The organism is Bisbaumannia pacifica (assembly GCF_007989625.1).
Classification (GTDB): Bacteria; Pseudomonadota; Gammaproteobacteria; order Pseudomonadales; family Halomonadaceae; genus Bisbaumannia; species Bisbaumannia pacifica.
The window spans coordinates 1-54,943 of the sequence record NZ_BJUK01000007.1 but is presented as its reverse complement, the minus strand read 5'-3'; the positions used below and the strand labels follow the sequence as shown (position 1 = coordinate 54,943).

Sequence of the window (54,943 nt, the reverse complement as noted above, 5' to 3'; positions counted from 1 at the left end):
GGGCGCGATCACTTCGACCTGATTCTCGACCTGGGCCACCAACCGCGGCTCGACCTGGAACTGCCGCCACCGGGCTACCTGGCCAGTCGTGGCGCGCCCCTCGAAGCCTCGGCCCTGGCCGACTGGGCCGCCCTGGTCGGGGAGTTCGACAAGCCCCGCTACTTCGAGATCGATGCCGATCTCTGCGCCCATGACGCCCAGGGCAAGCGTGGCTGCAGCCGCTGCCTCGAGGTCTGTCCCGCCGATGCCATCGCCAGCCACCCGGGACGCATCGCCGCCCGGGTCGAGATCGATCCCTTCCGCTGCCATGGCGTGGGCAGCTGCAGCAGTGCCTGCCCCACCGGCGCCATTCGCTATCGCCTGCCGGAGGATCGGCAACTACAGCACACCCTCGCCGCCTGGCTCGAGCACTACCGCCAAGCGGGAGGCCGCGACCCGGTGGTACGCTTCGCCGCCGCGGCCGAGCTCGCCGACGAGGCCCGGGTGGCCGGCCAGCTGATCGACCTGCCCCTGGAGGAGCTGGGCAGCGCCGGCCATGATCAGTGGCTGGCGGCCCTGGCCTTCGGGGCGGCGGAGGTGCGCATTCAGTACCTGGCCGAGATGCCCGAGCGCCTGCGCAGCTTCCTGGACGACGAACTCGCCTTGGCTCATGGCCTGCTCGAGGCCCTGGGACTGTCCCCGGAGCGAATCCGAGCCATCGACGCCGACCCCGCGACCCGGGATGCCCCGCCGCGTCTCCCGGCCCTGACGCCCCTGACGAAAGCGCCCGAGGCACCGAGCAAGCGCGAGCGCCTTAACCGGGTACTCGATCATCTGGCCGCTCAGGGCGGCGGTGATGGCGGCCGCCATGCACTGCCCCGGGGCGCCGCCTATGGCGGCATCCGGGTGGATAGCCAGCGTTGCACGCTCTGCCTGGCCTGCGTCTCCACCTGCCCCACCCCGGCCCTGGCCGCCGGCCAGGAGCAACCGGCCCTGAGCCTGCGCGAGGCGGACTGCGTGCAGTGCGGCCTGTGCGAGGCGACTTGTCCCGAGCAGGCCATTGCCCTGGAGCCCGGTTTCCTGGCCGGCCCCGAGCGCAGCGAGCGGCGCCCCCTTCACGAGGCCGCCCCCTTCCACTGCATCGGCTGCGGCAAGGCCTTCGCCAGCGCCGCCACCATCGAGGCCATCAAGGCCAAGCTCGCCGCCCACCCCTATTTTTCCGGCGAGGCCGCCCAACGCCTGGAGATGTGCGAGGACTGTCGCGTCCGCGACGTCTGGCGCTCGCTGGCCCGGGACCCCGAAGCGCAACTCAAGGTATGACGCCATGGACGCCATGACAGAGACCACGACCGCAGGCCCTGCCGACGAGGAATCGACCCTCCACGCCGAGATCTATCGCCTGCTGGCCGAGCTGCTGCGCCAGGCCCCGAGCGGTGAGTTGCTCGACTGGCTGGGCGCACTGCAGGCGGAGGATGGCGGCCCCCTGGGACGGGCCTGGGACGGCCTTGCCGCGGCGGCCCGACAGGCCCAGCCGACGGCCCTGGAGCGGGCCCACTTTCGCCACCTGATCGGCGTAATCCAGGGCGAGGTGGTGCCCTACGCCTCCTGGTATCGCCAGGGCGAGCTGATGGACGCGGCGCTGGTCGACCTGCGTCGCGACCTCAAGCGACTGGGCATCGCCCGGCATGCCGATAACGCCGACCCGGAGGACCACCTGGCGGCGCTCTTCGAGTGCATGGCGATGCTTGTCGAGTCACACCCCGAGGCGGCGGCGACCTTCTTCGAGCGCCACCTGGCGCCCTGGGCCAGCGACTGCCTGGCGGACCTGGCCCGGGTCGACACGCCCTTCTATGCCCGGCTCGCCGAGCTGGGCCTGGCCTTTATGGCCCATGAGCAGGCGCGCCTCGAGCAAGCGTCCCGACTTCAGCCCCTGCGCGGGTTCAGCGCCCCCCGGTCATCCCACCACCAGAGTGAGGCCAAGTCATGACTCAACAGCGATCCGACACCCCCGTAAACCCCCGGCGCCGGCACTTCCTCAAGACCCTCGGCGCCGGCACCGCCGCGGCCTCGGCGGTCGCCGGCCTCGGCCAGGTGTCCCTGGTCCAGGCCGAGAGCGCCTCGCCGCACACCGCCGAGGCACCGCGCCGCTATCACGAGAGCGAGCATATCCGCGCCTACTACGCCACCCTGCGGGACTGAGGAGGAAACCACCATGCGTTTGACGCCCAAGCATGCGACCCCCAAGGCCGGCGCCGGCCTCGGCATCTCCCGTCGCCAGTTCCTCAAGCGCAGCGGCGCGACCACCGGCGGCCTAGCCGCCGCCGGCCTGATGGGGGCGCCGATGATGCGCCGCGTCGATGCCGCCGAGCGCACGCCCTATTCGGATGCGCCCGTCGAGACCCGCCGCACCATCTGCTCCCACTGCTCGGTAGGCTGCGGCGTCTATGCCGAGGTCCAGGAAGGGGTCTGGACCGGCCAGGAGCCGGCCTTCGACCACCCCATCAATCGTGGCGCCCACTGCGCCAAGGGTGCCTCCCTGCGCCAGCACGGCCACTCCAGTCGGCGCCTCAAGTACCCCATGAAGCTGGTAGGTGGCGAGTGGCAGCGCCTCTCCTGGGAGGAGGCCATCGACGAGATCGGCGACCGGGTCCTGGCACTGACCGAGGAGCATGGCCCCGACAGCATCTACTGGCTGGGCTCGGCCAAGTTCAGCAACGAACAGGCCTACCTGATGCGCAAGTTCGCCGCCCTGGCCGGCACCAACAACACCGACCACCAGGCGCGCATCTGCCACTCCACCACCGTGGCCGGGGTGGCCAACACCTGGGGCTACGGGGCGATGACCAACTCGCTCAACGATATCCAGAACAGTCGCTCCATCCTGTTTATCGGCTCCAATCCCAGTGAGGCGCACCCGGTGGCCATGCAGCACATCCTGCTGGCCAAGGAGCGCAGCCAGGCGCAGATCATCGTCGTCGACCCGCGTTTCACCCGCACCGCCGCCAAGGCAGATCACTACGTGCGCCTCCGCCCGGGCTCCGACGTGGCCTTTATCTGGGGCCTGCTGTGGCACATCTTCGAGAACGGCTGGGAGGATCGCGAGTATATCCGCCAGCGGGTCTATGCCATGGATGAGGTGCGCGCCGAGGTGGCCAACTTCCCGCCCGCCGAGGTGGAGCGTATCACCGGCGTCCCCGAGGCACAGATGCGCGATACCGCCCAGCGCCTGGCGGAGAACCGCCCCGGCTGCGTGGTCTGGTGCATGGGCGGCACCCAGCACACCACCGGCAACAACAACACCCGCGCCTACTGCATCCTCGAACTGGCGCTGGGCAATATCGGCGTCTCCGGCGGTGGCGCCAATATCTTCCGCGGCCACGACAACGTCCAGGGGGCCACCGACCTGGGGTTGATGTCCCACTCCCTGCCCGGCTACTACGGCCTCGCCGAGGGCGCCTGGGCCCACTGGGCGCGGGTCTGGGATCTCGATCTGGAGTGGCTGAAGAGCCGCTTCGACCAGGCCGAGTACACCGACGGCCAGCCCATGTACAGCAACGGCATCACGGTGTCGCGCTGGATCGACGGGGTCCTCGAGGAGGAGGAGGCGATCTCCCAGCGAACCCGGCTCAAGGCGATGTTCTACTGGGGCCATGCGGTCAACTCCCAGACCCGCGGCCCGGAAATGCAGCGCGCCATGCAGCAGCTGGAGATGATGGTGATCGTCGACCCCTACCCCACGGTGGCTGGCGTGATGCATGGGCGCAGCGACGGGGTCTACCTGCTGCCGGCGGCCACCCAATTCGAGACCACCGGCAGCGTCACCGCCACCAACCGCTCCATCCAGTGGCGGGACCGGGTGATCGAACCGCTCTTCGAGTCCAAACCGGATCACGAGATCATGTACCTGCTGGCCCGCAAGCTGGGCTTCGCCGAGGAGCTCTTCAAGCATATCCGCGTGGAGGGCAGCGAGCCGGTGATCGAGGACATTACTCGGGAGTTCAACCGCGGCATGTGGACCGTGGGCTATACCGGGCAGAGCCCCGAGCGCCTCAAGGCCCATCAACAGAACTGGCACACCTTCAGCTTCCGGACGCTGCGCGCCGAGGGCGGCCCCGCCGACGGCGATTACTACGGCCTGCCCTGGCCCTGCTGGGGCACCGCCGAGATGAATCATCCCGGCACGCCGATCCTCTACGACACCAGCAAGCCGGTCTCCGAGGGCGGGCTGACCTTCCGCGCCCGCTTCGGTATCGAGCACAACGGCGAGAATATCCTCGCCGACGGGGTCTTCAGCCGCGACTCGGACCTCAACGACGGCTACCCGGAGTTCACCGATCAGATGCTCAGGGACCTCGGCTGGTGGAACGAGCTGACCGCCGAGGAGCGCGCCGAGGCCGCGGGCAAGAACTGGAAGACCGACCTCTCCGGTGGCATCCAGCGAGTGGCCATCGCCCACGAGTGCGCGCCCTTCGGCAACGCCAAGGCACGCTGCAACGTCTGGACCTTCCCGGACCCCATCCCCAGGCATCGCGAGCCCCTCTACACCAGCCGGCGCGACCTGGTGGCGGACTACCCCACCTGGGACGACGTGGCCTCCCACTACCGGCTGCCGACCCTCTACAAGAGCATCCAGGACAACGACAACTCCGACCGCTACCCGATCATCCTCACCTCGGGGCGCCTGGTGGAGTACGAGGGCGGCGGCGAGGAGACCCGCTCCATGTCCTGGCTCGCCGAGCTGCAGCAGCAGATGTTCGTCGAGATCAACCCGGCGCTGGCCAATGACCTGGGCGTCGCCGACGGCGACATGGTCTGGGTGGAAGGTGCCGAGGGCGGCCGGGTACGCGTTCAGGCCCTGGTGACGCCGCGGGTGGCTCGGGAGGTGGTCTTTATGCCCTTCCACTTCGGGGGGATCTTCCAGGGCGAGAGCCTGCACGACCGCTACCCGGAGGGCAGCGCGCCCTATGTGCTGGGCGAGGCGGCCAATACCGCCACCACCTATGGCTACGACACCGTGACCCAGATGCAGGAAACCAAGTGCACCTTGTGTCGGATTGAGAAAGCCAGCTGACGGCCCGCATGGCAGGAGATTCCCATGGCTCAGATGACATGCATATGCGACGCGGAACGCTGCATCGAGTGCAACGGCTACGACACCGCCTGCGTGAACACCAAGATGCAAGAAACCAAGTGCACCTTGTGTCGGATCGAGAAAGCCAACTGACGGCCTGCGTGACAGGAGATTCCCATGGCTCAGATGAAATTCATGTGCGACGCGGAACGCTGCATCGAGTGCAACGGCTGCGTCACCGCCTGCAAGAACGCCAACGAGACCGAGTGGGGCATCCAGCGACGCCGGGTGGTCACACTCGATGACGGCCTTCCCGAGGAGGTCTCCATCTCGGTGGCTTGCATGCACTGCGACGATGCCCCCTGCATGGCGGTCTGTCCCACCGACTGCTTCTACCGCACCGAGGACGGCATCGTCCTCCACGACAAGGACCTGTGCATCGGCTGCGGCTACTGCCTCTATGCCTGCCCCTTCGGCGCTCCCCAGTTCCCCCAGCAGGGGGCCTTCGGCGAGCGCGGCAAGATGGACAAGTGCACCTTCTGCGCGGGCGGCCCCGCCGACTCCCCGGAGGAGGAGTACGCCAAGTACGGGGCCAACCGCATCGCCGAAGGCAAACTGCCGCTGTGCGCCGAGATGTGCTCCACCAAGGCGCTACTCGCCGGCGATGCCCAGACGGTGGCGGATATCTTCCGCCAGCGGGTGGTGCAGCGCGGGCATCCCGACGGCGCCTGGTCGGACAACCCCCGGGCCAGCGTCGATGACCTGGCCTATGACGCCACCCGTCAAGGGTAAGGAGGCGCGTGATGCACACTGCCAATCCCGGCCGGCGCTGCGGGTGGCTCGCCGTCACCCTGGTGCTGGCGTTCGGCCTGCTGCTGGCCCCCGCGCTGCTGGCCCAGGAGACCGCGGACCGGGAGACCGCCACCGCCGTGGTGGGGGTGACCCCCGATACCTGGCGGCTGGTCCGTAGCGGCGAGGTGGACGCCAACTTCCGCGACAGTCGCGCCGACTCCAACTACAACCTGGTCAACGCCAGCGGCGAGGGCTGGCGTCAGTGGCGCAACCGCTGGGTCTCCCCCTTCGGGCTGATCGCCATCGGTGGCATGGCCCTGATGATCGCGCTCTTCTACCTGCTGGTGGGCCGCAAGACCCTGGACGAGCCGCGCACCGGGCGGCTGCTACTGCGCTGGTCGGTACTGACCCGAGCCCTGCACTGGAGCGTGGCCACCCTCTTTATCCTGCTGGCCCTCTCCGGGCTCAACCTGCTCTACGGCAAGTTCGTGTTCCGGCCGCTGTTCGGCGACGCCATCTGGGGCGCCATGATCAGCGCCTCCAAAGTGGCCCACAACTACCTGGGGCCGTTATTCGGCATCCTGCTGGTGGTGCTGCTGCTCAAGCTGCTGCGTCATAACTTGCCCAGCCGCGAGGACCTGACCTGGTTCAAGAAGGGCGGCGGCCTGATCGGCAAGGGCCATGTGGAGGCGGGATTCGCCAATGGCGGCGAGAAGGTCTGGTACTGGCTGCTGGCCACCGCCGGGGTAGCGGTGATCCTCAGCGGCTTCGTCCTCGACTTCCCCAACTTCGGCCAGGGCCGCGACACCATGCAGTGGGCCAACCTGATCCATGCGCTGGGCGCCCTGGGGCTCACCGCCGTGGCCCTGGGGCATATCTATATCGGCACCCTGGGTACCGAGGGCTCCTTCGAGGGCATGAAGAGCGGCTACGTGGACGAAAGCTGGGCCAAGGAGCACCACAGCCTGTGGTACGAAGAGGTCAAGGAGAGCGCCGAGACGCCGCCGGCTCCCGCCCAGTCATCTCCCCCGGAGGATGGCACCCTGCCCCAACGACCGACCTGAATGAGGCCACGAAAGTGACGCAAAAGAGACCGCCCACCGGCGGTCTCTTTTGGTATGCTGGAATGAAAATTCCCCGAGGAGACAAGCCCATGCAACACTTGGACGATGCCACCCGCACCGAACTGGAAGCCGCCGCCTTCCGTCACCTGCTCAAGCACCTGGACCAGCACAAGGAGGTCCAGAACATCGACCTGATGATCCTCGCCGACTTCTGCCGCAACTGCCTCTCCAAGTGGCTGGTGACCGCCGCCGAGGAACGCGGCGCCGAGCTCGACTACGAGGCGGCCCGGGAATACGTCTACGGCATGCCCTACGGCGAGTGGAAGGACAAGCACCAGGCCCCGGCCACTCCCGAGCAGCTGGCCGCCCTGGAGGCCCGCCAGCAGGCCAAGAAGGAAGCCGGTCAATGAGCCAGGATCGCGACGCCTTCGTGCCCCTGCGTATCGCCGTGCTGACCGTCTCGGACACCCGCACCGCCGCCGATGATCGCAGCGGCGACGCCCTGGTGGAGCGCCTCACCGCCGCCGGCCACCAACTGGTGGAGAAGCGCATCATCGTCGACGACGTCTACCGCATTCGCGCTCAGGTGGCCGCCTGGATCGCCGAGCCCGAGGTCCAGGTGGTGCTGACCACCGGCGGCACCGGCTTCACCGGCCGCGACTCCACCCCGGAGGCGGTGGGCGTGCTGCTCGACAAGCGCATCGAGGGCTTCGGCGAACTGTTTCGCCAGCTCTCCTACCATGAGGTGGGCAGCTCGACCATCCAGAGTCGCTGCCTGGGCGGGCTGGCCAATGCCACCGTGGTGTTCTGCCTGCCCGGCTCCACCGGCGCCTGCCGCACCGCCTGGGACGGTATCCTCGCCGAACAACTGGATAGCCGGCATAAACCCTGTAATTACGCGAACCTGGTGATCCCGGAAAGAGGCACCCATGGCTGAAGTGATCCCCGAGCGAGGCATCCATGACTGAATTGGCCCCGATCGAGGCGGCGCTGGCGGCACTGCTGGAGGGCGTCGCCCCACTGGACGGCGAGCCGCTCGCGACGACGCACGCCGCGGGCCGGGTGCTGGCCGAGCCGGTCATGGCGCGCCAGGACGTACCCGGCTTCGATAACAGCGCCATGGATGGCTATGCCCTGCGGATCGCGGATGCCGGCGCCTGCCTGCCGGTGAGCCAGCGCATCGCCGCGGGCCAGCCCGCCGAGCCCCTGGCCCCCGGCAGCTGCGCGCGAATCTTCACCGGCGGCGAGCTCCCCGAGGGCGCCGACTGCGTGGTGATGCAGGAGCGGGTCGAGGTTACCGAGGCCGGCATCCGGCTGCCCGCCGAGCTGACGCCGGGTGACAATATTCGCCGCCGCGGCCGCGATGTCGCCGCCGGCAGCGAACTGCTGCCCGCCGGGTTGCGCCTGGAGGCGGCGGCCCTGGGCCACCTGGCCGGCCAGGGCATTACCGAGGTGCGGGTCCGCCGCCGCCCCCGAGTCGCCCTGATCAATACCGGGGATGAGGTGATCGAGCCCGGCACGCCTCTGGCCCCGGGCCAGCTCTACAACTCCAATCGGCCCATGCTGGCGCGCCTGATCGAGGACTTCGGCGGCGAACTGGTGTGCCTGACCAGGGCGCCGGATGACCTCGTGGCCACCCGTCGGCTTCTGCAAGAGGCCGCCGAACAAGCGGACCTGGTGATCACCACCGGTGGGGTCAGCGTCGGCGAGGAGGATCACGTCAAGCCGGCAGTGGAAGCCCTGGGGCGACTCGATCTATGGCGTTTGGCGCTGCGCCCCGGCAAGCCCCTGGCCCTGGGGCGCCTGCCCCGACCGGACGGCGGCGAGGCGCGCTTCGTCGGCCTGCCCGGCAACCCGGTCTCCGGCTACGTGGGCGCCTGGCTCTTCCTGCGTCCGCTGCTCGGCGCCCTGCTGGGCTGCCCCGCCCTGGAGCACCTCACCAGCGTCTGGGCCCGAGCCGACTTCGCCACCCGCACCCAGGCCCGCCGTCACTACCTGCGCGTAATGCTGCGCTTCACCCCCGAGGGACCGGTGGCCGAGGCCTTCGCCGACCAGAACTCCGGGGTACTCTCCTCCTGCGTGATGGCCAATGCCCTGGCCGTGGTGCCGGCCCATAGCGAGGTCACGCCGGGGGATCGTCTCGAGTGCCTGTGGCTGAGTGACTGATCAGGGGCGGCCAAGCTCTCGTTCCATGCTCGGCCAGAGACGGTAGAAGGCCGCCTCGAGACGGGGATACTCCGCCTCCAGCCAGGGGGCCAGTTCGGCCAGCCGATTGCCCGCCGGCAGGCGCCGCGCCAGACCCTCGAGGGCGCGCTGGGTAAAGGCAAAATCGGCATAGCCGTTGAGCCAGTCCTGCTCGACCAGCACCGGCATCATGGTCGCCAAGCGCGCCGGCGCCGGACGCGCCTCGAGCAGCGCATAGCAGCGCGCCACCAGGGCCCGATGGTCGGCCTCGCCCTGACCATCCCGGGCCAGGAAGTGGTCCCACATCAGGTCCAGGGCGATGCCGCTATAGCGCCGCAGTCCTTCCGGGCTGCGGCGGCGCAGCGCCAGCAGCTCCGGGTCGCCATCGATGCGCGCATCCACCCGGCGATGGTGGCGGATTCCCGCCGCCACGGTTTCCGGCCAGGCGCCGAGATCCCGCCCTTTCACCCCGTCGGCGATCAGGTTGCCGAAGAGGAAGTCATCGCTGCCGCGATGACCGAGCCAGGCATGCCCGAGGAAGTTCATGGTCGCCTAGAGACAGTTGGCGGGCTTGGGTAACCCGGCCAGGCGGGCCGCCACCTTGGGCGGGCTCTCCGGGAAGAGGCGCATCAGGTAGAGGGAGTTGCCCTTGTCACTGCCCAGGGCCTGGCCCACCGCCTTGACCAGGGGGCGCATGGCCGGCGAGGTCTCGAAGCGCGCATAGAAGTCACGCAGCACCTCGATCACTTCCCAGTGGGCCGCACTCAGTTCGCGCCCCTCCTCGGCGGCCAGGGCCTCGGCCACCGCCGGCGACCAGGCCGAGAGATCCACCAGGTAGCCTTCCGGATCGAGGCCGATTCGCTCGCCGCCCACCTCGAGATAGCGGGTAATTTCCGTCGTCGCCATCAGAACCAGCTCACCGACTTGTCGGCCTCCTCGGTCAGGGTCACGAAGCCCTCCACGTCGATCACCAGGACGCCGTCGGCGCATCGCCCCTCCAGCCCCCGGGCGATGAGATCCTCGCGCAGGGCGAAGAGCCGGCCATCGAGGCCCTCGAAGTGGCGCACCATCTGCGGCAGGGCCCCCTGGACGCCCTCCTCGATCAACAGCAGCCTGTCGTCGGGGCCCATGGCCGTCAATGCCTGTCGGTAGACCCGACTGTCCAGGGGCGAGCGGTTGAGTATATGCAGTATCATCGAGGCTCCCTCACCGACTCAAAAATTCAGCACCAGGGGATGGCGCGCCATCAAGGCCGCCACCGCCGCCGGTCCCACCCGTTCGACCGGCACCGCCAGGCACTCGGCACCGAGCCCCAGGGCCACCAGATCGTCCTCCACCGCCAGTAGCTGCTCCACCTCGTACAGCGGCAGCATCTCCAGCATCGGCAGGGTGCCCTTCTGCTCCAGCGGACCACGCTGCTGATTGGCCGCCAAGGCCGCCACGCCCGGCCCCATAAACAGCAGCGAGACCCGCTGCCCCAGGGCGGCCGCCACCAGCGCCGCCTCCAGCCCCTCGCGCAGCCACAGGCTGCCGTGGGGGCCATGGCGCAGGACCACCAGCAGATCGCCGGAAGGCAGATTGGATTCGTCGCTCATGGGGCCTCCTCAGGGCGCAAAGGTGATCAGGCGGTCATGGCTCAGGCCGGCATCCACCAATTGGCCGAGACCGGTCAGCTCGAAGGGCGCCTCGAGGCTGCCCCCCGCCTTACCGTGACGCGAGGCTTCCCGCTCATCCAGCAGGCCGCGGCGCAGGCCGGCGGCGATGCACACCTGCAGCCGGGTGCCGTGCTCGTCGTGGAGTCGACGCCAGGCATCGCCGAGATGCGGTTCGTCCTGGGGCGGCGCCAGCAGGCGGGCCGCATTGTAGACCCCATCATGATAGAAGAAGACGGTTTCCAGGTGATGTCCCCGGCGGATCAACGCTTCGGCGAAGCGCAGGGCGGAGTGGGTGGCCTGATGGCTATAGGGCCCTCCCTGCACCAGCAGAGCATAACGCATGCCAATACCTCGACTAGAAACGCCTTGGCCCCGCCGATGGCGGGGCCAAGGTCGGGCTCATTCCCCGTTCGATCAGTCGCTGCTCATGATCCCCAGCAGGGAGAGCAGGCTGACGAAGAGGTTGTAGATGGAGACATAGAGGGTGATGGTGGCGAGGATATAGTTGGTCTCGCCGGCGCGATGGACGATCTCACTGGTCTGGTAGAGGATCGCCGCCGAGGCGAAGAGCACGAAGCCGGCGGACACCATCAGCATCAGCGCCGGGATCTGGAAGATCAGCCCGGCCACCATGGCCAGGATCAGCACGATGGCCCCGGCCATCAGGAAGTTGCCGAGGAAGCTGAAGTCTTTCTTGGAGACCAGCGCCACGGCGGACAGCCCGACGAAGGTCAGGCCGGTCATGGCCAGCGCGTTCATCACCAGGGCCGCGCCATTGGGCAGGGCCAGGTAGGCGTTGAGAATCGGGCCCAGGGTAAAGCCCATAAAGCCGGTGAAGGCGAAGGTCGCCAGCAGCCCCATGGCCGAGTTGGCGGTCTTGTGCACCAGGAACATCAGGCCGTAGGCACCGATAAAGAAGACGAAGATGTTCATCCGCTCCACGCCCATGGACATGGCGGCCCCGGCGGTCACGGCGGAGAACAGCAGCGTCATGGCCAGCAGGCCATAGGTATTGCGCAATACCTTGTTGGTACTGACGTCGCGAGTCTGCGTGTGGGCGACCCGTGTATCGTGATAGGCCATCGATCATTGCTCCCTAGGTTGTTGATCTTGCCTGTGGCCCAAGGATGCCGCCTCCGCGAGCGGGGCGCAATACCTTAGGCTAAGGGCTTGTTTCAACGACACTCTTGGTGACTGCTCCAGACCCCTTCTTCGACCGCGGCGGCGAGCCGGCGTTCCACCAGCGAGCGTACCGCCGGCAACAGGGCCTCCCCCAGGGCATCCAGCTCCCCGAGCGCGAACCAGCCCAGGGCGCTGGCATCGTCGGCGGCGACGCCTTCGCCACGCCGCCAGCGGCAGGCCTGGGTGATCAACACATAGTGATGTGAGGCCGCGCGGACCTCGCTGATCTCCGCCACGCCCAGGGCATCGGCCTCCACGCCAGTCTCCTCGCGCAACTCGCGGAGCGCCCCTTCCGCCAGGCTTTCTCCATGCCGTAGCCTGCCGCCGGGCAGCGCCCAGCGCCCGGCATTGGGCGCCTTGCCTCGACAGACCAGCAGGCAACGGCCCTCGCGAATCACCAGGGCCGCGACCCCCACCAACACCCCGGACTCGCCCATCCCTGCCTCCTGTATCGCTCGCCGGCAGGGCCATTCGCCTGGCGGGTAACGACTTGATCGCAAAAGCTTCTTGACGTCGGAAAACGTTCTGATAATATACACCGCCGTGAGCCGGAGGGATGGCAGAGCGGTTGAATGCACCGGTCTTGAAAACCGGCGTAGGTGAGAGCCTACCCAGGGTTCGAATCCCTGTCCCTCCGCCACTTTATTCCAGGGAATCAGCTACTTAGCTGGTTCCCTTTTTCGTTTCTGCCTCTCTGAATCTAGCAAAAGTGCAACGGGTGCAACGATAGCCGTTGCACCGCCAGACCCAGACCAGCAAACAATAGACTAAAGTCTAACTCTCTCCCCGCCCACCTAACCCCCACGCTCTTCCTTCTATATGGAGGGATTGCATCAGTCTCAAGCAATCTTTCCACCCGCTGGACCATATGTCTCGTGCTTGCATTAGCGTTTGCCTGCTCGTGCCCAAGTGACCAATACTGTATGCACGAACAGTATTGATGAGAGACCCACTATGCGCCCTTCTGATATATTCCAGCCACATCCTGCCCCCACTTATCACGCCCTGCCCCATCCACTGGCCACCATTCGGGCGGGAATCTCCGGTTTCCCCTCGCCAGCGGAGGATTATGTCGGTCGCACGCTCGACCTCAACGAGCGGCTGGTGAAGCGGCCTTCGGCCACCTTCTTCATGACAGTCACCGGCGACAGTATGGAAAGCTTCGGCATCCAGGATGGAGACATCCTGGTGGTCGATCGCTCCGTGAATGCCCGACCTGGCCACATCGTCGTCGCCTTGGTAGACGGCGAGGTAATCGTCAAGCGCTACGAGATCCTCGGTCGGCGGCCCTACCTTAGCTCCGGCAACGACCGCTATGCCCCGATCCCTGTCTCTGACCGGGACTGCCAGATGTGGGGCGTGGTGCGCTCTGTTATTCACGAGTACTCCGTATGATCGGCCTGGTGGACTGTAATAACTTCTACGTGAGTTGCGAACGGGTCTTTCAACCGCGGCTTGAGGGCGTCCCCGTAGGGGTGATGTCCAACAACGATGGCTGTGTAATCGCCCGATCCAACGAGCTGAAGCAGATGGGGGTAGAGATGGGCACCCCAGCCTTTGAGCTGCGCGACCTGGTGCGTCACCAGGGGGTGGTGCTGCTCTCCTCCAACTACGAACTCTACGGCGACATGAGCGCCCGGGTGCGCGAGGTCCTCGAGGAGTTCTCCGCCGGCATCGAGCCCTACTCCATCGACGAGATGTTCGTGAAGTTCGACGGATTCGACGCCGCCACCACTCAGGCCCTGGCGCGCACGCTCTACCGTACCGTGCGCCAGTTCACCGGCATCCCTGTCAGCGTCGGCGTAGCACCCACGCGCACCCTGGCCAAGCTGGCCAACCGAGCCGCCAAGAAGCTGCCGGAATACAGCGGCGTGTGCGTGATGCACGCCGACGGTGACGAGACACGCCGCTTGCTCGAGCGCACCGCTCTGGGCGACGTCTGGGGCGTCGGCCGCCGACTAGTCGAGCGGCTTGCCATCCAGGATATCGAGACTGCCTGGGATCTCCGCCAGACCGATCCCAAGGCTATCCGCCGGCGCTACTCCGTCACCCTCGAACGCACCGTGCGCGAGCTCCAGGGCACGCCCTGCATCGAGCTCAACGACGCCAACGAGCCCCGCCAGCGCATCATGACCTCGCGATCCTTCGGCCGGCTTACCGGCGAGCTGGGCGACCTGCAGGATGCCATCCGTCAACACGCCCAGCGCGGCGCCGAGAAGCTCCGCCAACAGGACAGCCACGCCCGCGCCGTGCTCGTGTTCCTCAAGACCAAACGCCACCGGCCCGACCTGCCCCAGTACTCCCCCAGCGTCGTCGTCGAACTGCCCGAGCCCACCGACGACACCCGCCTGATCCTGGCCGCCGCCCAGCAGGGGCTCGAGGCGATCTATCGCCGGGGATATCGATTTATGAAAGGAGGGATGATGTTGCTCGACCTGGTGGATGCCAACCGTCAGCAGCTCTCGCTACTCGACACGCCCGAGCGCGCCGCCCAGCGCGACCGCGACAGCCAGCTGATGACTGTCCTAGACGAGCTCAATCAGAAGATGGGCCGGGGCACGGTCCGCTTGGGAATTCCGCGCAATAATGCCGCCTGGCACCTACGCTGCGGGCATCGGACGCCGCGCTGGACGACGAGCTGGAGCGAGCTACCCACTGCCCGTGCCTGATGGATTCCAAGGTAATGCCGTCCCTGGCCGAGGCCACGACATCCGGACAAGGGTGACGCCCTGCCCTCCTTGGCGGCGAGTCGCTTCCCGCGGCACGCATGGCGGCGTCACGCCCTCAGGCTAGCCAAGCGTGGTGACGCATGAAGTAGGCGATTGCTGATACTCAGGCGAAGCAATCACGGCATCAAAGGTGGGCGACTGGCGGGATACTAGGCCCTCGCACTTCCCTCCGCGCCCGGCTACGCTGGGCGCATGGAACTCACAGACCTCTTCGGCATTGCCGTCACCCTGCTTATGCTTGGCGGCCTGGTCATGACCCAGGTCTCTGGTGGCATTGGCACCTGGCTCCTGGTGAGCTGGGTCGGCATCCCTGCCTTCTTCCTGCTGGCCGGCCTCCTGGCCAATACCCATGGACTGCTGTTCGGCGCCGCTATCATGATCGGCATCTACGCCTTTCGTCGCCGCTAGCTGGCGGCGCGCAGCCCCTCGACATCCCGACCCAGCGCCTCGGTGATACGGTTGCGCACCGTGCGCAGCCGCTCCAGCTCACGACGCTTGTACTCCGGGTCCATGTCAGTGCTCTGCCGCACCTGGTCCATGCGCTCGTTGATGTCAGAGAGATCTCCGCGTGCATCGTTGAGCTGCTTGCGCAGCCGTAGCCAATCCCCCTTATTCTGAGCGCGCTCTCTGGCCTCCTCAATTGCCCCCATCTCCTCGAGCTTCCTCACATCGGAGTAGACGCGATCGGCCTCCTGGAGCCCCTCGTAGAACAGGTCCTGGTACCGGGTGTAGTAAGCCGGGGTCGCCAGGTCGCGGTAGAAGCGACGAATGGGGCGCGATTCGGTCCAGCGCTGCGAAGGTGCCTGAATCCCCTTGGCGCGGCGCCACATGGTGTCAGCCATGCCCATGGCATAACTGCCCACGCTGCCTAGGTAGCCGTTCACCAGGTAGTCGAGCTGCAGCGGCGAGAGCGCCAAGACGCTATCGGCTCCCAGGGCGCCTTCCAGCCCACCGGACAGCCAGCGCGATTGCATAGTGGTGCTCGACCGGAAGCGCAGGCTCGGCGAGAGTTGCTGATCCCAGTAGGGCTCAATCGGCCGGTCGCGGAACGGGTCGCGATTGGCGTAGATGTCCAGCACCGGCGCCGCCGCCTGGGGTACCGGACTGAAGGCGAAGGTCTGACTGATCATGTGCCACAGCCGCTCCTTGAGCAGATCTCCTCCGGCCGCATCGTCGGTGAACTGCTGGGTCATGCGCTCGGCCATGGTGGCAATGGCCCCCACCTCGAACGGCTTGGGCACGAAGAAGGCGTCCTCGCCAAAGCGGAAGAACCAGTAGGTATCCTTCTGCCAGTCCGGCAGCGCACGATACTCCTCGTCGTCATCGTTGTGCAGGAACAGCCCGATGGAGGCTGCCACCAGCGCCCCGGTCACGATGGAGAAGCGCTTGGCGCGGACCCTGTCCGACTCGCTGCCGCGGCCGAAGGCGGTCAGTAGGGTGGGCTTGAAGCCGTCACGATACAGCTTATCCAAGCCCTGAATACGCGCATTGAGGAACGGCACCGTGTCGATCAGGAAGCGGGTCATGAACCAGCTGCCATGGCTCGAAAAGTCCATCAGGTCGCGCGACTGGAAGGCGGCATAGAGCTTCCCGCGGTCCAGATTGCTCTGGTAGACCTTGGCGCGGTTCACGTTCTCGGCGAACTCGGTCGCCTCGTTCCAGCGCCGCCAACTCCACTTCACCGCCTGCAGGGCGGCACCCGGGTCGTTGATCACCTTGGCCCGGCGCAGGTTGCGGTTTAGCTGGGCCTTGAGTTCGTCGCTGCGATCCCCGTAGAGGTGGCCGAAGTTGAAGGAGCCGCCGCTGGCGATCATCTGAGCCCGGTTGCGCTTGTTGGCGTAGTAGCCAGCGCCGCGCACCGCGTTCCAGATGGGGTTTATCCCGGCCGGGGTCACCGCCGCGGATTGCAGCGAGTCGCGGATGGTGTTGGCGGCCACGAACTCCAGGGTCACCGTCACCATGTTGGTCAGCAGGCGCTTGAACCAGCGCATGGTCTTCATGCCAGCGCTATTCATCAGGGCCTGCATGCCGACGTCGGTCATGTTGACCAGCGCCTTGTAGACCAGGTCGTCGCTGATCTCGTAGTAGACCTGGCGACCATCGCGTAGCACGAAGGTCGAGGACTTCGGGTCGCGCTCCCTCTCCGACACCTCGCGGGCGATCCCCACCTGTTCGGCGTTGGCGATGGCCTGCACGGCCGCCTGATTCTTGAGCGAGGCCGACAGCAGGTGGTGGAAGTTCATCAGCGTGTTTTCGAGCAGGTCGCCGATGCGCATGTCTGCGCCCTTGAGCCGCTGGTAGGCGCGCTGACGACTCAGTCCCGCGGTGGAGGCCGGCCCCTGGACGTCGTTGGTGTTCTCGTCCAGCACCCGGTAGAAGGGCACATAGAACTCTTCGGCCCAGATTTCCCGCTGGTCGCGCTGAAGGCTGTCCCATTCCTCCATGATGGTTTCATAGCGCTGAGTCGGCGTGTCGATGGCGTCGGGCTGGACGTCCTGCACGCTCTCCCAGAGCCACTCCTGCAGATTGCCCTGGGCCTCGTTGTAGAGCGCCTGGGCCTCATCCAGCAGGTCACCGTCCTCGTAGCGCTTCATCGCCGTGTCGGCCTGCTCGAGCTGCTGAATGATCGGCTCGGGCGCCCCGTGCTTGCGCGCGATCACCAGGGCAGACTCGGGCTCGCTCATCGCCTTTCGCAGCAGGCCAGACTGCTCGGCGATGCTCAGCACGTCATCGCGGATCGCCTGGAACTGCTCGAAGACGCGTGGGTAGAGCGTGCGGCGCGCCTCCCCGCTCTTGGCGCGGCCGTTGTTGAGCTCCATCAGCGCGCGGATATGGCGGGGCTCGAAGTAGTTCTCGCGCCCCTGCTCGGCCAGCTTCTCCGCCCGGTTGCCGGCGATCCAGCCCATGAAGCGCGAGACCTCGGCGGCATCGCCCAGCTGGGCCAGCACGGCATGCAGGCCGCCGTCTTCGCCGTCCTGCAGCTCGATCACCTTCTGCTCCGGGTCCAGGCGGATGCGGCCATTGTGGATCAGGGTATGCAGCGCCCCCTGGGCGGCCGGCGCCATACGCGCCAGGATCCAGCTTGAAGAGGCGGTGCTGTTCTCGATGAAGTCACGGCCCAAGGCCTTCTCGTCCAGCTCCTTCAGGGCGGCGAACTTATCCACGATGCCGGCGCGCACCTTCACCGCGGCGCGACCCCAGGTCTCGCGGACCTTGGCCATCGCCGATCCGGTCACGCCCAGCGGGCCGATCATGTCCAGCGCCTCGGCCTGGTCGGCATCGAGGTCGCTAAACTCGTCGGAGACGCGGCTGGTGTCCATCCGGCGGCGCAGGGCAAAGGTCATGTCGTCGGCCTGGCCGTCGTCAGCTTCGGCCTGCCGGCGGCGCAGGTAGTCGCGCGACTTCTCGCCCAGCTCCAGCACGTCGGTGGTGGTCCAAGGGATGCCCGGGAACAGCTTGCGCAACAGCTCCTTGATCTTGGCCACGGCACGCTGCCAGGCGGCAGGACGATGCCCCTTCTCGATCAGGTGCGCGACCATCTCCTCGGCGATGGTCACCTGGTCCTCGGGGTCGTTGCGGTCGAGGAAGGGATAGTCCCTCAGTACCTCGTCGCGTGCCTCGCGGCCGATGCGACTGTGCGGCAGGCGGCGGTAGAGTTGGCGCATCACCGGCACCAGCTCCTCGCCCAGTACGCCGCGAATCCCCTTATGCCCCACCGCCTCGTGGATGGCGGTGCGTACCGCCTCCTCTACGCTATCGTTGTTGGCGGCGATGATATAAAGCCGGTTGCCCTCATAGAATCCGCGCACATCCAGCGGGCTAACGTCGCTGATCGCCATTCTGAGCAGGGACATCGGCGGCAGGTCTGCATAGGTCTCGACCACCTCGAAGTCGCCCAGGTCGCGGCGCAGGGCCTCGAGCTCTGCCCTCACCTCGGCAGCGGCCGGCGCCGCCTCGGGGCGGTCCGCCTGGGGCGACATGGAATAGCGCTGCTCTGCCAGAGCCTCGGCCGCGTCATCGAGGAAGGTCTGGCGCGTGTCGGCGCTCTCGAACTGGAAGCCCGGGATGGCGCCCTGGCGCTTGTAGCTGGACCAGTAGCCGCCATGCTGCTTGGCCAGGTCGCGCAGGGCGTTGAAGGCCTCGCGGTCCACCCGGTTGGTCATCTTGGCCACGAACAGCTCGATGCCCTTCTTGGCATGCGTGGTCTCGGCGGTCTCGAAGCCCGCCTCCTGGCCGGTCACGCTGTCCAGGGCGCTCTCTGCCTGCTCCTCGGTGGGCAGCTCGGGGCGGTTGCGCTGTACCTCGATGCCTTCAATCTGGTCGAACAGCGCGTTGACGTCCTCGGCGCCAGTCAGGTCGATCCGGCGGGCCGGCGCGGTGCTGCCCCCCTCCGCGGCCGGCTTGTCGATCACCAGGATGCGGGTCGCCACGTTGGTGGCGGCGCGGTCGAAGGCGGAGGTCGGCAGCATCACGTCGGCGGCGATGGATGCGCCGTCGGTCTCCTCCAGCCACTTATCGAAGCGCTTGTCGGCCGCCGGCCCGGTGGGGATCAGCGCCACCACGCGCCCGCCTGGGCGCAGGTGCTCGCGGAAGGCCTTGTCCAGGTGGGCGATGGCTGTGGCGCCCCCGCGCCCGAAGGGCGGGTTCATGGCGATGCTGTCGTACTTGTTGGCCTTGGCGAGCTCCTCGAAGGTGGTCTCGTAGACCTTGGCATCCCCGGCCGCCAGGCGTAGGCGTGAGGCCAGCTCGTAGGACGGCTCCACTACATGCGCCTGGGCCGTATCGGGAATCCAGCGCGCGATGGCGCCATGCCCGGCGCTGGGCTCGAGCACGTCGTCACCGGCACGGATGCCGGCCCACTCCACCATCTTGAGGCCAACTGGCTCCGGCGTGGCGAAGTAGTCGGCGCCCTCGCGGGACCTGTTGCGGCGGTCGCGCTTCTGCTGGCCGTAGTAGAAGGCCTTGGCGCGATCGAAGTCGGTCATCTCGGCGGCGGTTCGGTCCAGCTCCTTGCCGCCCCGGCCTTCGCCCTCCGCGCCGGCGGGGAAGTCATCGGCATCCTGGTAGGCCTCGATGATGTTGTCCTTCAGCGCCCTGGCGGTATTGCCCATGGCCAGGTTCTCGGCGGTACCGGCGCGCTCGGCCAGTTTGCTGGCCACCATGGAGCGCTCCATCGAGAGCCCGGTGCTCATGTAGCGCATGATGGCGTCGGACTGAACGCCAACGCGATAGATGCGCCCCTCGATCTGGATGGCCGCGGTCGGCTTCACCGGCAGGCCCAGGTTCAGCAGCGCGCGCTGGTGCTTGCCGCTGGTGTCATGCAGGGAGATCCCGGCACCGCCAGCATCGGACTGCACCACGATCACATCTACCCCGCTGCCGTCGCGATTGAAGCGCTCGACGTTCTTGGCGCGCTCACCCTTGCTCAGGGTGCCGTTGAACTCCACCATGCGCTCACCGAAAGCGTCACGAAGGGCATCACGCGGGGAGGCCAGCCCGGAGAGGTCGAGGTTGTAGAGGTCGGGGCGCTCCGCCCTGAGGCGCTGGAAGACGTCGGCGTTACCCTCGCCACCCATGGGGCGGAACGGGTGGAAGCCGCCGCCCTGGTTGTAATCGTGGAAGACCACCACCTTGCGCCCCTGGGCCAGGTGCTGCTCGATGTAGGGAATGGCGTGCTTGGCCTTGATCGATTCCAGTAGGTAGGCACGGTTCAGGTAGCTGAACCGCTTGCTGACGCGATTGGACAGGTCATCCCAGACCATCGCCTCGGCCTGGGCCTTCTCGTCGCCCTCGCGGCCCTGCTCGCGAGCCTTGCGGGCGCGCTCGGACAGCCACTCCAGCCCCTCGTCGATGCGGGTACCGATGCCGTCGGCCACTAGCTGGAAGCGACGGTCATAGTCCTGGTCCACTTCCAGCATGCGGGCGCGCATCGCGCCCTCGCGCTTGAGCTGCTCGTTGAACTCCCGCTCCAGCAGGCCAACATCCACCTCGGGACCCGGGGCATTGAGCTTGTTGTAGCGCATCCGGTAGCCGAAGCGCTGCATGAAGAAGCGCTCACGGTGATCGCCCTCGTTGTAGCTGGCCATGCCGTCGATACGGGCCTGTCCCTCGGCATAATCGAACAGGTAGCCGTTGGCCCAGTCCACCGCCTTGCGATAGGCAAAGGGCGTGGCGGACAGGAAGGCGGCGCGGGTGCTGCGCTCCTCCCACTTGCGGGTTTGCTCGGCCTCCAGGTCGCGGGCAATTCGGTCGAGCTCCCGAGCCGCCTCGGCACGCTGCTCAAGCAGTGACTCCTCGCGGGCCGCATCCTCGGCGCGACCACTGTCGCGCGCGGCCACTCGGGCGGCCTCGTACTGGCCGGTCAGCGCCTCGATGCGCTCCACCAGTTCCGGGTTACGCATCTCGGCGAGGCGCCGCGAGGATCCCGGGTAGCCGGTCAGGGCGCGCAGGGTGCCAAGAGCCGCGGTTTCCTCAAACTCGTCGCGCTGCAGCAGGTTGTGGGCCTCGTCGGCCATCACCAGGTCCCACTCGCGCTCCGCCAGGCTGTTGTTCTGGCGGAAGTTGGCATAGGTGGTGATCACCGCCCCCTCGCCGCCGTTGTCGCGGGTGTCGCGCAGCTGGCGGATCGGCAGGCCGACATTTTCCCCGGAGGCGACCCAGTCCCGGGCGATCTTGTCACTGGGCACCACGATCAGGATGTTGGGGCGCCCCATCAGCTGGTGGCGCTTGGCGATACCCAGGCCGGTATAGGTTTTCCCGGTGCCGGTGCCATTGGAGAACAGCACGCCGCGACCGTCGGCCTCGAAGAATCGGCGCTCGGCGAAGGCGACATCCTCCTGCTGGACCTGGAGCAGCTGCGGGACGGTCTCGGCGATGCTGTCGAGGGAGGCCGGCACGATCTCGCCGGAATCGGGCGACGGCGCCGGCTCGGTGGCTAGGCCCTTGGCAGCCTCTCGAGCATGTCGAGCAACTGCCCGGCGTGCTCGGGGGTCAGTCGGTGTTCCTCCGTCATCACCATCGCGGCCGCGTCCGGCGTCGTCACGTCGGGCAGGCTGGCCCTCAGAGCCATACTCCCCGTCTCCTCGATGAACGCGGTTATCGCTTCCTGCTCGGCCAGCACCGGCGCGATCTTCTGGTACGCCAGGATCACCGGATCGGGCACTCCGTTGGCCTCCAGCGCCACGGCTTGCTGCTCCAGCGTCTGGTTGAGCTCCTCCTGATCCATCGCGAACAGCGTCTCCGCCCACTGCGTCTTCAGTGGCTGCGACGCCAGGATCTGATTCAGCACGCTGGCTGACACCTGGTACATCGGCTTCCCCTTCGTTGGTCAGTTCCCTGAGAGCTTGGCGCACCGCGTCGGGGCCGTCCATGCCGGCCACGTCGAGACCACTGTCTTCCATCATATCGCGGCCACCGTTGTACCAGGCACGCAGATACGGACGCACCTGTTCCACGGAGGCCCCCAGGTCGCGGGCCATGGTGCGGGCGAAGTCGGTGAAGCGACGAGCGCCGGCCTCGAGGTGAAAGGCCGCCAGCTCGGTGCCCAGGGCCAGCATCTCAGGGTCGATGCCGCTGTTGAGCTGGCCCAGTTTGGCGCGTAGGCGCTGGCGGATCTCCTCGGCGCGATCCTGGCTCACCAGGGTATTGTCGGCGCCCCAGGCGTCGCCCTGCTCGGACTCGGCCGCGGGCTCGGGATCAGCAGGGGTGTCGGGGGCGGGCTGGGCGCCCAGCAGGTCAGACTGGCCATAGCTGGCGGCCACGTCGCCCTGGCTGTCGCTGCCGGAGAGGCGGAAGTCAGCGAGTTCGGCATCGGCCTGGGCGCGCTGCTCCTCCTGGCGGCGGCGGGCGGCCTCGGCCTGCTCGGCCTGCTGAATCTCGCGCTCCCGGGCGGCCAGGCTCTCCTCGGTCTGAGTTTCGAGGAGCAGAGCGTCGGGCTCGGCGTCCGCATCGGGGGCGACAAACCCCCAGCCGCCTTCGACCTCGACCGGCGTGGCGCCCGGGGTATCACGGAAGCGCTTCGAGAGCTCGACGGCGCGCTTGGTCTGGAAAGGCGTTCCGTCGGCCTTGAGGGTTACTTGCCCTTCTGCTCCGTCCGGGCGTTGTTGGCCTGCACCCGTTGCTCGTGCGTCGTCTTGCGCAGGTACTCGCTGATCTCCTCGTTCGACCTGCCCTCCTGTCTCAGCCGGTCGGCCGCCAGGTGCTGGTGAACGATCTGGTTGCGCTGCTTCTGATCCAGTGCCACGGAGTAGGGCCTCCTTGAGCTCGCGGGCGGCGTCGGCCACGGACTGGCCTTCGTTGACGCGCCGCGCAGCGTCGTTGATCTGCTGGTTGATCTCGGGGGTGGTGGTCGCACGTTCCAGCAGGGCAATGGCCTGCCCTGCGGTATCTGAGAGCTGCTCGTTGCGCTCGGTGGCGATCCGGTTGCCGGCCGCCTCGGCAGCCTGGGCATTGTTGTTCAGGGTAGCGAACAGGCGGCGGTCGCGCGACAGCTCCTGGCGCAGACGATCCATCACGCGCACGCGCTCGCCGATCAGGCTCTCGGCCGGGTCGTCGCCGAACAGGCCGCCCTGCTCTCCCTGGGTCTCCGCAAAGCCAGCCTGGCGCACCTCGTTGACCAACAGGGCGCGCTGGTTGTCGTTCTGCGGTTCCACTTGACGAAACACGTCCACGGCGGCGAGCTGCTGGTCGGGGTCGCTGAAGGCGCGGCCGATGGCGGCGCCGTCCTTCTCGCTGATGACCCGGTTGAGCACGGCCCCAAAGGCGTCATCTCCAAGGCGGGCGATATCAGCACCGTCGCGCACCAGCTGGGATCGGCGCGGGAGGTTTCGCTCGGCAATCACGTCCTCGACTTGCCCTTCGCTATTGCGGAACACCTTGGCGGCATCGGTCGCGGTGGCATTCCCGGCGGCGATGTTGGCCTCGGCCGCCAGGCGACGGGCATCCTCTACGCTGACGCCGTCCGCCTCGCGCAGCACGATAGCGTTGACATCGGGCTGCTCCAGACGGCGGGCCAGGTCCACCCGGTGGTGGCCATCGGCGGCGAAGATGCGACCGCCCTCACGCTCATGAAGCAGGAGGTTGCCGGCGCGCAGGTCGTCCCACTCCTCCACGCCTTCCAAGCGGGAATCGACGCCCTCGGCGTTCACCTCGGTACGGAACTGGTAGGCCTCGGGGTCTACCTCGATGCGGTTTACTGGGACGCGGCGCGGGGTCAGGCGGCCGTCCGGCTCGGGCGGCGAAACCTCCTCGCGCAACTCCTCGGCACGCGAGGCGTCAGGCGACAGCGGCGGGGCGTCGCCAAGATCGAGGCCGCGAGGCTCCGGCTGCTGGGGCTCCGGCGACTGCATATCGCTGAACGGCAGGTCGGGGGCACCATCGCGTACCCAGCCCTTGAGGTCATCGACGCTCACCTCAGAGATCTCACCCAGCCCCAGCCAGCCCTCGTCATAGTTGGCGAGATAGCCCTGGCGGGCCTCCTCCAGGGAGTTGAAGCCGAGCATCACCTTGTGCTCGTCGAAGCTGCCATCCTCGTTCACCTGGTCGATGATAAAGGCGCGCGGCGCCTCGGGATTGTCGCCAACAAAGACGTCAAGGTTGTCGCCATCGGCGGCGGTGGTGCCCTTGATGTCGCCGTAGTGGTGGGCCATCTGGCTTTCCCACGCGGTGCCGTCCGGCGCGGTGCCGCGACGGGTAGAGCCCTTGGGGTTCTCGATGGCGATCTCGAAGCCGTTGAGGCGCACCTTGCCCTTGCGGTAGTTGCCGGCCTCGGCCTGGGCGGGGGTCGGCTCGGTGTTGGTCTTCGCTGCTGCCTGCTCCACCTTGGTGCGCGGCTCCTCCAGCTGAAGCCCCATCGGCTGATCGGTCGTCTCGCCGCCGATGGTGATGGTGGTGTCTGGCAAGTCTTCGCTCGGGTTCTCCAGGCCCTGCTCGCGCCAGGCCTGCTCCCATGCCGCCCTGGTCTCAGGATCAAGGTTAGGCACCGCACCTTCGGGGGCGGCCCGCCGCGCCTGCTCGCGCTCGAACTGTTCATTGAGCGCGGCGCGATCCTCGGGGGTACGCTCGCGCACGGCATCGTTGGGAGTGCGCTCAGGCGTGGCATCGAGACCGCCGCCAGCTGCGCCGGCAACGCCCAGGCCGGCGCCGAACATGCCGCCTAGCACCGCATCCCCGAAGGTGCCCTCGGAGATATCCTGATTGCCGTTGATAGCAGCATTGGCGTTCTTGCGGGCCAGCATGGTCTCGCTGACTTCCTGCAGGGCCTCGCCGGGGCCTTCCAGTGCCACGCTATTGGCCAGGCGCCCACCAAGGCCACCCCCCAGGGCCCGCTGCATGGGGCCCAATACATAGCTGGTCAAGGCGCCACCGGCAGCCCCCGTCGGCGCGGCGCCAAGGAAGGAAGCGGCACCGGCCGTCTTGGCGGTCTGTTGCTGAGCCTCCTCATGGCTCAGGCCGCCCTCGCGAAGGTCGCGGTACAGCCCCGAGGACTCGGCAAGCTCCTCCTCGCCCATGGCAAGGATGCGCTCCTCGGCCTCGTTGGCTTGCGAGCCGCCGGCTTGGGCACCACCCATCAGCGTCATGGCCGTGGCCACACGCTGGGGCGAGCCGGCCAGCAGCGTCGCGGCCTGGGGCGCGAACTGGCCAATCAAGCCAGCCATCTGGGCAGCGTAGCCCGTCACGCTGGGGTCGTCGCCAAAGGACCAGGTGCTGGGCTTGAAAAGGTCGCCATCGGGCGTGCTGGTCCGCATGGTCTCGCGGAAGGCCTCGGTCTGGCGCTCATCGATCTGTTCGGAGCCGCGCTGCATCCAGCTCTCGAAGGCCTGGAAGGCGTCGCTGGGCGCCATCCCGCCCAGGGCGCGGTCACCCGCCTCCACCAGATCACCAAGGCCCAGCTTGCGCAGGCCGGACTCCACCAGGTTGCCGCCCCAGGTCAGGAAGTCGCCGGTACCGCCCACCGCCGAACCAACACCGCTGACGCCACCATCCAGCGCCTCGAGGCCGAAATCGCGCGCCCGAATACTCTCGGGTTCTTGAGGCTCGGGCGGTAAGGCGGCTGCATCGCTGGACTGCGAGCTGCGCATGGAGGGTGCCTGGCCCACAGACCCAGACTGCCACGGCTCGGCCATATCGAGCTGGCTCACCCCAGGCTGGCCTGCGGGCCGCTCGGGGGCCTGCTGCATATCGAGGCCGCGAGGGGCGCCCTCCTCGACCGGAGACGCGGCGTCCTGCCGCTGATACCTGGCCCAGGGGCCGCCGGTGGCGGGCTCCCGTGATGATTCGGGCGGCTGTTGTTGGTACTTCTCCCAGGGACCTGCCATTAACGCTGCCTCCAGTTGCTAGGGTCGCCCGGGTCACCGCCCAGGTACTCATAGCCGTCTTCCACGTGTCCGGGCTCGAGACCGCCCTGCCCTTGCGGGCCCGGCTCGGGATCCTGGCTGGGGCGGTTGAACGCCTGGCGCGACGCCGCATCCAGCTCGGCCTGCAGCTGATCGCGTTGCGCCTGGAGCTGCTCGCGCTGCTCCTCGGTGAGCTGGTGGCTGTCCAGTTGCCCGTTGACGCGGTCCAGCTCGTCGCCCAGGAAGTCGATATAGCGGGAGTCCATCTGGGAGCTCTCACCCGCCCGGGCCCGCACCGCCTCATAGGCCTCGGCGAAGCTGTCGTAGACGCCGCGGCTGACCAGCTCCTCGGCCTCCTGGATGCGGCTAGGCGGCCGGCCGCCGCTTGATCCGCTACGGTCATAGGGGCTCCCGGCCCCGGGGCGCACCGGCTTGATTTCACCGGTACGGCGGTTCACCTGGATCATCCCCAGTCGCGGGTGCTCCTCGAGGTCCCAGCTCTCGGCGCTGTCGCCGCGTAGCAGGCCGAGTACCTGGCTGGCACGCTGCTGAGCCTCGGGGGTCCGGAAGACGTTGCGCAGCATGCGCATCCCCTGGGTCTGCTCGACTAGGCGCTCTACCGGCACAGCCATGACCAGATCGTCCTCGCCGGTGCCGCGGCCCTCTGTCATGGGGGCGGTGTAGCGACTACCATCCTCGCCGACCACTTCCAGCTCGAGCATCACGCTCTCTCCGTCCGGTGCTGGCACCATGCCGACCACCCGCTTCTGGCCGCCCTCACCACGGTTGATCTCGGCGCCGAACATCTGGTTGAGCGCCGCCAGGCTCTCGGGGTCGTTGGCATCCACCGAGGTATTGGGATCGATCACCGCCATGGCCTGCTCGATGGAGGCGTCGGTATCGGGGTCCAGGGCCGCCCAGTACTTCGGGTAGCGCTGCAGCAGCTCGATCTCGCTTTCGTCCACCTCCATGCCCTGGCCGATCTTGCCAAGGGTGAACTGTAGATCCTCCATATCCCGGGCCCGCTGGGCCTCTTCCTGCTGCATGCCGAACTGCTCGCGCTGCATGCCCAGGCGCTCCTGCTGGATCTCCATCTGCTGATCAGCGCGCGCGTCGGCCCGCTGGCCGCGTTGGTACTGATTCATCAGCCCGAAACCTTGGGCAAAGCCATCCGCCAGGCCACGTGTGTCGAGTCCTGCCATGCTGTTCTCCTTAGAAGAGTGACCCGGCCAAGAGGCCGATACCCGCCCCAATGGCAGCGCCCCAAGGGCCGCCGGCCATCATCCCGATCCCGGCGCCAGTGCCCACGGCGCTCATCGTCTGCTGACGCTTCGCCTGCTCCATCTGCTCTTCTTGCATCTCTGCCTGACGCTGCTGGTTCGCCAGATCCCCCAGGCCCTGCATGGCCTCGCCTTCCATCTGCCGCTTCAAACCGATCAGCCCATAGCTCATGATTCGAATACCTTATCCGGGATGTTAGAGAGGCCCATGCCACCGGCGAGGATGGCGCTCTGGCGATCGAGGGCGGAGATGCGCGCCTGGTTGCCGGCGCTGGCCATGGCGGCGGCACGCTGCACGCCGGCGCGGCGCTCCTGGGCCTCCTGCTGCCGCGGCGTCAGCGACACGCCGAACGACTCGCGCTGCTGGTTCAGGCTGCGCTGACCGGCATCGAAAGCCAGGCCCATGGCGTCCTTCGCCTGGCCGGCGGCCCGATTAGCCGCACCGGTGTCGGTGGCCTTGTCGGCCAGCTTCCTGATGTACGGGGCAAACCGCTCTTTCCAGTCGGCCCACTGGGCGCGGTTGAGCTGCCCTAGCAACTCCGATGCCCCCTGGTCGCCCTGGAAGGCCTGGGAGGGATCGATCAGCCCCAGCTCCGAGCCCTCGATCCGTGCCAGGTAATCCTTGGCGCGCTGCTCCTCGGGTGTCAGCGGGCGCGGCGCCTGCTGGTTGCCCCCGCTTCCCGGGCCACGCCACCCGCCGCCACCGGCGGCACTGGCGCCATGCCCGGTGCCGGCGCCGTTCGTGTCTACCGCACCACCGAAGCCGACGGAATATCCGCCGCCACGCACCCCGCCGGTATCCACCGATGCGCCGAAGCCGCCACCATAGCCACCACCGGCGCTGTCTCTGCCGGGGCCGCCGCCATAGCCTCCGCCGGTTGCCGAATCTGCCCAGCCCATGACTTACCCCCAGAGTTGATTCGATGAGTTGATGGCGGCCTGACTGACGCCACCCTCCATCCCCAGCCCCGGGGTGCCGCCAGTCTGGTTCAGGCCGTAGGACGTACCGGCGCCGGCCACCTGGCCCAGCAGCTGCAGGTTGGCGCTGCGCCGGTTGAACTGCGTGGCGGCCGACTGACGCGCATCCGCCGAGGCCTGGTCGGCCAGGCCTGCCAGGCCTGCTTGCGCCTGCCCAGCCTGCCCCTGCCCAATGGAGACGATGTTCTGCATGCCCAGAACCTGCTGGTTGTCTTGCTCGAACTCCGCGCGCCCCAGGGTCTCGCCGCCGGCCTGGGCGGTATCCAGCGCCAGGCCTGTCATGGCGCCCTGGTAACGCCCGCTGGAGGGATCAATGCCGGCGGCCGTGAGCCTCTGGCCTGCTTCATCCATGAGCCCGTCCGCCGCCTGCTGCTGAGCCTGCATGGTCCGGCCGCGGATGTAGCCCAGATTCTCCTCTGAGGTCAGGTCATCGACCTGGCGCATGTAGGCGTCTTCCAACGGAGCCAGCTCCTGCTGAGCGAAGTTCCACTTTTCAGCCGCCACGGCCGCCAGCTCGCGCTGCTCGGGGGTGTCCTCTACTGTGCTGTCGCCGCCACCACTCATTGTTCGCCTCCTTCAAGGTCGGTCAGGTAATCGTCGAGGCTGTCCTCGTGGAAGTGCTGGCGGATCGGCACGCTGACGCTGTTCATCCAGCCCTCACCGCCCACTAGGTAGGCGCACTGGATCACCAGGCTAGTCAGCTGGTCGCGTAGTACGAAGGCCAGCGTTCGGCCGTGATGATCGCCGGAGCGCTCCAGGGTCACGCTGTCGCGCCAGTCCTGCAGGGCGCTGGCCATCAGCGGCCGGAGATAGAGCTCGTGCTGGCGATAGAAGGGGTTGGCCGGCAGCTCGATCAGCGCCTGCCAGAAGGCGGACATGATGGCTTCATCGCTGACCGGGTGGTCGCGATCGATCAAATCATCGAGGGTCTGGGAGATGCGAAACAGAGTCTCGCAAAAGGCCACGGCAGCCGGATGATTCGGCAGTACGCGACACAGAAAGGCGTGTTCGTCTTGGCGGGGCATGGCAGCACCTCACGGTGGGGCCTGGGTTGCGAGCAGTGTAGCAAAACCCGGCGCCGATTTATTGCGTCAGAAGCGATATAGGTAGAGGCTGGCCGGACTAAGGGAGCCGTTGACATGCTCTATTTCTATGGTATCGGTAACGGTCATTGCGCCGTCGCCCTTGGCGTAGTGAAATTCCTTTGTTGGACGTACTCGCAGCCGGAACTCCGCGCGAAAACTGCCTTGATGAGCGCCAACGTGGAGCGGTGCATAGAAACTCATCCCATAATCACCATCTTGACCGATGGAGTCGGTTGCAAAGCCATTGCCATAAGCTTTCAACGCGCCGGAACCAGCCGGCCCCCGAACCCGGCCTTGCTGTAACGTCACCCAGGAACTGTAATCGACCCTCGCCTGAAGCTGATACTCGAATGCCGAGCTGTAGTCATATGTAATGGCGGCGTAGTTGTCAGTGCCAGTGTGGCTATCCACTCTGACGCTCCCTGTGCTGCGTCCCCGGAATACATATGAGCCTGACAGGATGATGTGTCCGGTGCTGGTGGACTCAGAAAACAAGCGCGACCAGGTCCACGCCGTGCTCCATGTTTCATGACCGACGAATCCGGCGCTGATACTGCCCGAGACATGCTCGTTGACCGGATTGCCACTGACTCGCAGATCAGCAAAGTTGATCAAACCGCGGAAGTCTGCCGTATTGAACTCGGCATAGCCGTCCTGGCGAATGGCCCACCCACTGACACCCTGCCGGTAGTTGTTGGAGTAGACGTCGCCATAGAACTTGGCCGCCTCGGCCACGCGCAGGTTCTCGGCCTCGATCAGCGCGCCCTTGAGCTTGCCGGCCACCGTGGTGACCGGGCTGCCACTGGCATCGGTGATCTTGCCGAAGGAGATCGGGCCGAGCTGGCCTTCCTGGATCGATGCCTCGCGGATAAAGGCGGTGTCGATATAGACATTGCCGTTCTGGATGATGAACGGCTTGCGGCGCCCAGTGCTGTTGGGCGGTGCTACCCAGAAGCGGTCGGCGATGATCGTGAAGTCGCTGGTGGTCCCGTCGTTGTAGGCCCCCAGCCCCGAGATATAGCCGTTCTGGTTGAGCGTCAGCGTGTAGATGTCGCCGCTGCCGGAGACGGTCTCCTGGTAGCCAGGAAGGCGCTCAAGGAAGGACTGGGCCAGCTTGCTGTCGTCGATCTCGCTCGATAGGCGATCCATCAGGAATCCGAGATCCGGTATCACCTCGGCATAGGTGCCCGCCGTGGCATTTGCCGGGCCCTCAACGTCGTCGGTGTTCGTGAAGGTGATCCAGTAGTAGAAGCCCACGCCATGCTCATCGACCTCGCGGATATGGTCGGTGTACATCATGCCGGTGTCGCGGCCGATCATCTCCGCGTTGGCGAAGTTGTCGGTCTCGCCGCGGTAGATGGTGGTGAAGGCGTGGTTGGCGTAAAGATCGCGAGGAATGCCCCACGACAGCACGATGTAGCCGAAGCTGCCCACGGCGTTGAAACCGGTGGGGCGAGGAGGAATCAGGGTCGAGCCAGGCGGGTCGTTGTCGATGGGGTCGTCATCGACAGGCCCGATGTCGCTCTGACTGCCTGGGCGAAGCCGGGCCAGGCCAGCCTCTACCAGGTCGCGCACGGTCAGCTTGCGGTCCAGCGGGTCGCCCCTCACCCCCTCGCCAGTCTCCTGGATCTCCTTGAGCGCCTCGAGGATGGGGCGCAGCTTGCGGTCTGTCGCCGGGTCGATTGGCGGCAGCGTCTTGCGTCGATTGTTGGTCATGCGAGCCTCACGGCTTGGCGTTGCAGGGGTTATACCAGTTCGCCCGGGGAGGTGGCGACCTGCACGGAGTGCACCTCTTGGCTGCCTTCGATCTCGATCTCCCAGTCGCGAGACAGCGCAAACCCAGCAGGAAGGCGGAACATGCCAGCATCCAGCACCTCGTGCTCGAGTACCTTCTCGCCATCGGCGATCAGACGCAGCGTGACCGGGTAGTCGCGAGCGATCACCTTGGCGCAGCTGAAGCCGGCGGCCCCGGGCGGGACCTCGTGCAGCCGCGACCGCCAGCGATAGGTCATGGCCGCTCCCTCGCCCCAGGCCGACACGCCGTTGCCCTGCACCAGGTAGAGGGTGTCCCGGGTGACGTCGTAATGACCGGCGCTTGCATCGATGTCGAAGAACTCCACTCCCTCGCCAGGCGTGAAGGCGAAACAGCCGCCATCGCTGAACGCCAGGTAGCGGCCGTCGTAGCGGTAGGCATGGATCGACGCCGGATTGATGGCCTGCCACTGCTCCCGGGAGAACACCTCCCGGGTCACCACCCGAGCGCCGTCACCGCCGGCGGCCACCAGGCCGTCCGGCGAGGCGTAGAGCGCGTAGCCGCCCATGTCCACCAGGGAGCGCTTGGCGGCACACGGCTGGTTGACGTCGAGCTTCATGGCCGCCATGGCGGCCGGGCTCGAGCCGGTTACCAGCCAGGGCTGCCCGGTGGTCACCACCACCAGCCCGCCGCTCACCACCGCGACCCCAACCACCGGGTCGTCGAACGCCAGCTGGTAACCCACCGGCCAGGCGTGCGGACGATAGGCCTCGCAGAAGGCCACGGTATTTTCGAAGAAACCAGCAAGGATGCCGTTAGGCATCTGCACCAGGCCGCGCAGCGCAGGGCTGGGCATGTCCCAGTCGAGGCTCTGTAGGGTGCGCCCCAGAGCGTCCGAATTGACGCTGTCAGTGTAGCTGATCGCCGACGCCGGCAGCTCGGCCACCAGCTGGTACTGGCCGCCGCTCTCCACGCGGTACAGACGCTTGGCCACGATGTCGAGGTTGCCGCTGGGAATTGGCGGCAGGCCCACCTCCACCGAGCCGCCCGCCGGGATCTCCGCCCCGCTGTTCCAGCGCAGGATGAAGCCCGAGGGATCGCTGGGCGGCCCCTCCTCACCGAAGGCGGTCACGCAGGTCACCACATAGGCGGTCTCCAGCGCGGTGCGCGGCGGATACGCGATCTCCTCCACCACGTCGCCGTTCCCGTTGGTGATCGGGTCCGGCGCCACGCGGTCGCCCGGCTCGGCCACGGTGGGCGCGCTGGGAGGCGCGGGCACCCCCAGTTGGTACCAGGCCGAGGGATAGGGCCCGCTGCCGCTGGTCGCCATGCTCAGCGAGCTCATCTTAGGGGCGCCCTGGCCGGTCCAGTAGACCCGGGCATGCTCGTCACCGGCGATGGGCGAGCGAGCGACGTCGACATCGTAGGCACTACTCCAGCTGAACCAGAAACCGTCACCATCATTGCCCACGTCATAGTGGTAGAGATTGGCCGGGCTGGTGACGCCCGGCAGCGAGGCGACGGCCGCGGGCGCCCGCTCCGGCTTGAGCGTGCCGCGACGGAGATACAGGTTGCGCGCCACCTGGGCGTTGTTCTCCGGCAGCAGGCGAGCATCGAGGATCGGCAGTTCGCCACGGAAGGCGCCGTGCTGGAGCTTCACTGCGACACCTCCCAGCTCAGCCCCGCAACGCTGACCAGGGTGCCATCTATGACCTGGGCGGCATATTGGCCCTCGAGCGCGATCAGGGCGCTACGGCGATGCCCGATGGCCTCGTAGGCGGCCTGCACGTCGGCGACGGGATGTTCCGCGTGGAACTGGTCGTCCGAATCCTTCCAGCCGGAGAAGGTCGTGACGCCTGCGGAGGCGGCATACTCCAGCGCCTCACCCAGGGCCTGGCGGTTACTGGGATCACCGGCGTAGCGCACGCCATTGATCATCACGCCCTCGGCCTCAGCCGCCTTACGCTGTGGCTCGAGCTCGGCGACGAGGCGCGCTTTGCACTGAGCGGCAACGGCGGCGGGGTCAGCCTCCAGCTCGAGGGCGCCGAGGCGCTGGCCGCCCGCCCCGGGGTAGACTGGGCGGAGCTGGCCAGGCTCCTGAATACCGACCCACAGGCCGGCGGGTGTGGTGTAGGCGTGGACGGTGGCGTCCACCGGCAGAGCCGGCAGTGGCACCTGCTCGCCGTCGTGCTCCAGGGCGCGGCCGGTCGAGGTGGTGATAACCTGCATTCGTGACCTCCTTTAAACGATACGGGCGATGCGCGTACTGGCGTTGTAGGAACCCGCAGTGGCGTATGAGCAATTCACAGACCAGAGACCCGAGTCAGGGGAGGTTCCGCCCACGAGCGGGTAATACTCCCCGCTACCCCTCCAGCGCCGGCTATCCGGCAGCGTCGCGGTGTTGTCGCTTGTTGCCGTGAAAGTGTCGGCGATGAACTGCTCGTCGCCGGCGCGGAAGGTGATCGGATACTGAAACGAGCCACCGTTCGGGACGGCCTCGCCGGCACTGTTCCAGCCGCCGTTGTAGGTGCGGCGCTCCAGCACGCTGGATAACGTCCGCACTCCATCCAGGCTCATAGCGACGTTGCCCCACAGCCCCACCATCCCGCGATAGGTAGCCTCGGCCACGTCGGCGGCATCGACGTTGGCCGCTCCCGATGCGGCGATCCGTCCCTCGCCGGTGGCGGTCTTGCAGTCCATGCTGGCCATCTCGACAAGGTACAGCCACTGGATCGCCAGCCACATATCGTAGTGCCACATGCGGAAGCCCTCGACACCACCGACATTGCGCGCCTCGGCAGCACTCATGAGCTGGGCGATCGCAGTGTCTGTCTCCGGTAACACCCCGGGGATCGACTGCAACTTGCCACCGGAGAGCGAGGCCTGGTATTTGCCCACTTGGAAGCTGTCCACTTCAACGCCATCGAGCACGAAGGCCGGATGTACGGTAAACCCCGCCATAGGCCGGTCGTTGATCCACCAGGCCGGGTTGCCGCCGGCCGAGGTGCCGCGTCTCCAGTAGAACTTGGGGATCTCGACCATGTCCTGGCCGTCCACCGTGATATCGCCGATGCCGCCGAACACCGGGTGGCCGTTGAACCAGCTGGTCGTGGGCGAGGCGATGGCGGCGCCGGCCTCGTCGATGTGCCCCCAGGTGCCGCCCGGGCCGCCGGTGGCGATCATCTCAACGCCAACCACCTGCGAGGCGAGCACCGTGACGGTTTTGCTGTACACGGCCGACTGGGCGCCCTGGCTATCCTCGGCCACCACGCTGAAGGTCACGTCCGTGTCGGCCTCGACCTCTGGCGTCGTGACCTCGACGATCTCGCCCTCGGCGATGTCGGAGGCCTTGGCGAAAGTGAAGACGCCGGGGTCGGTGACGGTGTAGGTAAGCGGGTCACCGTCGGGGTCGGTAGCGCCGCTGAAGGAGGCCTGGAAGGTGCCGCTTTTGGCCGTCTGGGTGGGGGCACCGATCATGATGGGCCCTGCCGGGGCGCTGTTAGCAATCACATTCGCCGTCACCGTCTCGCTGTCGCTGGCGTTGCCGATGTCGTCCAGGGCGCGCACCGTGGCCGATACGGTTCCGCCGATGGGCTGGTCCACGGCCCGGGACAGCGTCGCCGCGCCGCCATTGGCCGCAATCGTCTCGGTAGTGTCGTCCCACCAGACCACCTCGAACAAGGCCACGCTCCCGCCGCTGTGGCGGCTCAGGGCGCTGGCGTCGATCTCCCAGGTGTCGATGTCACGTATCTCCGGCGGCGCCACCAGGGTCTGGGTGACAGCGCGGGTGAGGTTTGGCATGCCGCTCACCTGCCTCCAGGGGATTACCACGTCGCGTAGGCTGCCGGAGGTCATCCGGAGCTCGACCGGTGTGTCGGGGTCGAATGCCTGAGGCGTGGTGCCCTCCAGTCCGCGCTCCACAGTCAGGGTGTCCGCCGACAGGGCGGTCACCTTGACGATCTCGTGATCGAACTCGCGGATGCCCTCGCTGGTGAACTCCCAGCGATACAGCGTGGCCCGGTACCAGTCGTCCCCGGGATCGATCAGGGAGTGCCCCGCCTGGAGCGGCAGGCTGGTGTCGCCCGAGGTGACTGGCGATGCCAGCTTGCCGCGGGCGTTGTTGGCGTAGATCTCTGCCATGTCAGAAGTTCCTTACGATGACGAAGAACTCGTCCTGGCGGACGCGCCCCTCTCGGCTTCGCGTGGTCACCTCGACCTTGTAGCGGGTGCCGTCTTCGCCGCCCGACAGCCACACCTTGACGCGGCGGTTGTCGTAGTCGCGCGTGACCGACTCGACAGCCAGGCCTTCAGGCGATACCGAGACATTGGGCGCCACATTCTCGGACAGACCGTCCGAGGCCGGCAGCCAGCGGTTGTAGTCGATGTCGTAGTCCCACTCGTCGGCGGGCTGCATCGTGTGCGTGCCAAGAATGGCCATCAGGTCACCACCATGGTTCGGTTATCCGCCGGAACCACCATGACGCGATCCTCCTGGGGCACGGTCATCTGGCGATTCGGCGGGGCGGGATTGGTGAGGTTGACGCTCAGGCGATTGCGGATCACCGAGCCCACGCCCTCCATGACGGCGCCGCTGTGGGTGATCCGGTTGCCGTAGGCGGAGGCCCCGCCGACAACGGTCGCGTCGGCGGACGTCGGACGGATGCGCCACGCCGTGGCAGACAGCGATGCGCTCGCCCCCACCATGCTCTTGCGCGGCTCGATGATCAGCGACCACTGAGAGCGAGCCGTCGCCGACACGTCCATCAGTCCGGCGCCTGCCGCGATCCGCGTCGGGCTGGCGGTCAGCGCGGCAGATGCGGTGATCGTGGCGGTTTCGTAGTTGAAGGCCCACCACACGGCGGTCAGCTCGGCGGTGACCAGCCCTTCATCCACCAGGGTGCCCCGCCCGGGAAGGGCCGAGGCCTCGAACCAGGAATCCACGCCACCATCGACGCGGCCGCCGGCCAGCCTGTCGCCGCTCACCCCCAGGGAGATATCAGGTGCCAGGGCGGCGTAGCCGGGCTGAATACCGTTGAGGTGCGCCTCCGCGAACAGCGATGCGCCGGGCTCGAAGGTGGTGATTCCGCCGGCATAGACGTCACCGTTGAACTCGGCCACCGCCGACACGGACAGCGAGGTATCGCCAGGATGCTCTCGCGTGGCCCGGACTTCGCCCTCGGCCGTCACCGCAATCCCGGCCACCCCGGGGCGAATGCCCCAGGCCTGGACGGGATCGAAAGCTGCCTCCGCCTGCAGGCTCGAGAAGAAGGCGTAGCGAATGGCCTCGGCCGACAGGGATGCAGACGACAGCGGCTCGGAAAGACCGGCGCGCAACACCAGGTGGTCCGGCGCCAGGTTGGCGCTGGCCATCAGCTCGGCAGCGGCCAGATCCCAGGGCCGATAGACATCGAATGTCGCGGTCGGGTAGCCGATGGCAGCGGCCGCCCTGTCGGCAACCGCCCGCGGCCCATAGAACGACGCCTGGACAGGCGCATTCGTCCCGCCATGCTGGGTGCGCAACGGCTCCGCGGCCCCCGTGGCGGAGACCGCCAGCACCGCGGAGGCCAGCAGCACGCGAACGCCGCCCGACCCGGCACTGTACGCCGCGCCGTTGAAACGGGAGCCGTTGAGCATCGGTTACTCCTTAATCGAGGCGCAGGATCAGGGCGCCGGCCGCGAAGGAGATCACGTCGCCCACTTCCAGGGTCTTGGGCGTGGTCAGCGCCTCGTGGTAGAGCAGGTTGCCGGCCACGTCGGCGTCATAGATGCCGATGTGGGTGATGGTGATCGTGTGGGCAGGGTCGCCGTCCTGGACGGCATCGAAAGTGATGCTGGTGGCGTTGTCGGTCCGTGTGCGCCCCTCCACATCAACGCTCGGGCTCGACCAGTTGCCGGTCGGCTTGCGGCCGTACCAGGCCTCCGTAACCTCGTTGGCTGTGGTGTTTTCATCGGTGGGGTCGGCGGTGAACAGGGCGAGGTGAAGATCGGCCACGGCCGGCGCGGTGAAGTTGTCGCCGCGCAGCGTGGCATTGATCATCCGCTGCTCCAGGTAGTTCGACATGGCTCCCATGGGTGTTACCTCTCGGCAAGTTGGGGAGTGGGTGGTCAGATGAAGCGCCGCATCATCACGCGAGCGCCTCCTCGGGCATGGCCGAGTCGGGAGTGCTGCCTGGCATCGGCAATGCCTGCCAGGAAGCGTTGCTGGTAGTAGGAGGCAAGCTCCGGGTTGCGCCACGGCTGCGGCAGCAGCAGCAGTCGCCAGCGAGCGCCGTCGCCGATGGCGCTAGCCCAGCGGGAGGTCACCGCGTCAGGCGGCATCTCACCGGGGCGGGGTCGGCACGCCAGGCGGCCATTGACCACGGACTCGCCGGGCTGGCGGTAGAAGTGGATGTCGGTAGGCGAGCGCTGCTCGAACTGATCGCCCTGGCCGACCTCTCGGCCGCCCAGAGTGAGCGAAACGATGCGCAGCGGCTCGCCGGCGGGCGCCACGATGGCCGGATAATCGGAATCGGCACCGTAGATCACCGGCCCCTCCTCGGTCACCCAGGCGTCGGCCTCGGTGCAGAGCTCCCGGGCCGCCCAGCGGATCATGTCGCGGATCGAGGCGCGCGGGGCGTCCGGCACCTCCAGCGCCACGTCCGCCATCAGCTCATCAAGCGTCATCGGTGCCTCCGATCAGCGTGTCGCCCTGGACCTTGCCGCCCATGGCGGCCGCGAAGGCCTGGTAGTGGCCTTGAGAACGCGCCTGGTTGGCCTGCGCCTCGGCATCCTTGGCGAAGGCGCGGTAGAGCACGAAGTCGAGAAGCGCCGTGGCGTAGCGATCGCTGACGCTGATGGCGCTGGCCTCGACCGCTGACAGCGAAGCCGTGTTGTGCTGCGCAGGCGTGGCGACATAGCTCGCCTCCACCCGGGCGCCGGCCAAGGCGGGCGGGTAGACCCAGAAGACGGCGGGATGGAGGTCATCGTGCAGGTAGAACTCGAACTCGCTGTCGGCCTCCTCGGCCTGCCAGTTGGGGCGCATGGTGGCCAGCGTGCGCCGCGAGGTCTCGCGGATGGCGCGCCCAGACTCGCCGGACAGAACCTCCATGAGGCGCAGCCCGTCGGCCGGCAGCGTCTGCCGGGCACCCGCCTGGAGGTCGATCATGCCGACCCTGGCGTGGGCATCCGGTCGCTGGACGGCGACGGCGACATAGGCTTCGTTGAGCCAGCCGATCAGCTCGCTGTCGGTCCAGCGGACGCCCTGGCCGCGCTCCTGCAGGATCCGCTTGGCCCTGCTGATGATGTCGCCGACGGTCTGCGCCATGGCTTATACCTCCTGCATGTCGCGCTTCTTGGCGAGCTGCGCGGTCCAGGGGAACAGCCGGCCCGACTTGCGGTGCTTGAGCAGCCGCCCGCGATAGGCGTCCTTGCGCGGCGCCTCCTGGGCGGCCTGCTGGGCCGGACGCTCCTCGCCCTGGTCGCCGCCCTGCTGCTCCTCGTCCGCGGCGCTAGGCTCCTCCTGGCCGGTGCCTTCCTGGGCGGCCTGCTCCTCGGCCAGCTCCAGAAGCTCGGCGCGGATGGTCTCGACCCCCTTGCGCTTATCGACGTCCACGCCCAGCGGAGGCTGTTTGCCGATCTCCTCCAGCTGATCCTTGGTCTCGGCGTCTTCGATCTGCTTGATCAGTGACATGGCGTTGTCCTCATTGCATCAGAAGAAGAACGCCACCCCGGAGGGTGGCGTTACGCTCAGCCGCGCTCGGCGTAGAGGTGGCCCATCGCGTCGGGGTCGATGACCTCGTAGCCGAAGACGTTCAGGCCGCGCACCAGCTTGCCGAAGTCCTGCGGGTTGGGCAGGGACTCCATGTTGGTCATCTGGGACGCGAAGGTGAGCGCCTTCTTGTGGCCGAACATGACGTTGGTGGCCTGGCGAGTGGTGGTCGCGTCGGTCACCTTCGACATGTTGTTGGACACGTAGACGGTGAAGCGGTCGAGCATGCCGACCTTGCCGTTGCGGAACACGCTGGTGGAATCCCCCATCGCGCTGGCGTCGCGCAGGTCGGACTTCTTCAGCATGCCGTTCATCCACGCGGGCAAAATGACCCAGCGGTTCTCGTCGGGGACGTTCTGCTCGTCCAGGACGGAGCCGCAATCCACCAGGGTGTCGAGGATGTTGTCCTTGGTGACAGCCACCGGGGCCCCGGCCTCGCCGAGGTTGTAGCTGCCGGACTCGACGCCCGCCGCTGCGCCGGCGTTCTCGGCCGCTGCGTCGGCGAACACGTCGCCCAGGATCACCTTGTCGATGGCGATCTTCATCTGCTGGCCGGCATCGTCGGACCAGTCGTCCATCAGCTTGATGTCCGCCTGGTAGGCGTCGATGTCGTTCACCTCGAAAGCGAAGTACTTCGCCTGATCGATGTGCAGCTCGACCTTGTCGCTGGTCGGCTTCTCGTAGCTGAGGCCGCCGCCGATGACGTAGTCGTTGATGGTGATGGAGGGAGTGGTACGGATCTGCACCGTATCGCCCTGGTTCTTGATCTCGCCCTCGTAGTCGGTGTTCGAGATCTCGGCGAAGACGGTGCGCTGGTAGAGCTTCTCGACCATCTTGCCGCTCCACACCTCGGGGATGAACCCCGCGGTGGAGGAGCTGGAGTAGTCGGGATGGCTCCCGTCACGAGTCGGACCTGCCATGGTGTGTTACCTCTTGCTGTCGCCTCACGGCGAGGAATCGGGAACCGCCGGCCGGGTCAGCGGACCCGGCCTTCACGTTGGGCGGCGAAGATGTCGGCTTCCAGGCGTTCGGCCTCCTCGGCGCCGTAGCGCCCGGCCGTCTTGTCCCGGTAGAACTGGTTGATATCCGCGCGGGTCCAGAGCTTCTTGCCCTGGGGGGCCTCGGTGGCCCGGGTGGTGCGCGGCTCGACCTGCTCCTCGGGGACCGTCGGGCGCGGCGCCGGGGCCGCCTGGTTGAGGTAGGCGCGGAAGATGTCGGCCACCCCTTTCGCGTCCAGGGCCTGCTGAGCCTCGCTCAGCGTCTGCTGACGCTGCTTGCCGGTCTGAGGGTCGAACTGGGCCAGGAACTGATGGAACTTCGGGTCGGCATTGACCTCCCGGAACGTCGGCACGGCCTGCTCCAGGTTCACCCAGAAGCGTGCCTGGGCGTCCTCTTGCTTCTCGGATTCGAGACGCTCGAGGCGCTCCTGCAGCTCTCGGGTGTTGCCGGTATCGGCCTGGGGTGCCGGCGCACGCTGGGTGACCATGCGCTCCACGAAATCCACCAGGTCCTCGCCGAAGGTGGTGCGGAACTGGGCGATCTGCTCGTCGCTCAGCCCGCTGCCGTCGGCGGTGGGGGCCTGTTGCTCCAGCTCGGCGATGCGCCGATCCTTGTCGGCCGCCTGTTGCTTGAGCTCGTCGTTCTCCTGGCGCAGCGCCGGGATCTCACGGTTGTACTTGCCCTGGATGACCTGGAAACGGTGCTTCCAATACAGTGCATCCGGGTCCTCGGCCTTGGGCTCGTGCTTGGCGGGATCGTCGGCGGGTTGCGTCTTCTCCTCGGGCTTGGGCTCGTCAGGCGCCGGGGGCTCCTCCTGCGGGTTTCGCTCGCCGCCCTCGGGAGCCGGGTCAGCGGGGGGCTGCTCCTCGGGATTCTCGGGCTTGGCTTCGAAGTGCTGGCGGGCGGCCTCGGCTTGGGCCTGTACGGACTTGGGTAGGGACATTTCCACTCCTGTGGCGCCTCACGGCGCGACCTGTGAGCCGGCATGAGCCGGGGTTCACGATTCGGGTAACGGATTCTGGCTGCAGTCCAGAGCGCACCCACGACAAAGTCGCCCAGGGCAACCCGAGCGGCTTTGTGGTGAGGCCGGGCCGGGCCCGGCGGCTTACTGGATGAAGCGTTTGTGGACCACCTCGCGGGCCTGGTCGAACTTCTCGATCAGCCCGGCGAGCGTGGCCGTCTGCCCTTGCAGGCGGGCCACCTCAGCGCTGTCGCGGCACTTCTCCAGGCTGTCGCGGCACTCCTCCCGCTCGGCCCTGAGCAGCGCCACCAGGCGCCGCCCCTCCGGGGATTCGGCCAGCCGGGCCAGCGCCTTCCAGTCCTGCTCCTCCATCGGTGCTCCTTCGCGTCTCGGCGATCAACTTGGCGATCTCGGCCAGCAGCTTCTGGGCCTCCAGGGGCGCCATCTGCCGGGCGGCCTCGGTCTCGGTCTGGGTCTGCACCACGTCGGCCTGCACCTGGCCGGCGTCCGCGCCGTACTTCTGGGCCCGGGCCTGCTTCTCGGCGATCTCGGCCTGGGCCTTGGCCTGCTCGATCTTCGCCTGGGCCTGCTGCGCCTCCTGCTGGCTGGCCAGGTTCTGCTGCATCTGCTCCTCGGAGGGGATGAGGCCCGGCATGTCGAGCTTCTCGGCGATGCTGTCGAGCAGCTTGCGGCGCCCGTCGTGGCCGATGATGCCCATGTCGTAGTCGTTGGCGGTCAGCTGCAGGAACTGCTCGCGCAGCTGGTGGGTCTGCTCGCGGATCAGCATCGCGCTTGAGCCGCGCGCCACCACGTTGACATCACCCTTGATGCTCTGGTCATCGCTGAACTGCATGTTGTGCAGCCACAGGGCGCCGATCACCCGGCGCAGCACGCCGCGATCGATGTGGCGGATGGCGTCCTTGATCCCCTTGTTGGCCGACTCCATGAGCATCGACAGGCCGCTGGCGGTGTTGCCGGCCCCGCCGATGCGCTCGTTGCCGTAGATGTAGCGCGGAATGTTGGTGGCGTCGTCGGCGCGGCGCTCGAACTGGTCGTAGACCGACAGCAGCTCGGCGGCGTTGCTCTGCGGCTGGAAGAAGTTCAGGGCGCGATTGTTGCCGGTGACGGCACTGTCCTTGGTGCGCCAGATCTTCCACGGGTAGATGTCGGTGGGGTCCTCGGACGGCTGCAGGCGATCCTCGTAGACCTCCACCTGGGGGCCGGAGGAGATGGCCAGGTTGTTCACCAGCGAGCGGGCCGTGGCGTTGCACACGTCCTGGATGTCGGCCATCAGCTCAGGGATGGCCTGGCCCCAGAAGCTGCCCGGCACCGGCTGGAAGCTCGCCTTGTGGTAGGGGCGTCGCTCTAGCGGGTCGCGGTTGATACGCACCCGGATGACGTGCTGGCCGATCAGGATGGCCTCGATCTCGTACTCGGCCAGCGGGTCCTCGATCTCATCGGGACTGACGCCCCACTGCAGCAGGGTCACGCCCTGGGCGCCGCCGGAGTAGATCAGGCCGTCGATGGTGTCGCCTGGGGTCAACCACTCGTGGCCACGCCCCTCGAGCTCGGCGCGCTCGCCGTCGGTCCACAGCCAGTCGCGCAGGCCGCCCTGGCCGTACTGCTCCAGCACTCGGCGGATGGCCTCGTCGTTGTAACCGCTGCCCTGGCCGATGCCCATCAGCTGGTTGAGCTGGCCGCGCGTGAAGCGGGCGCGCTCGATGAGGTAGGCGCCGTCGTCCACGCTGGTGGCGTCTGGGCTCGGGTAGAGGTCGAACGGGCTCACCCGCTCGAACTCGGGGCGGATGGTCTCTGTCTTGATGGGCTGCCAGCCCTCCAGCCAGGCCAGGGTCGGCACCCGGCGCAGGATCGGAGCCCTGAGAAATGCCGCCGGGTAGGTGACGAAGTCGTCGATGAACGCCTCGAAGGCCTCGTCCCAGCCACCCTCGGCCAGCTGATCCTCGATCACGTCCTCGTGGCGCTTGGCGGCGTCGTCGGCCTTCTCCTGCACTGCCTGGCGAATCTGCTCACGGGCCTGCTCGACCAGGGCGGCCATGTCCACCGGCTGGCCTTGCTGCTGCATCTGCTGGGCCTGGGCCTGAATCTGGGCGGCCAGCGGGCGCAGGTAGGCGTCGGGCACCTCGGCCACCGGCGTCGGGTCCAGCCCCCACGGCTTCTCGTTGGCCGGCATCATGATGTCGCGGATCCACGCGGCCGCGGCGCGGCACTTGGTGGCGGTGAGCATCATGTAGATCTCGGCCCCGCCCTCCTTGCGAATCGCGGTCAGCTTGTCCGGGTCGTACTCCCCCTTCCGCCGGCGCAGACAGTCGAGCAGGCGATACTCCACCTCCTGCTTGGCCATCTTGGCCGATTCCCAGCTGCGCCGGATATGCGCGCCCAGGGAAGACTCCACCAGCTGGCGGCGGCGCTCCTGCTCGTCGCGGATGCGCTGGGCCTCGGCCTGCTCGTCGGCCTGAAGGTCGGCGGCGGAGCGGTATTGCAGCAGGCCGAGACTAGCCATTGGCGGCTCCCTTCGTCAGCGCGTCGTAGAGGCGGCTGTTACGCTCCCGCTTGTTGGTCCGCATGCGCAGCACGTTGCGGCGCATCGGTCCCAGCTGGCTGAACAGGTCACGCACGTACTGGGCCGGGTCCTTGAGGAACTCGAGCAGCTTGATGGTCAGGGTTACACCCATGCCGCCCTCGACCTCGAACTGCAGGCGCATGCCGGGCTCGGGCTTGGTGACCTTCTCCTCGATCACGATCATGTCGATCTGGATCGGCCCCACGTCGGGGCGGAAGCGCTGCGTCTCGATGGGAATGCCCTGCTTCACCAGCTCCTCGGCGATGGCCTTGGCGCTGTCGCGCATGATGGACAGCACCTCCTCGCGACTCAGTCCTGCCAGCTTGTTCGCGGTGCGCTGCATGCGACGCTGCAGGTCGCCGTTGGGCTCGGTGATGATCTTCGACATGGAGTCCTCTGCCTCTCGGCGGTGGTGTCAGGTGTGGGCGGCCCAGCCACCGCGGCGACGACCGCCGGTGCTGGCCGGCATGCTGCCGCGCTGGTGAACCTCGAACAGCGAGGCCCGGGCCAGGGTCTCCAGCGCCTTGGCGCCATGGGAGGCCCAGTCATGGCGCGGGGTGTCCTTGTAGACGCCGCGCTTGTCGTCCCACTCCTTGCGAAAGTTGTCGATGCACAGGATGCCGTCGTGGCACTCCTCCTCGGCGATCCAGCAGGACGGCAGGAAGTTGCGCACCGCCTGCACGCCCTCGGCGTGGTTGGAGATGCGCGGCACGATCTCGAACTTGATGCCGAAGCCTCGGGCCACGTCGGCGCGGCTCTTGCCGGTGCCCAGCTCGCGCACGGCCAGGTCATGGGGGCCGAAGTGGCCGCCGTAGCGGTAGCCCTTCTTGTTGAGCATGTCGGCGTAGTACTCGATGCCCTCACCCTCGCCCTCGAGGTAGTCCACCAGGTGCACCTCGCGCCCGACGATCTGCGCAAACCAGATGGCCATGGTGTCATTCATGCCCAGGTCCCAACCGGTGTAGACCGGCAGGCTGGGGTTGACCTGCACCTCGGCGGTGATGCGCTTGTGCTTGCGCAGGAAGCGCATCTGGCTGGCGTAGTAGGCACCCTCGACGCTCTGGGCGAAGGCCTCCTCGGGGATCGAGGGGTACTCGCGCTGCATGTCGTCCTGCAGCACCTCGGCCTTCTTGGCGTACCACGCCTGTTGCCCGGCGCTGGTCGGAATGCCGTGCTTGTGCTCCAGCTCCTCGAAGTACTCCAGCAGCCGGGGCGGCACCACCACGCCGGCCGGATCGAGGGTGTAGGCCGGCTCCTGCCACCACGGGAAGAAATGGAACTGGAAGTCCATCTCGGTGGGGTCGCGGCCCAGCTCCTGCAGGTGGCGGGCGGCCTCGCAGTAGTCGAAGAAGTAGCCCTCTCGCCCCTCGGCGGTGCTCTCCAGCGTGATCTGATTGCCCAGCCCCACGGCCTCGAAGGCGCCCGTCACGATCTCCTGCGCCTTGTGCGGGTACTGCCGGCAGATCTTGCCGAACTCGGAGACGTGCAACCGCTGCAGCGTGCCGCCCCGGTATGAGGTCGATACCTTGATGCTGGACCCGTTGTCGAAGACGTAGGCCCCGGAGCCGCTTTTGTCGCTGACCGGCTTGGGAATGCGGATGCCCAGCATCTTGAAGATGGAGCGCCAGGCGCTCTCGATGTTCTGGTACGCGAAGCTGATCTTGTTGCGGAAAATGTCGGTCGCGTCGTCGAGCTTGTGGCAGATGCAGCCGGCGGCGAAGTTGTCACGGAACAGGCAGTCATCCAGGGCGTCGATCATCTCGAAGGTGGTGAAGCCCAGCTGCCTGGCCTTGAGGATGATGTCGCGCACATGGCCATCCAGGTAGCGCTGCCGCTGCGCCCGGTTGGGCCGGAAGCGCCGCACCCGGCCATTCTTGTCCTTGATCTTGTAGAGGGAGTTGAGTCGGAACCACTTGAGCCCAAGCGCCTCGATCAGATCCGCCTTCTCGATAAGCCGCCCCTTGGCGTGCGCGCGCAGGTAGGCCTCGGCGCGCTTGACCTCTCGAACGCGATCACTCCTCGCCATCGTCGTCCGGCGCCACCGACGCCATGAGCTCCTCGAAGGTCATGCCTGGGTCGGTCTGCTCCTCGTCCATGCCGTAGGCCTGGCGCTCCAGCTTCACCACGCGCTCCAGGGCCTGGGTACCGGACGCCATGCTCTTACCAACGTAGTCCAGCGGCAGGTCCACCTCGGCCACGTCGCCGCTCTTGAGCTGCACCGCCAGGGCACCACGATCCAGCTGGGCCTCCAGCAGCTCGGCATACTTGCCGGCCAGGTTGCGCCAGCGCTCCAGGTGCTTGCGATGCCCCTGGACGATGGCTGCGTTCAGACTCGCCGCCTCCTCGACCAGCTCCTCATCGCTTTTGTCGAGCACCTCGCGGGCGGCCGGGTCGAGCTGGGCCCGGGACACCTTCTCCCGGGTGCGCTGCCGTACCGCATCGGAGAGGTCCTTCTCCCAGGCCTCCTTGTCCGCCTTCTTGCTGATCGTGCTCTTGTTGGGGCCATGCCGGTCGGAGAGCTGCTGCAGCGAATAGCGGCCGGTGCGGAAATCGGCCTTGATCGCCTCCCAGTCGTATCGAGCCATAGTTGATCTTGCGCGGACCTCACGGTCGGCGCCTCCGTGATGAGAGAACCGCACGAGCTGAAATGAAAAAGCGCCCCGCAGGGCGCTAGTCATTCAGATCTGCAGAGCAGTTCTGCAAGGATACTCAGGGGTGAAAGCCTCGGGCAGGGTGTTAAACGACCCCTGGCTTGGCAGCTCAACCTGCTGGCCATCAGATGTGACGGCCACGATGCTGTGCGACTTGCGCAGATGCTCCCAGGCATAGAAGAAGTTGTTCTCGCCCACGCGGGAGTTCGTCTCGTAAGGGGTCTGGACCTCATTGCCATCGAGCACCAGCGAGAACTCGCCATCACCGTAGCTGCCGTAGTCACGGCCGCCAACGGTCAGGGTCATCCTCACCGGCTGATAGGGATTGCAGGCAATGTACAGCCGGTCTCCCCGCTGGTTGACTGCGGCATACTCCGACGTGCCCTGCCCCCAGCCGCTGGACCACTGCCCTCTCTCACCGAAGGCGACAGCACTGGTGGACAACAAGGCAGCGGCCCCAAACACGAGTGCTCTGGTACTTCTCTTCATGAATCGGTTCCTGATAAGCAAAGTGAATTGAGTAGGCGTCATCGGCAACGCCACCCATTCCTTTAGCGCTCGTGGACCGAGACGTTTGTAGGGTGCCGGGCGTCTCACGACGAGCCGGCGGGGACGCCTCACGGCGTGCCGAAAACTGAAATCTTGGTTACCCTCAGCCGTTTCCAAGGCCACATCAGGGATTGATCATGCTGCCACTACTGGCTGAGAAACTCCCTCAGCTCTCTATCGCCGCCTCGCTAGCTTTCGCCATTCTGGTGCCCGGGCCCCGGCTGTTCTTCCAGATCCTGCCCGAGTGGCGTGAACAGAAGCGCAAATCAAATACGGAGGTTTTCGACCGCCTATGCGAGGTCTATCGTCAGTACCGGGAGCAGCCTGACGATGATGCCATCAGGGCACAGCTTGAGTTCTCCGCTACTGACTACTGCAAAACACATGTCAACCATCGTTTGGTGGCCATAGCGTTCCGCTCGGATAGTGCGGTCCAGGTCTTCCAAGACCTGAGGCGGGCCACTCACAAGGTCATCTACCGGAATGGGAAGTTCCAGGTGGCAACTAGACCCCACTCGTTCCCTACCGAGAAGCGAGTGAAGATCTGGTCGTGGTCTGCGCTAAGCATCTATTTCCTGGCCGCACTGATGGTTTTCCTAGGCTTTGCATCTCTAGGCATGGAGCTCTTTGATCCAGCCATTGCAGTAGCGATCATCATCCTAGCGGTGATACCAGCTTGGCTGTCCTTCGAAGCTGCGGCGTACACCAGACAACTCAAGCGCCTCAGTCGAATCGGGGCAGTCATTCATGGGGGCTCTCCAGAGGAGCAAGTCAACAGTGGGCCCGAGTAGATTGATGCCTCACGGCGTGGCCCTATCCTATAGGGGATTCGGTTACTTGCGGGCGCTCCTCACGAGGTCCATGAGGCCACCAGGCTGCTGGCCCAACTGCCGAGCCTTGTCGTTGGAGCGCTGCTTGATGTTCACCCCCTGCACAGCCCCCTGGGCGACGACGGACCAGATCAGCACGTCCACCACCTGGGCCAGCTGCGCCGGGTCTCGCAGCACCACAGCCACCAGGCCGAAGTTCACGACAGCCAGTGACAGGGCCAGCATCCAGCCGTTGAACGGTCGCCAGCCGGCACGCCAGGCGGAATCGCTGCCCACCTCGGCGCGCATGGTCTTGTTGATCTCGGTGAGCCGGGTGGTTTCGGCCTGCAGGGTCAGCGAGAGGATCTCCCGTTCATGCTCCTGGTCGAGCCGCTTGAGACGCTCGGCCGCCTGCGGGTCTGCTGCCGCTTGAGCAACCGCCTCCGGCGTCTCGTCCACGCCCAACACACGAGCGATGAGACCGCCAACAGCAGCACCAGCTGGGCCACCAAGAGCGCCGCCAGCAGCAGGCGCCACACGGGCCACCGTTTCCGCCACATCGGACCAATCCATCACTTGCCTCCCCTGACACGCTCGGCCACGGCCATCAGCAGCACGTCGATGCTGCGCGGTCCCAGCCAGCCGCACACCACGCCAACGGCGGAGGATGGCCAGCCATCCAGCTCGAAATAGACGTTGATGCCCGCGGCCACGGAGACCATGGCCACCAGGGCGGGAATATCCAGCCACAGCCGGCGCGTGATGAAGCGCCGCCGTTGCCCCGACTGGACCTCGTGGGCGATCTTAGCGAGCAGCCCGATCATGACCGCGAACCCCACCGAGACCGCCAGTAGGGCGTCCTCCCACCAGATCGAGGCGGCATCCAGCAGCGCCTGCCACCAGCTCACATCCTTCCATGGCATCAGGCGCCTCCGTCTCGCAGCTCGAGGACGCGGCGCAGCCACCCGTAGGTGAACGCCTCCTGGCTCTCCCGCTTCTCGGCCAGTTCGACCAGGAAGGCCTTGCGCAGCCCATTGAGCGACTCGGCCAGCACCACCAGGCCGGGGGCGCGCCGAGTATCGCGATACCCGCCCAGCGCCGCCAGCGTCTTCGGCCCCACCGCGCCATCGACCACCACGTCCGGGTAGTCGCGCTCTTGGCGGTTGAGCACGTTGAGCAGCCGCTGCAAGTCGCGCCCCGGGCGCCCCGGGCCGGAGTGATAGCCATAGTCGAACAGGTATTCGGCCAGCGGCTCGTGAAGCGGCACGATGTCGTCCAGGCGCAGGCTATGCCAGTAGCGGTCGGCGGAGATCTCACGGGCCAGCTCGATGGGCAGCTCACGCATGTCACCGCGATAGCCATACTCGCGTGCCACGGCCTCGGTCACGCCGTAGCGCGTCGGCCCGCCCCGGTCGGCGGGATGATCGACATAGCCGCCCTCCCGGTCGATCAGCTCATCGATCAGGCGACGTTGCAGGGGGTGCGTCATGATAGGTCTCCGGCGCCTCACGGCGTGAGAGGAAACGAAAAAGGCCCGCCGATGGCGAGCCTCTGTGTATGCAGGCGTTGTACCTAGCAGTGTGGCAAGTTATCGAGGTTGTTATTGCTCGAGGAGTCAGCATCTGTGCGGAGATACTTGTTCGGATACGTGCCTACGACTCGAACCGTCGCCCGGGGGCCGGGCTCCTCTTGTACATAGTAGGTGTAATCCCCGCGCTCGATCTCGTTGATAGCCTGACTCTTGGAAACGCTGCCCCAGGAGCCTAAACCTCCACAAAGCTTAGTGATGTCGCCATCGTCGTCTTTGCCAGTTGCTGTAACCCTACGGTCTGTCATGAGTTGACTCCATGTCGTTGATTGTATGCGCCTTCTGGCACAAACCTCAGCTTAGACATGGAGTTCCAGGTTCGCCATCCTGACCTAGGGCCACGGCGCCCCACCGGGAACCGGCAGGGCCTGATACGAAAGCGCCCCGGCTCGAGGCCAGGGCGCAGTGTTCGAATATGGGGATAGAGTAAGGAAAAAAGATGCATAACGCAAGCTAGACTATGCGCTCACCCTCAACGATGGAAAAGGATGTAGAAGATCGCTGCATCTGGTACATTGGCAAACCTTTATCTCTACATATTTCAGCCAATTCATTTCTAACATTTTTTTGAGCCTTACAACCTAGCAAAAGCCTTTGGGGCTCGAAAGCCCTGAGATGACGATTTTCCTCTTGGCACAGGACACAGTATCGCCACTCATCTTCATACTCCCATTTCGAAGATTTCACTATGGCACTAGCTATCACAGCATTCCCAGCCCCCTTACCATCTGGAAAAGAATCCTTCATGGCCTTTGTTACATCCAAAGGCTCTTCTCTATAAACCACGGGGAGAAACAGCCCGCCATTTTCTGGAATGATTTCTGGACAACCATATTCAAGGCAGTACCCTTTGTGTGAGTCAGAATAGTGAGCCCACATAAGCTCATTGCTCAAAGAAGTTGAAAAAGAGCAAATTAAAGAGCTTCGCCTAACTCTTTCATCCAACTCTCTTACCAGGTTCCCAGAAAAATCCCTGGCCATTGATCCAACATCTCTAATCATATCCTTTGCTGCAGACACTACCTTTCCATGCTTCCTCTTAGATGCCACCTCCAGCTGCCTATCGATACGACCCGCGCCGAGATCAATATCTTTAACCCCTATAAGCTTTCTTATTAATTTCAAGATCCTAGGATTAGCCCTGGAAACAAAAACACCATTAAAAACATAGTCAGAAAAGTCTTGATGACTGTAAAAAAGCCTCGCATCAAATGGGTCGTTGTATTCATCTGGGTATGACATCCATTCATAGCCAAGCAACAAAGCGTCTTTATTATTCTCATTAAACGACCTGTATCTATAGAACTTTTTTGGCATGTAATGGTTTGACATTTTCTCAAGAAGAAAGGGGTCAACCCCCTCCTTTCTAACCACAGACTGCAAGAACTCCTCCTTCCACTCCACATCTTCCTCCCAAGACTAGACTAAAATCAAGCTACACATGAAACCATATCAGACACAGACACTAGCACCTCAGCCTCCCATGAATCCAAAATATTTAGCGAATTTTTCCATACAGATCCCCAAGATGCTCTATCCTTTCTTTTCCAGAACCTGACATCCAGATCTAAGCCAAATTGATCCATCACCCAGCGCTTTACCATCCTTGGTGTAGGCAATCCCGGCCGAGAGTATGGCCAAGTCACCTCAGCATGATGGTGCAGCACAGCCCCGCAAAATAGTCGCAGCACATCAAGCTGCTCAGCCGTTGGCCTCCCTCTCCTCTGCCCTGGCAACTTCACGCCATCGGCTAGGAGCTGCTGGTACAGTGCAATCTGCACCACCTCAGCATCCGCTGCGAGCTCGTCTCGAGTGAAGGGGCCGAAGCAATATCGTGCCAGAGCCTGCAGGTGCTGAGGTAGTGACTCCACCCTGGCAATCACCTGGCCCGCCTCCAGGCCGTGGACGATCCGCCAGTCGTTGTTTTGCTTCTGAGATGTCTGCACCCTAACACCAAGTCTGGCTACCTCCGCTGCCGACTCCATCACACTGCCCCGCTGCGCCTGATAGGCATCGAAGATCATCTGTCGTGCTGATCCGAATCGCATCCTGTCGCCCCTTCCGTTGCCGTCTGTTGCCCGTGTTGCGTTGAATTCGTTGGCTCGTTGCCTATCCGTTGCCTCTGCCGTTGCCTGGCATCGGCACCCCTTCCCGCCATATCTCCCCTACCCTGGCCCGGGTCACCGCCGGCAGTTGCTTCTGCCAGCGGTCGAAGATGGCCCCGCGCTCGGTGCTGTTGCGTCCCCTACGCATCTCCCGGGCGACGTGGCGGCATTGGCACTCAACCGTCCAGTCTGCTGCCGTCATGCCCTCCGGCTTCACTCCGTACAGCATGGCGCCCCTGGCATGACGACGTGCAATGGCTGCGTCTTGAGCAGATTCACGCACTGGTTCGTCAGCTCTCGATTGCTCGCCACCAGGGCAAGCACTGCTGACTCCATCGCTGTCTCGTAGTCCATGTACCCGTAGCGGTAGCCGTCCAGCGCACGGCGCACCACAGGGTTATCGCACCCCAGCTCCTCGATAGCACTCCGATGAATCCCCATCACTCCCCCTCGATCTCAATGATCTCCACCCAGGTGCCCGTCTCCGCCTTCCGGTCGATCTCCGGCGGCTCGAGGATCACTCGGCGCACATACTCACCGCGGTCATCCGGCAGGATGCCGGCGGCAACTAGGCCGTCCTCAAGGTGCTTCACGTTGAGCGAGTAGTTGCTGGTGTCCCGGCGGCGCACGCCCTTGCCCAAGCGCGGCGTGAATGACAGGTCCACCCGGCCGGTGATCGGCGGGACACTACCGGCACGCTTCACGGCATCGCGGACCAGCAGGTGGGCGGCTCCACCAGCCGGCGCCAGGTTCTCACCATGGCCCGCCGCTGATACCACTCCCGATACCCCTTCTCGAACTCGTCCGGCCAGGGCACTCGCCCATCGAGCACCGCGTGACAAGCATCACAGGCGAAGCACGCCGAGAGGTCATCTCTCTTGCGAGCCAGGCCATGGCTCTCGTCCGGCAGGTGGGCCAGCACTACGGTCGCCGGGTCACGGTTGCAGGTGCCGAGGATCTCCACCGTGCAGCGCTCGCCCCGGGCGGCCCGGCGGATGTGCTGGCTCTCGATTCGCTTTCGCTTCAGCATCAGGCGGCTCCCTCCAGCGGCATCAGCTCGACCATCTGCTCCACCTCCTCGGCGGTGCACTGCGGCCAGTAGCGCTCAGCAATGAAGCGGCACAGACTGCGAACCAGCTCGAAGAACTCGCCCTGGTCCATGGAGTCGTAGGCAATGCTGCGGGGCTGCTTGCTGACCAGCACGCCCACACCCGGGATCTCGGTGCGGGTGATCTCGCAGCCGATCCCCGACTGCTCCTGCAGGCGCTTGATGGCCCCGTGGGCTGAACACCCCTCGTAGCCCTCGATGTTCTTGCGCACCAGGTCACCCAGGGCATGGGCCAGGCGGTGAAACTCCGGGTTGCGCGGCTTCGTCAGGTCGGCCCGAAGCATCTGGCCGATAGTGACCCCGCGTTCGCGGATCATCTCGGCATCGGCAGCGCCGGCCGGCACCAGGGCACTGACCTCCTGGCCGGTGGCCGGGTCGATCAGGCGGCGGGTGCGCAGGTAGATGGGTTGGCGTCGAGTCTTGGTCACAGCGAGCTCCTTCCGCGTGTCGCGATCTTCTGCCGCCCCAGGCTGGAGCCGCTATGGTCGTGAAGTCGGGTCGGGCGCCGCGGCGGAACACGGCGGATAACCACCTCCCAGGGGCCAAGGCGAAACTTCATGCCGCATCACCTCCACCGCCCCAGGCGGTCACCAACCGATATTCGTGGGGCCGGGCCCTACCAGGGCCTGATACCTCGCGGCTGACGATGGTCTGGCCGTAGCCGCGCAACTGGCGGATGCGCGCCGAGATAGCGGCATGGCTGTCCATCTGCTCGAACCGGGCCAGGATGGCCTCGCCGATCTCATGCAGCTGCAGCCAGTAGTCGGCGTCGCGCAGCACCAGGTAGACCCGGCCCAGCTGGCTCGCGGGGTTGTCCAGGCGCCGATCCCGGCGGCGCAGTTCGGTGACGGTGCCCATGCTCATGCCCTCCTCTGGGTAGCGTTGTTCCGCTCGCGCATCCGCTGCTCGGCCTGAGCAACCAACTCCTGGCGGCGGGCTTCCTGCTTCTGGCGCTGCTCCTCTCGCCGGCGTGCGGCCTCTTGGTCTCGACCGGCGATCAGGTCACGCAGGTGGTTGGTGATCTCCCGAACCTGCGCGCGCCCCTCCTCGGTCACCGGCTTCTCCGGCGGCGGCAACAGGGCCTCGACCCGGGGCGCCGGCAGCTTCCCGGCCTCGGCCGCTTCCTGGAGCGCCATCTCCCGGCGTTGCGGATCATGGCCAAGCGATGGCTTCCATGACGGCTGGCTTCCCTTAGCCTTGGCCTGTTCCACCTCGCGCTCGTAGGCAGCGATGAACGCCATGCGGGCGCCCACCTTGTCGCCCTCGGTCAGGATCGGTGATGCCACACCCAGCGCCTTAGCGATCTCCTCGGTCCAGACCACGGTTTCGGCCTCGTCCATGCTGGCCAGCGCCAGGGCCCAGGCCTCGTTAGCTGACAGGTAGGCGTTGGCGGATGGCACCCGCTCCAGGATCGCCGCCAGGGTTAGCCGGCCGTTGATCTCAGCGCGGCAGCGGGCCAGGGCCTGCTCCACCTCGGCACGCTCGTAGTTACGCAGGTCACGGATCATCAGCGTGGCGGCGGCGGGCTTGATCTCGGAGCCCAGCACCTCGGCCGTGGCGTAGAGCTGCTCGAGGAGCTGCTCGGCATCGTCTCGTGTCAGTGGCATGGCTCAGTCCTCCCAGCCGGATGCAGCCAGCAGGCGCTTGGCCTCGTCGGCGGCACTCGCGTTGGCTTGCGTGCCGTCCATCTGGCGGGCACGGGTGGCGGTCATCTGCTGGCCGGTCTGCATCTGCATCGCGATGGTTTCGCAGTCCGCCAGCAACAGGCCCACGGGGTGGCCCTTGGTCACGTAGAACTGGTTGTTCATGCGGAGGTAGTACGCGGCGATGCCCGGGGCGATGTCGGGGCCTACCCGGTCCACCAGCTGGCCCAGTTGGCCAGCGGTGCGAGCGTTCCAGATCGGGTAGACCCCGTACCGCTGGCGGTAGGTGATCGCATAGTTCGCCCAGGGCTTGAACGTCTTGGCGCCCTGGTCCTTGGGCCCTGGCATATCGGCCGGGATGGCGACGCGGGGCTCGTCGCGCTTGGGGGATTCCTCAACGACTTCGCCGATCAGATCGCAGCCGGCGGGCGCAGCCCCCGGCGCAACCGGTTCATTGGATGGTTCATAAGGACGGTTCAAGGACGGTTCGGGTGACACTGTGTCACCCCGTTCCTGCACAGATGTCACCCCGTTGGCGTCAGGATGACACCCCGTTGCTGCACCAGTGTCACCCCGTTTCCTACGGGATGACGCTCTGTCACCCCGCTTTTCGGGCAGGTCAGACATGATGATGTCGTACACCACCGGGCGCCGGTCGGCGCGCTCGATATGTGCCGCGGCAATCGCCTGGTTGCCCTCGCGGATGACCCCCAGCTCGAGCAGGTCATTAATCTTGCGGGTCACCGTGCGCCCGGTAAGCCCGGTGTACTCGGCCAGCGTCTCGTTCGAAGGAAAGGCGTGCCGGCCATACTTGTCGGCGTGGTTGGCCAAGCCCACCAGGACGAACCGCGCGCCAGAGTCGGTGACGATCTGCTGGTTCATTGCCCAGCCCATGGCTTCAACACTCATTGAAAAGGCGCCTCCACGGCGTGCTTGTGGGCGGCGATCAGCCGGGCAGCAGTATCGTTCTGCGCCGGGCTGCTGCTATCTGGGCGGTTGATCACTCGCGTGTCCTGCATTACGCTTACTCCTGTCTGCATTACCCGAAGCCCGGCGAGCTCCCCAGCTAGCGCCGGGCTTCTTCGTTTCTGGGCCTGGCCTATCAGGGCCTAGCGAA

At 66.3% G+C, this 54,943-nt stretch carries 56 protein-coding genes and 1 tRNA gene (1 of these 57 cut by a window edge); 15 read left to right on the top strand and 42 right to left on the bottom strand.

Features of this window, described 5'->3' with window-relative positions; translation table 11 throughout:
- From HPA02_RS04370 to HPA02_RS04330, 10 genes are all read left to right on the top strand, one after another.
- Positions 1-1,299, top strand: the 3' portion of a protein-coding gene (locus HPA02_RS04370; protein WP_146801860.1) for a 4Fe-4S dicluster domain-containing protein. The gene continues 393 nt to the left of window position 1, outside the view; 1,299 of the gene's 1,692 nt are visible here — the last part of the coding sequence; the start codon falls outside the window, past its left edge; it ends in the stop codon at positions 1,297-1,299.
- A gap of 4 nt (positions 1,300-1,303) precedes the next feature.
- Complete coding sequence (locus HPA02_RS04365) at positions 1,304-1,966, top strand: TorD/DmsD family molecular chaperone (RefSeq protein WP_244945855.1); 663 nt, start codon at positions 1,304-1,306, stop codon at positions 1,964-1,966.
- Positions 1,963-2,178, top strand: a complete 216-nt coding sequence (locus HPA02_RS04360; protein ID WP_146801859.1) for a twin-arginine translocation signal domain-containing protein — start codon at positions 1,963-1,965, stop codon at positions 2,176-2,178. Before HPA02_RS04365 ends, HPA02_RS04360 begins: the two co-directional genes overlap by 4 nt.
- Positions 2,179-2,191: 13 nt before the next feature.
- Positions 2,192-5,050, top strand: a complete 2,859-nt coding sequence (locus HPA02_RS04355; RefSeq protein ID WP_146801858.1) for a molybdopterin-dependent oxidoreductase — start codon at positions 2,192-2,194, stop codon at positions 5,048-5,050.
- 24 nt (positions 5,051-5,074) lie between these two features.
- Positions 5,075-5,203 carry a hypothetical protein gene (locus HPA02_RS18530; protein WP_276508198.1) on the top strand — a complete coding sequence of 43 codons (129 nt, stop codon included), beginning with the start codon at positions 5,075-5,077 and terminating at the stop codon, positions 5,201-5,203.
- A 24-nt stretch (positions 5,204-5,227) separates the two neighbouring features.
- The gene (fdh3B, locus tag HPA02_RS04350; protein WP_146801857.1) at positions 5,228-5,842 is read left to right on the top strand and encodes a formate dehydrogenase FDH3 subunit beta; all 615 of its coding nucleotides are present in this window, start codon (positions 5,228-5,230) and stop codon (positions 5,840-5,842) included.
- Positions 5,843-5,853: 11 nt separating this feature from the next.
- Positions 5,854-6,906, top strand: a complete 1,053-nt coding sequence (locus tag HPA02_RS04345) for a formate dehydrogenase subunit gamma (RefSeq protein ID WP_146801856.1) — start codon at positions 5,854-5,856, stop codon at positions 6,904-6,906.
- Positions 6,907-6,995: 89 nt separating this feature from the next.
- Positions 6,996-7,316: a DUF1244 domain-containing protein gene (locus HPA02_RS04340; RefSeq protein WP_146801855.1), complete on the top strand. Its 321-nt coding sequence runs from the start codon at positions 6,996-6,998 to the stop codon at positions 7,314-7,316.
- Positions 7,313-7,843, top strand: a complete 531-nt coding sequence (gene moaB / locus HPA02_RS04335; RefSeq protein WP_146801854.1) for a molybdenum cofactor biosynthesis protein B — start codon at positions 7,313-7,315, stop codon at positions 7,841-7,843. Before HPA02_RS04340 ends, moaB begins: the two co-directional genes overlap by 4 nt.
- Before the next feature lie 23 nt (positions 7,844-7,866).
- The gene (locus tag HPA02_RS04330) at positions 7,867-9,072 is read left to right on the top strand and encodes a molybdopterin molybdotransferase MoeA (RefSeq protein ID WP_146801853.1); all 1,206 of its coding nucleotides are present in this window, start codon (positions 7,867-7,869) and stop codon (positions 9,070-9,072) included.
- Here HPA02_RS04330 and HPA02_RS04325 read toward each other — a convergent pair whose 3' ends face one another.
- The 7 genes from HPA02_RS04325 to HPA02_RS04295 all read right to left on the bottom strand — a co-directional run bounded on the left by HPA02_RS04325 (position 9,073) and on the right by HPA02_RS04295 (position 12,364).
- A complete protein-coding gene (locus tag HPA02_RS04325; RefSeq protein ID WP_146801852.1) occupies positions 9,073-9,636 on the bottom strand; it encodes an acyl carrier protein phosphodiesterase in 564 nt (187 codons plus the stop codon).
- 6 nt (positions 9,637-9,642) lie between these two features.
- A complete protein-coding gene (locus HPA02_RS04320; protein ID WP_146801851.1) occupies positions 9,643-9,996 on the bottom strand; it encodes a TusE/DsrC/DsvC family sulfur relay protein in 354 nt (117 codons plus the stop codon).
- On the bottom strand, positions 9,996-10,286 hold the full coding sequence (gene tusB / locus HPA02_RS04315) for a sulfurtransferase complex subunit TusB (RefSeq protein WP_146801850.1): 291 nt from the start codon (positions 10,284-10,286) through the stop codon (positions 9,996-9,998). The genes HPA02_RS04320 and tusB overlap by 1 nt, the downstream gene beginning before the upstream one ends.
- 18 nt (positions 10,287-10,304) lie before the next feature.
- A complete protein-coding gene (locus HPA02_RS04310; protein ID WP_146801849.1) occupies positions 10,305-10,685 on the bottom strand; it encodes a DsrE family protein in 381 nt (126 codons plus the stop codon).
- Between the two features lie 9 nt (positions 10,686-10,694).
- The gene (tusD, locus tag HPA02_RS04305) at positions 10,695-11,087 is read right to left on the bottom strand and encodes a sulfurtransferase complex subunit TusD (protein ID WP_146801848.1); all 393 of its coding nucleotides are present in this window, start codon (positions 11,085-11,087) and stop codon (positions 10,695-10,697) included.
- 72 nt (positions 11,088-11,159) lie between these two features.
- Complete coding sequence (locus tag HPA02_RS04300; protein WP_146801847.1) at positions 11,160-11,828, bottom strand: Bax inhibitor-1/YccA family protein; 669 nt, start codon at positions 11,826-11,828, stop codon at positions 11,160-11,162.
- A 92-nt stretch (positions 11,829-11,920) separates the two neighbouring features.
- Positions 11,921-12,364 carry an NUDIX hydrolase gene (locus HPA02_RS04295; protein WP_146801846.1) on the bottom strand — a complete coding sequence of 148 codons (444 nt, stop codon included), beginning with the start codon at positions 12,362-12,364 and terminating at the stop codon, positions 11,921-11,923.
- A 113-nt stretch (positions 12,365-12,477) separates the two neighbouring features.
- Here HPA02_RS04295 and HPA02_RS04290 point away from each other — a divergent pair.
- From HPA02_RS04290 to HPA02_RS04275, 4 genes are all read left to right on the top strand, one after another.
- Positions 12,478-12,567 (top strand) — tRNA-Ser (locus HPA02_RS04290).
- 314 nt (positions 12,568-12,881) lie between these two features.
- A complete protein-coding gene (locus HPA02_RS04285) occupies positions 12,882-13,322 on the top strand; it encodes a LexA family protein (RefSeq protein ID WP_146801845.1) in 441 nt (146 codons plus the stop codon).
- Positions 13,319-14,596, top strand: coding sequence for a Y-family DNA polymerase (locus HPA02_RS04280; protein WP_146801844.1), 1,278 nt, complete (start codon positions 13,319-13,321; stop codon positions 14,594-14,596). The genes HPA02_RS04285 and HPA02_RS04280 overlap by 4 nt, the downstream gene beginning before the upstream one ends.
- A gap of 252 nt (positions 14,597-14,848) precedes the next feature.
- Complete coding sequence (locus HPA02_RS04275; protein ID WP_146801843.1) at positions 14,849-15,064, top strand: hypothetical protein; 216 nt, start codon at positions 14,849-14,851, stop codon at positions 15,062-15,064.
- On the opposite strand, the gene HPA02_RS04270 is transcribed toward HPA02_RS04275, so the two are convergent.
- The 23 genes from HPA02_RS04270 to HPA02_RS04155 form a co-directional block, all read right to left on the bottom strand.
- Positions 15,061-25,734, bottom strand: a complete 10,674-nt coding sequence (locus HPA02_RS04270) for a pyrophosphatase-like OB fold-containing protein (protein WP_186809920.1) — start codon at positions 25,732-25,734, stop codon at positions 15,061-15,063. The two genes, HPA02_RS04275 and HPA02_RS04270, sit on opposite strands and share 4 nt — an antisense overlap.
- Positions 25,735-25,970: 236 nt before the next feature.
- Complete coding sequence (locus HPA02_RS04265) at positions 25,971-27,191, bottom strand: hypothetical protein (protein ID WP_146801841.1); 1,221 nt, start codon at positions 27,189-27,191, stop codon at positions 25,971-25,973.
- A gap of 10 nt (positions 27,192-27,201) precedes the next feature.
- The gene (locus HPA02_RS04260) at positions 27,202-27,441 is read right to left on the bottom strand and encodes a bacteriocin (RefSeq protein ID WP_146801840.1); all 240 of its coding nucleotides are present in this window, start codon (positions 27,439-27,441) and stop codon (positions 27,202-27,204) included.
- Positions 27,438-28,169, bottom strand: coding sequence for a hypothetical protein (locus HPA02_RS18330; protein ID WP_222593973.1), 732 nt, complete (start codon positions 28,167-28,169; stop codon positions 27,438-27,440). The genes HPA02_RS04260 and HPA02_RS18330 overlap by 4 nt, the downstream gene beginning before the upstream one ends.
- A gap of 3 nt (positions 28,170-28,172) precedes the next feature.
- Positions 28,173-28,811: a hypothetical protein gene (locus HPA02_RS04245; RefSeq protein ID WP_146801839.1), complete on the bottom strand. Its 639-nt coding sequence runs from the start codon at positions 28,809-28,811 to the stop codon at positions 28,173-28,175.
- Positions 28,808-29,272, bottom strand: a complete 465-nt coding sequence (locus HPA02_RS04240) for a hypothetical protein (protein ID WP_146801838.1) — start codon at positions 29,270-29,272, stop codon at positions 28,808-28,810. The genes HPA02_RS04245 and HPA02_RS04240 overlap by 4 nt, the downstream gene beginning before the upstream one ends.
- A gap of 66 nt (positions 29,273-29,338) precedes the next feature.
- A complete protein-coding gene (locus tag HPA02_RS04235; protein ID WP_146801837.1) occupies positions 29,339-31,048 on the bottom strand; it encodes a phage tail tip fiber protein in 1,710 nt (569 codons plus the stop codon).
- Positions 31,049-31,077: 29 nt separating this feature from the next.
- Positions 31,078-32,745, bottom strand: a complete 1,668-nt coding sequence (locus HPA02_RS04230) for a hypothetical protein (protein ID WP_146801836.1) — start codon at positions 32,743-32,745, stop codon at positions 31,078-31,080.
- Positions 32,742-33,314: a DUF4376 domain-containing protein gene (locus tag HPA02_RS04225; RefSeq protein WP_146801835.1), complete on the bottom strand. Its 573-nt coding sequence runs from the start codon at positions 33,312-33,314 to the stop codon at positions 32,742-32,744. The genes HPA02_RS04230 and HPA02_RS04225 overlap by 4 nt, the downstream gene beginning before the upstream one ends.
- Before the next feature lie 12 nt (positions 33,315-33,326).
- Positions 33,327-35,225: a hypothetical protein gene (locus tag HPA02_RS04220; protein ID WP_146801834.1), complete on the bottom strand. Its 1,899-nt coding sequence runs from the start codon at positions 35,223-35,225 to the stop codon at positions 33,327-33,329.
- Position 35,226: 1 nt separating this feature from the next.
- Positions 35,227-35,523, bottom strand: coding sequence for a phage fiber-tail adaptor protein (locus HPA02_RS04215; RefSeq protein WP_146801833.1), 297 nt, complete (start codon positions 35,521-35,523; stop codon positions 35,227-35,229).
- Complete coding sequence (locus HPA02_RS04210; RefSeq protein WP_146801832.1) at positions 35,523-36,719, bottom strand: hypothetical protein; 1,197 nt, start codon at positions 36,717-36,719, stop codon at positions 35,523-35,525. The genes HPA02_RS04215 and HPA02_RS04210 overlap by 1 nt, the downstream gene beginning before the upstream one ends.
- A 10-nt stretch (positions 36,720-36,729) precedes the next feature.
- Complete coding sequence (locus tag HPA02_RS04205) at positions 36,730-37,146, bottom strand: phage tail fiber protein (RefSeq protein WP_146801831.1); 417 nt, start codon at positions 37,144-37,146, stop codon at positions 36,730-36,732.
- Between the two features lie 44 nt (positions 37,147-37,190).
- On the bottom strand, positions 37,191-37,748 hold the full coding sequence (locus HPA02_RS04200; protein WP_146801830.1) for a hypothetical protein: 558 nt from the start codon (positions 37,746-37,748) through the stop codon (positions 37,191-37,193).
- On the bottom strand, positions 37,738-38,388 hold the full coding sequence (locus HPA02_RS04195; RefSeq protein ID WP_146801829.1) for a phage adaptor protein: 651 nt from the start codon (positions 38,386-38,388) through the stop codon (positions 37,738-37,740). Before HPA02_RS04195 ends, HPA02_RS04200 begins: the two co-directional genes overlap by 11 nt.
- A gap of 3 nt (positions 38,389-38,391) precedes the next feature.
- Positions 38,392-38,754, bottom strand: a complete 363-nt coding sequence (locus tag HPA02_RS04190; protein WP_146801828.1) for a hypothetical protein — start codon at positions 38,752-38,754, stop codon at positions 38,392-38,394.
- 56 nt (positions 38,755-38,810) lie between these two features.
- A complete protein-coding gene (locus tag HPA02_RS18380; protein WP_244945854.1) occupies positions 38,811-39,752 on the bottom strand; it encodes a phage major capsid protein in 942 nt (313 codons plus the stop codon).
- A gap of 56 nt (positions 39,753-39,808) precedes the next feature.
- Entirely contained in the window at positions 39,809-40,774 is a 966-nt protein-coding gene (locus HPA02_RS18185) for a hypothetical protein (RefSeq protein WP_186809918.1), read from the bottom strand.
- Between the two features lie 259 nt (positions 40,775-41,033).
- A complete protein-coding gene (locus tag HPA02_RS04175; protein ID WP_146801827.1) occupies positions 41,034-43,313 on the bottom strand; it encodes a cell envelope integrity TolA family protein in 2,280 nt (759 codons plus the stop codon).
- Positions 43,306-43,761 (bottom strand): hypothetical protein, encoded by a 456-nt coding sequence (locus tag HPA02_RS04170; protein WP_146801826.1) that lies wholly within the window; start codon positions 43,759-43,761, stop codon positions 43,306-43,308. The genes HPA02_RS04175 and HPA02_RS04170 overlap by 8 nt, the downstream gene beginning before the upstream one ends.
- A gap of 27 nt (positions 43,762-43,788) precedes the next feature.
- The gene (locus tag HPA02_RS04165) at positions 43,789-45,399 is read right to left on the bottom strand and encodes a terminase (protein WP_244945853.1); all 1,611 of its coding nucleotides are present in this window, start codon (positions 45,397-45,399) and stop codon (positions 43,789-43,791) included.
- Positions 45,386-45,958 (bottom strand): hypothetical protein, encoded by a 573-nt coding sequence (locus tag HPA02_RS04160; protein ID WP_146801825.1) that lies wholly within the window; start codon positions 45,956-45,958, stop codon positions 45,386-45,388. Before HPA02_RS04160 ends, HPA02_RS04165 begins: the two co-directional genes overlap by 14 nt.
- A gap of 93 nt (positions 45,959-46,051) precedes the next feature.
- Entirely contained in the window at positions 46,052-46,513 is a 462-nt protein-coding gene (locus HPA02_RS04155; RefSeq protein WP_146801824.1) for a YfjT/YkfB family phage-associated protein, read from the bottom strand.
- A 197-nt stretch (positions 46,514-46,710) separates the two neighbouring features.
- On the opposite strand from HPA02_RS04155, the gene HPA02_RS04150 reads away from it, so the two are divergent.
- Positions 46,711-47,364: a hypothetical protein gene (locus tag HPA02_RS04150; RefSeq protein ID WP_146801823.1), complete on the top strand. Its 654-nt coding sequence runs from the start codon at positions 46,711-46,713 to the stop codon at positions 47,362-47,364.
- 42 nt (positions 47,365-47,406) lie between these two features.
- Here HPA02_RS04150 and HPA02_RS04145 read toward each other — a convergent pair whose 3' ends face one another.
- The 12 genes from HPA02_RS04145 to HPA02_RS04090 form a co-directional block, all read right to left on the bottom strand.
- Positions 47,407-47,955, bottom strand: a complete 549-nt coding sequence (locus HPA02_RS04145; protein WP_146801822.1) for a 3TM-type holin — start codon at positions 47,953-47,955, stop codon at positions 47,407-47,409.
- Positions 47,955-48,305: a P-loop NTPase family protein gene (locus HPA02_RS04140; protein ID WP_146801821.1), complete on the bottom strand. Its 351-nt coding sequence runs from the start codon at positions 48,303-48,305 to the stop codon at positions 47,955-47,957. Before HPA02_RS04140 ends, HPA02_RS04145 begins: the two co-directional genes overlap by 1 nt.
- On the bottom strand, positions 48,305-48,871 hold the full coding sequence (locus tag HPA02_RS04135; RefSeq protein WP_146801820.1) for a glycoside hydrolase family 108 protein: 567 nt from the start codon (positions 48,869-48,871) through the stop codon (positions 48,305-48,307). The genes HPA02_RS04140 and HPA02_RS04135 overlap by 1 nt, the downstream gene beginning before the upstream one ends.
- A gap of 83 nt (positions 48,872-48,954) precedes the next feature.
- Positions 48,955-49,218 carry a DUF3892 domain-containing protein gene (locus HPA02_RS04130; protein ID WP_146801819.1) on the bottom strand — a complete coding sequence of 88 codons (264 nt, stop codon included), beginning with the start codon at positions 49,216-49,218 and terminating at the stop codon, positions 48,955-48,957.
- 205 nt (positions 49,219-49,423) lie between these two features.
- On the bottom strand, positions 49,424-50,344 hold the full coding sequence (locus HPA02_RS04125; RefSeq protein ID WP_244945860.1) for a DUF2971 domain-containing protein: 921 nt from the start codon (positions 50,342-50,344) through the stop codon (positions 49,424-49,426).
- Between the two features lie 56 nt (positions 50,345-50,400).
- Positions 50,401-50,994, bottom strand: a complete 594-nt coding sequence (locus HPA02_RS04120; protein WP_244945852.1) for a hypothetical protein — start codon at positions 50,992-50,994, stop codon at positions 50,401-50,403.
- Between the two features lie 521 nt (positions 50,995-51,515).
- Positions 51,516-51,740 carry a RusA family crossover junction endodeoxyribonuclease gene (locus HPA02_RS04115; protein ID WP_146801816.1) on the bottom strand — a complete coding sequence of 75 codons (225 nt, stop codon included), beginning with the start codon at positions 51,738-51,740 and terminating at the stop codon, positions 51,516-51,518.
- Between the two features lie 35 nt (positions 51,741-51,775).
- A complete protein-coding gene (locus HPA02_RS04110) occupies positions 51,776-52,105 on the bottom strand; it encodes a nuclease domain-containing protein (protein WP_146801815.1) in 330 nt (109 codons plus the stop codon).
- Entirely contained in the window at positions 52,105-52,611 is a 507-nt protein-coding gene (locus tag HPA02_RS04105; protein ID WP_146801814.1) for a hypothetical protein, read from the bottom strand. Before HPA02_RS04105 ends, HPA02_RS04110 begins: the two co-directional genes overlap by 1 nt.
- A 127-nt stretch (positions 52,612-52,738) precedes the next feature.
- Positions 52,739-53,041: a hypothetical protein gene (locus HPA02_RS04100; protein ID WP_146801813.1), complete on the bottom strand. Its 303-nt coding sequence runs from the start codon at positions 53,039-53,041 to the stop codon at positions 52,739-52,741.
- A 2-nt stretch (positions 53,042-53,043) separates the two neighbouring features.
- Positions 53,044-53,790 (bottom strand): hypothetical protein, encoded by a 747-nt coding sequence (locus HPA02_RS04095; protein ID WP_146801812.1) that lies wholly within the window; start codon positions 53,788-53,790, stop codon positions 53,044-53,046.
- A gap of 3 nt (positions 53,791-53,793) precedes the next feature.
- Complete coding sequence (locus HPA02_RS04090) at positions 53,794-54,735, bottom strand: helix-turn-helix domain-containing protein (protein WP_146801811.1); 942 nt, start codon at positions 54,733-54,735, stop codon at positions 53,794-53,796.
- Between the last annotated feature and the right edge of the window lie 208 nt (positions 54,736-54,943).

Excerpts from the sequence above, each read along its gene's own strand:
- HPA02_RS04110 (WP_146801815.1), bottom strand. The coding sequence starts at position 52,105 with ATGCTGAAGCGAAAGCGAATCGAGAGCCAGCACATCCGCCGGGCCGCC.
- HPA02_RS04160 (WP_146801825.1), bottom strand. The coding sequence starts at position 45,958 with ATGGCTCGATACGACTGGGAGGCGATCAAGGCCGATTTCCGCACCGGC.
- HPA02_RS18380 (WP_244945854.1), bottom strand. The coding sequence starts at position 39,752 with ATGGCAGGTCCGACTCGTGACGGGAGCCATCCCGACTACTCCAGCTCC.
- HPA02_RS04200 (WP_146801830.1), bottom strand. The coding sequence starts at position 37,748 with ATGACGCTTGATGAGCTGATGGCGGACGTGGCGCTGGAGGTGCCGGAC.
- HPA02_RS04240 (WP_146801838.1), bottom strand. The coding sequence starts at position 29,272 with ATGCCCCGCCAAGACGAACACGCCTTTCTGTGTCGCGTACTGCCGAAT.
- HPA02_RS04245 (WP_146801839.1), bottom strand. The coding sequence starts at position 28,811 with ATGAGTGGTGGCGGCGACAGCACAGTAGAGGACACCCCCGAGCAGCGC.
- HPA02_RS04190 (WP_146801828.1), bottom strand. The coding sequence starts at position 38,754 with ATGTCACTGATCAAGCAGATCGAAGACGCCGAGACCAAGGATCAGCTG.
- HPA02_RS04215 (WP_146801833.1), bottom strand. The coding sequence starts at position 35,523 with ATGGCCATTCTTGGCACGCACACGATGCAGCCCGCCGACGAGTGGGAC.
- fdh3B (WP_146801857.1), top strand. The coding sequence starts at position 5,228 with ATGGCTCAGATGAAATTCATGTGCGACGCGGAACGCTGCATCGAGTGC.
- HPA02_RS18530 (WP_276508198.1), top strand. The coding sequence starts at position 5,075 with ATGGCTCAGATGACATGCATATGCGACGCGGAACGCTGCATCGAGTGC.
- HPA02_RS04295 (WP_146801846.1), bottom strand. The coding sequence starts at position 12,364 with ATGGGCGAGTCCGGGGTGTTGGTGGGGGTCGCGGCCCTGGTGATTCGC.
- HPA02_RS04235 (WP_146801837.1), bottom strand. The coding sequence starts at position 31,048 with ATGACCAACAATCGACGCAAGACGCTGCCGCCAATCGACCCGGCGACA.
- HPA02_RS04130 (WP_146801819.1), bottom strand. The coding sequence starts at position 49,218 with ATGACAGACCGTAGGGTTACAGCAACTGGCAAAGACGACGATGGCGAC.
- HPA02_RS04345 (WP_146801856.1), top strand. The coding sequence starts at position 5,854 with ATGCACACTGCCAATCCCGGCCGGCGCTGCGGGTGGCTCGCCGTCACC.
- HPA02_RS18330 (WP_222593973.1), bottom strand. The coding sequence starts at position 28,169 with ATGGGCTGGGCAGATTCGGCAACCGGCGGAGGCTATGGCGGCGGCCCC.
- HPA02_RS04365 (WP_244945855.1), top strand. The coding sequence starts at position 1,304 with ATGGACGCCATGACAGAGACCACGACCGCAGGCCCTGCCGACGAGGAA.
- HPA02_RS04225 (WP_146801835.1), bottom strand. The coding sequence starts at position 33,314 with ATGCAGGTTATCACCACCTCGACCGGCCGCGCCCTGGAGCACGACGGC.
- tusD (WP_146801848.1), bottom strand. The coding sequence starts at position 11,087 with ATGCGTTATGCTCTGCTGGTGCAGGGAGGGCCCTATAGCCATCAGGCC.
- HPA02_RS04260 (WP_146801840.1), bottom strand. The coding sequence starts at position 27,441 with ATGAGCTATGGGCTGATCGGTTTGAAGCGGCAGATGGAAGGCGAGGCC.
- HPA02_RS04195 (WP_146801829.1), bottom strand. The coding sequence starts at position 38,388 with ATGGCGCAGACCGTCGGCGACATCATCAGCAGGGCCAAGCGGATCCTG.
- HPA02_RS04150 (WP_146801823.1), top strand. The coding sequence starts at position 46,711 with ATGCTGCCACTACTGGCTGAGAAACTCCCTCAGCTCTCTATCGCCGCC.
- HPA02_RS04205 (WP_146801831.1), bottom strand. The coding sequence starts at position 37,146 with ATGTCGAACTACCTGGAGCAGCGGATGATCAATGCCACGCTGCGCGGC.
- HPA02_RS04275 (WP_146801843.1), top strand. The coding sequence starts at position 14,849 with ATGGAACTCACAGACCTCTTCGGCATTGCCGTCACCCTGCTTATGCTT.
- tusB (WP_146801850.1), bottom strand. The coding sequence starts at position 10,286 with ATGATACTGCATATACTCAACCGCTCGCCCCTGGACAGTCGGGTCTAC.
- HPA02_RS04270 (WP_186809920.1), bottom strand. The coding sequence starts at position 25,734 with ATGCGCAGCTCGCAGTCCAGCGATGCAGCCGCCTTACCGCCCGAGCCT.
- moaB (WP_146801854.1), top strand. The coding sequence starts at position 7,313 with ATGAGCCAGGATCGCGACGCCTTCGTGCCCCTGCGTATCGCCGTGCTG.
- HPA02_RS04360 (WP_146801859.1), top strand. The coding sequence starts at position 1,963 with ATGACTCAACAGCGATCCGACACCCCCGTAAACCCCCGGCGCCGGCAC.
- HPA02_RS04165 (WP_244945853.1), bottom strand. The coding sequence starts at position 45,399 with ATGGCGAGGAGTGATCGCGTTCGAGAGGTCAAGCGCGCCGAGGCCTAC.
- HPA02_RS04265 (WP_146801841.1), bottom strand. The coding sequence starts at position 27,191 with ATGGCAGGACTCGACACACGTGGCCTGGCGGATGGCTTTGCCCAAGGT.
- HPA02_RS04145 (WP_146801822.1), bottom strand. The coding sequence starts at position 47,955 with ATGGATTGGTCCGATGTGGCGGAAACGGTGGCCCGTGTGGCGCCTGCT.
- HPA02_RS04210 (WP_146801832.1), bottom strand. The coding sequence starts at position 36,719 with ATGCTCAACGGCTCCCGTTTCAACGGCGCGGCGTACAGTGCCGGGTCG.
- HPA02_RS04175 (WP_146801827.1), bottom strand. The coding sequence starts at position 43,313 with ATGGCTAGTCTCGGCCTGCTGCAATACCGCTCCGCCGCCGACCTTCAG.
- HPA02_RS04140 (WP_146801821.1), bottom strand. The coding sequence starts at position 48,305 with ATGCCATGGAAGGATGTGAGCTGGTGGCAGGCGCTGCTGGATGCCGCC.
- HPA02_RS04095 (WP_146801812.1), bottom strand. The coding sequence starts at position 53,790 with ATGCCACTGACACGAGACGATGCCGAGCAGCTCCTCGAGCAGCTCTAC.
- HPA02_RS04285 (WP_146801845.1), top strand. The coding sequence starts at position 12,882 with ATGCGCCCTTCTGATATATTCCAGCCACATCCTGCCCCCACTTATCAC.
- HPA02_RS04320 (WP_146801851.1), bottom strand. The coding sequence starts at position 9,996 with ATGGCGACGACGGAAATTACCCGCTATCTCGAGGTGGGCGGCGAGCGA.
- HPA02_RS04220 (WP_146801834.1), bottom strand. The coding sequence starts at position 35,225 with ATGGCAGAGATCTACGCCAACAACGCCCGCGGCAAGCTGGCATCGCCA.
- HPA02_RS04135 (WP_146801820.1), bottom strand. The coding sequence starts at position 48,871 with ATGACGCACCCCCTGCAACGTCGCCTGATCGATGAGCTGATCGACCGG.
- HPA02_RS04170 (WP_146801826.1), bottom strand. The coding sequence starts at position 43,761 with ATGTCGAAGATCATCACCGAGCCCAACGGCGACCTGCAGCGTCGCATG.
- HPA02_RS04100 (WP_146801813.1), bottom strand. The coding sequence starts at position 53,041 with ATGGGCACCGTCACCGAACTGCGCCGCCGGGATCGGCGCCTGGACAAC.
- HPA02_RS04340 (WP_146801855.1), top strand. The coding sequence starts at position 6,996 with ATGCAACACTTGGACGATGCCACCCGCACCGAACTGGAAGCCGCCGCC.
- HPA02_RS04090 (WP_146801811.1), bottom strand. The coding sequence starts at position 54,735 with ATGAGTGTTGAAGCCATGGGCTGGGCAATGAACCAGCAGATCGTCACC.
- HPA02_RS04310 (WP_146801849.1), bottom strand. The coding sequence starts at position 10,685 with ATGAGCGACGAATCCAATCTGCCTTCCGGCGATCTGCTGGTGGTCCTG.
- HPA02_RS04330 (WP_146801853.1), top strand. The coding sequence starts at position 7,867 with ATGACTGAATTGGCCCCGATCGAGGCGGCGCTGGCGGCACTGCTGGAG.
- HPA02_RS04120 (WP_244945852.1), bottom strand. The coding sequence starts at position 50,994 with ATGATCTTCGATGCCTATCAGGCGCAGCGGGGCAGTGTGATGGAGTCG.
- HPA02_RS04155 (WP_146801824.1), bottom strand. The coding sequence starts at position 46,513 with ATGAAGAGAAGTACCAGAGCACTCGTGTTTGGGGCCGCTGCCTTGTTG.
- HPA02_RS04280 (WP_146801844.1), top strand. The coding sequence starts at position 13,319 with ATGATCGGCCTGGTGGACTGTAATAACTTCTACGTGAGTTGCGAACGG.
- HPA02_RS04325 (WP_146801852.1), bottom strand. The coding sequence starts at position 9,636 with ATGAACTTCCTCGGGCATGCCTGGCTCGGTCATCGCGGCAGCGATGAC.
- HPA02_RS04355 (WP_146801858.1), top strand. The coding sequence starts at position 2,192 with ATGCGTTTGACGCCCAAGCATGCGACCCCCAAGGCCGGCGCCGGCCTC.
- HPA02_RS18185 (WP_186809918.1), bottom strand. The coding sequence starts at position 40,774 with ATGTCCCTACCCAAGTCCGTACAGGCCCAAGCCGAGGCCGCCCGCCAG.
- HPA02_RS04300 (WP_146801847.1), bottom strand. The coding sequence starts at position 11,828 with ATGGCCTATCACGATACACGGGTCGCCCACACGCAGACTCGCGACGTC.